Origin of the sequence: Rubripirellula tenax (assembly GCF_007860125.1) — a bacterium.
Lineage (GTDB): Bacteria > Planctomycetota > Planctomycetia > Pirellulales > Pirellulaceae > Rubripirellula > Rubripirellula tenax.
This window is the reverse complement of record NZ_SJPW01000002.1, coordinates 288,357-346,027: the sequence shown is the minus strand read 5'-3', so window position 1 is coordinate 346,027 and position 57,671 is coordinate 288,357. Positions and strand designations below refer to the sequence as shown.

Genomic DNA, 57,671 nt, shown 5'->3' with positions numbered 1-57,671 from the left:
TCGGCGGCATCGATTTGACGAACGTGGACCAGGTCACCTCGGCGGGAATCCACCGAGCCGCCGTGACGGGCGCGGTTCGCGACGCACCGGACCCGGCCGAGGCGGCGGCGGAATTGAAGCGACGGCTGGCAAAATAGCTGCGGCTTCTCGTTTGGCGGCGAGCATCTTAAAGTAGGGGGCCCCTGGCCTTACGAAAATTGAGTCGATCAACCATGCACGACACCCCCGAAGACGATTGGCCTCGCCGAGTCGCGATTCTTGGCGTCGGGTTGCTGGGCGGCAGCGTGGCGATGTCGATTCGTCGTCGACGCCCGAATTGCGTGTTTGTGGGCTATTCCCGCGACGCGGCTCGGTTGGCCGGCGCGGTCGATCGAGGCGTGATTGGCCGAGCCACCGGTTCGATCGAAGAAGCGTGCCGCGACGCCGATGTCGTCGTCGTGGCCACGCCGGTGGATCGGATCGCCGGCATGGTGATCGAGGCGGCCCGGCACAGCCCGGCCGGATGCTTGATCACCGACGTCGGCAGTACCAAGTCCGGGATCGTCGCGAATGTCGAAGAAGATCCCGTCGCGATGGCCAAGTTCGTGGCGGCTCACCCGATCGCGGGCAGCGAAAAGTCCGGCAGCCAGCATGCCGTGGCGGATTTGTTTGACGGAAAAGTGGTGGTTTTGACGCCACAATCGACCGAGCAGATGGCGGACCAGGTGGCGGGAACGGCGATGGTCGGGCGGGCTGATCACTTTTGGAAAATGACGGGCGGGACCACGATCACGATGTCCGTCGCCGACCACGACGCCCACTTGGCAGCGGTCAGCCACGTGCCACACTTGGTGTCCGCCCTGGTCGCCCGAATGGTCCCACCGGCGGCAAGATCGTTGGTCGGCAGCGGGTGGACGGACATCACGCGAGTCGCGGCCGGCGACCCCGAAATGTGGACGGCGATCTGCCGCGAAAATCGCACCGCCATCGCCGGCGAGTTGGCTCGATTGGCGAGCGAATTGGATGGCCTGCGGCAGATCATTCAAGATGCGGATGACGTGCTGCTGCTGGACTGGTTGGCTCACGCCAAACGAACCAAAGAATCAATTCAATCAGCCCCAACGAGCGGACGGAGACGATTCGATGCAGATTGACTCAATTCAAAAGCAAGTCAAACCAGAACTCCAACAATGTCTGTGAAAACGTCAAAGAAGTTTCGTTTTTCGATTGCTTTGATTCTGTTCCTGGTCGCTTGCGTTGCGGGCCTGCTTGGCGGCTATCGGCTTGGGTTTGACCAAGGCTATGCGTCGGGCAACGCCAAGTGGGAAGCGGAACAGCCCTATCCGATGGCTCACCCAGTCGGTGATTTGTTGCGCCAGACTGCGATCGATCCGACGAAGAACATCGACTCGCCGGATCTGGGCTGGGAATCGTTGATCCGCGTGATCCAGACGACGGTCGCACCGCAAGAATGGGATCTGTTGGGGGGACCCTGCACGGTGGCGACTGCACCTTTCGCGGAATCGTTGGTGGTGAACGCAACGTCGGACACGCATCAGGCGATAGCGAATTTGCTTACCGATCTCGAAACATTGAAGCCTGCGATCGCTAAGGAACAGGAAGTGTTGCGGCAGCAAAGAGCGGCCGCGGCCGCCTATCGGGCAGAGCAAATGGCAACTCTCTCGGAACGAATCGGCCACCCCGTCGAGGCCATCCAATCCAGATTCAATCTCAATGGCGAGTGGAATGTCGCCGTCGCACCCTCAAAAATCGTGACACTGAGCTACCGTTTCCAAATGGAAGGTGCTCTCTCCATCGAGTCGCTGATCGATTCGAAGTCGCCCGCCATCGATACTTGGTACATGGTAGCGGCGGGTAGTTTGGTGATGAATGGAAAGGCGTACATCGCTGCGACCACGCAGCTCGGCGAGCTGGTGCTAGCCGACCCCCAAAACATCGAGAACGGCGTCCTGCAGATTGCGACACCGGCCAAGTCGCCATAGTCTAGCGGAATTGGGCCGACTCACGCTGCCAACGACTCACGACTGCATTCGTCCGTTGGATCACTGGCTCTCGGCGATGTATGTCAGGTCCGTTACATTCTGGGCAGAACAGTCAGTGTCCCGGCCGCCCCGGAGCGGCTTTGACTGAGCGTTGAAAAATTAAAAACAAACGAACGAAAGTATTCCCATGCCGCTTTGGCAAATCGATATTTATCCGGCCGAGAACCAAGTCGACCGTGAAGCGATCCGCACCAGCGAAGAGATCGCCGAGCTCGGCTTGGGACAGAATGTTTCCGTTGCCTTCGCGCGAGGATTCTTGGTGCAAGGGAACTTTGCCGAAGACGAAGCGATGCGTCTGGCCGGCACGTTGTTGTCCGATTCGATCACCGAGCATTCGGTCGTTGCGATCGCGGGCGACGATGTGCTAAACGAACCGCCCGGTGAGCAAACTGTTCAAGTCAACGTGATGCCCAAACCGGGCGTGATGGATCCGGTCGCGGCCAGCACGTTGGGCGCGGCACGCGACGCGGGCTTTGCCGTCGACGCGGTTCGCACGATGCGGAAGTATTGGATCGGCGAAGTCGAAGACGCTTCGTTGGATGCGATTTGTCGCCGCGCGCTATCCAACGACGCGATCGAACAAGTCGTTGTCGGTCCGCTTGCGATGGACAAGTTGGACGTCGGGTCGCCGGGCGAGTTTGAGTTGGTGACGATTCCGATTCGCGAACTCAGCGACGAAGGGCTGGCGAAGTTATCCAAAGACGGCCAACTGTATTTGACTCTGGTCGAAATGCAGACGATCCGCGCGCACTTCGTCAAGATCGGCCGCGACCCGACCGACATCGAACTCGAATCGGTTGCTCAGACTTGGTCGGAACACTGTAGCCACAAAACGCTGGCCGGCCGGATCGCCTACCAGGGTCCAGGGTATGAAGGACACGGCGCCGACGGCGAACCGATGGCGGATAAACGTCAGTATGAAAACATGCTGAAGGAAACCATCTTCGCCGCCACGCAGCAGATTCGCAAAACACTCGGCGACAATGACTGGTGTGTCAGCGTGTTCAAGGACAACGCAGGCGTCGTCACGTTCGATGACGAGTACCACGTGTGCTTCAAGGTTGAAACGCACAACCACCCATCGGCGTTGGAACCCTACGGCGGTGCCAACACGGGCATCGGTGGTGTGATCCGCGACCCCATGGGTACCGGCATGGGCGCGAAACCGATTTGCAATACCGACGTGTTTTGTTTCGCGCCGCCGGACACTCCCGTCGATTCGCTGCCGCCGGGAGTGCTGCATCCGCGCCGCGTGATGAAGGGCGTCGTGTCGGGGGTTCGCGACTACGGCAACCGAATGGGGATCCCCACGGTCAACGGCGCGGTCTATTTCGACAAACGATACCTGGGCAACCCGCTGGTGTACTGCGGCAACGCGGGGCTGATCCCGGTCGGGATGGAAGACAAAGAAGTCAAGCCAGACGACTTGATCGTCGCGATCGGCGGACGTACCGGGCGTGACGGCATTCACGGTGCAACCTTCAGCTCGGCCGAACTGACCAGCGAATCGGAATCATTGTCCGGCGGCGCGGTTCAGATTGGTAACGCGATCACCGAAAAGATGGTTCTGGACGTTTTGATCCAAGCTCGCGATCGCGGCTTGTTCAACGCCGTGACGGATTGCGGTGCGGGCGGGTTCAGTAGCGCGGTCGGCGAGATGGGCGAACACTTGGGCGCCGAAGTTTGGCTGGACAAGGCACCGCTGAAGTACGACGGTTTGACGTATACCGAGATTTGGATTTCGGAAGCTCAAGAGCGCATGGTGTTCGCGGTCCCGCAAGACAAATGGGACGAATTGCGCCAGCTTTGCGAGAGCGAAGGTGTGGAAGCGGCGGCGATCGGACGCTTCGTGCCGACGGGGCGGTTGCTGCTGACCTATCAAGGCCACACGGTCGGAGATGTATCGATGCAGTTCTTGCACGATGGTCGCCCGCCGATCATTCGCGATGCGGTCTATACGCCGCCGCAAACACAACCGCTTTCTGTTCCCGCGATGAGTCCCGACGATCATCGTGCCGCGCTGCTTGCGATCATGGGCAGCCTGAACGTGGCCAGCAAGCAATGGGTGATCCGACAATACGACCACGAAGTCCAAGGCGGCAGCGTCGTGAAACCGTTGGTCGGTCCGCTGTGCGACGGCCCCGGCGATGCGGCGGTCGTTCGTCCACGGATGCAGTCGCGTCGTGGGCTGGTTTTGTCGTGTGGTATGAACCCGCACTACGGCGATTTCGATACTTACCATATGGCCGCATCCGCGATCGACGAAGCGATGCGAAACGCGGTAGCCGTCGGTGCCGATCCGTCAAAGATCGCCATCTTGGACAACTTTTGCTGGGGTTACACCGACCGCGCCGAAACGCTGGGGTCGTTGGTACGTGCGGCGATCGCATGCCAAGACATGGCGGTGACGTTGGGGACTCCGTTCGTTAGCGGCAAGGATTCGCTGAACAACGAATTCAGTTACTTCGAAAGCGACGGAACCAAGCAAACGATTTCGATTCCGCCGAGCTTGTTGATCAGCGCGATGGGCCAGATCGATGACATCGGCAAGGCGGTCACGATGGATGCCAAAGAAGTCGGTAACGTCGTGTTCTTGGTCGGTGAAACCAAGTCGGAACTGGGCGGATCGCATTTGTCCTTGGTTCGTGGTTTGACGGGCGGACAAGTGCCAACGGTGAACGCCGACATGGCAAAGGCAACGTTCGCGGCGATGCACGCGGCGATCATGTTGGGCCAGGTCCGTGCGTGTCATGACTTGAGCGAAGGTGGGCTGGCAGTTTCAGCAACCGAGATGGCGATGGCGGGAACGTGGGGGATGAAGATCGATATCGCGGCGGTTTGCGGCGGCAATTTGTCGGCATCCGAAGTTCTATTTAGCGAGTCGAACACGCGGTTCTTGGTCGAAGTTTCGGCCGAGGCCGCCGGTGATTTCCAAGCGTTGTTGGCGAAAAGCTCGGTTCCGGTTGCCCGGTTAGGTACAATCGAGGCCGACGAACGATTGGTCGTCACCAACGGCGCCGATGTGGTGCTGGATGTCTCGACCGCCGACGCCAAACAAGCCTGGCAAAAACCGCTCGCTTGGTAGACGTTGCCCGGGTTTAGCAGCGTGTTGAAAAAGGGGTCTGACCCTTTGGAGACGTTGCAGAAACATTGTGAATCCGAAACGTCGGAGAGGGTCAGACCCCTTTTTCAACACGCTGTTAGCCGAACACAAAGCCGACTTCATGATTTCCGCCACTCGCACTGCCACCACCACTGTCGTCATTTCGCGAGGCCAATCGCGGAATCCGGAAAAGCGTGGAATCGAGCAAGCGATCGCGGACTCGGTTGGCGCGTTGGACGGCGTCGATGTGCTGGTGATTCCGCACCTGTATGATTTGCCCAAGTCGAGCGAGTCGTACCAAAAGCTGAGCGATATCGAAGGCGACTTGGTGGTCGCGTCGTGGATCTACGGTCGGGCCGCTCACTGGGTGCTCGATCGCAACGGAATCGGCGGCCAGTATGGCGAAGTGCTGCTAGGCCAATCAAGCGATGACGACACTGGTGATGAACAATCCGATGCACCGGAGTCCGAAGGCGCAGACGGCGGACCGGTGGATCGGGTAACTGATTTGCACCCGCGGCCGAACCGCAACATACACTGCATCGACCTGAAGGTCTCGAACAACGCGAATGACTTCATTGCCGAGATCCGCCGGATCGTAGGCGTGGAAGATAACCCGCGTGAAACTTCGTTGCCGATCATTGGTGGCAAGATCGTGCAAGTCGACGAGACGACTTCGCGGCGGTGGTATCCGGTCATCGACTTCAGCCGATGCACCAATTGTATGGAGTGCGTCGACTTCTGTTTGTTTGGCGTCTACGGCGTTGATTACGGTGAAAATATCCTGGTCGAACAGCCCGACAATTGCCGCAAGGGCTGTCCGGCATGCAGTCGCGTTTGTCCTGAGAATGCCATCATTTTTCCCCAGCACAAAGCGCCGGCGATCGCCGGAGCCGAGGTCGAGGGCGAAGAGGGATTCAAAATCGACTTGTCCGTGTTGTTTGGTGCCCCGGCAACCGGCGACGATCCGATCGCCACGGCGGCGCGCGAGCGGGACGAGCAGCTTTTGTTGTCCGGTCGTGACGCCGTTGGCATCGACGACCAGCTTTCCAAACGCCAAGCTGCGATGAAGGCACAACCGAAGGATTCGCTCGATCGTCTGATCGATTCGCTTGACTCGTTCGATCTTTAGTCAATCTTTTGCTTTGTCGCGAAAAATCGTCTCGCTATCGACCTGGAATCCAATTGAAGTGATTTTCGGGGTCAACTTTCGAGTGCGTCCAGGCCGATACAACGCCTATGTATCGCCTGAACTCGGAGCACGACGTGCAGCATCGACGACCTTCTCGCACCACCAAACGACACACCCTTGGGGCCGTCATCGCCGCCGGAATGTCCTGTGTCGCGATCATGCCATGCGATGCGGAAAACGTTCGCCTGGTGACGCCCTCGACGGCTCGTTTGATGCCACCGACGTCGGTGACCGCGCCGCCCACCGCTCGGGTCGAGGCAGTCGCACCCGCGCCGCCGCCGGTCCGTTCGACCTTGACGCTGGAGTCAGCGCCGGTTGCCCGCATTGCGTCCGCACCGACAGATCGAACCGCCGACTCGAACGCAGCCCCGCCGTCGTCCATCGCGAAAGACGGAGAAATGTCGCTGGAGGCACCCAGCAATTCGACTTTGGAATTGCGGGTGGCGCGGCGGCCATGGTTGCTGGAAAAACTGATCAATCCAGGCGGATCGGATTCTCAATCGATGGATCCACCCAAGCCGCCGACGGAGCTTCCCGATCCCCCGTCGTTGGGGCGGATGCCGACCAAGCCAAGGCTGGACAATCAATCGATCGATCTGGGTGACGACGATGGTTGGAACCGTCGCGGTCAGATGCCGGCGCCGCGTTTGAACGCCGTGATCGAAGAACCCTCGTTGAAGTTGGTCCAGCCTCGCGAAGCGGCGCCGATCACGCAGCCCCGCCAGGTCCCGCGTTTGCAGCCTGAGCCAACCGCTCAGCCGAGCGTGAAACCGAATCGATTGGGCGCGCCAGACCAGTCCGAGTCGGCTCGGATCCCTGAGACGCACCGTCCAACGACTCAACCTCGAACGCCGCAAACCCGAACGCCACTGAATGTGGCGTCGGATGGACCGATTCCGTTGACCGATCCGCCGGCCATGCGGACCCGCAATTCACGACCGGCACCCACGACAAAAAGTCGCTCGATCTCATCGGACGCGCAAGGCGACAACGAAGGCCCCAGCCCCGCCTTCGTCGGTGATGTCGACCCATTAAGCGACGATGGCGGGGTGACCGTCCGAAAACTCAAGATCGCCCGCGACGGAACTCCCGTCGACGACTCGGGTCGAATTCCACCGGAGAGCACGTCGCTAGCCGCGCCGGCAAAACGATCGGTTTCGGATCTACCCGAGTACGTCAAAGCGGCCAAGCCACTTCGAGAAGTCGAAGTCGAGGCACGTTCCGTTGCACCGGAGTCGAAAAGCGAGCCGGTCGATGAGATCGATTCGATGGACTTGAATTCGGCATCTCGGTCCAAGGCTGTGGCGCCGCGTGAAGCAAGGCAGCCGATCGACTATGCCGGTTTCCCTCAGTCGGAAGTTCCCGTATCGAATACGGTGGGGCGATTGCAGGGCGTGATGCGTTCGTGTTTGGCGTACTATCACAACAAAGCGGAAATCGCAAACGAAAGAAGCAACTGGGGCATGATGCACGCGATCATGGTCTACGGCATCGATACGCAAGTGAAGGTCGACAACCGGTCCTACAGCACGATCGCTTGGATTGCGGGCAACAACGCGTGTCGAGGACAACGGTTGCTAACGACAAAGAACGATCGTATCGTCGCGAAGAGCGGGGTCGGGTTGCAAGGTCACCAAGGGCAAATGTTGGCCGTCTTCTCGCTGTGTGACGTGCCGACCGACTATCCCCTTTACGCGGATGGCAAAAAATTCGCATTGAGTGACGTGATTCGCGAAGAGCAACTGGCGTGCAAGAGTGGTGAGGAATTGACGTTCACGCTAATCGGCTTGTCGCACTACATGGACACCGATGCAACGTGGAAGGCCGAGGACGGCAGCCCGTGGGATTTCGAGCGACTGATTCGCGAAGAACTGGCCCAGCCCATCGTGGGCGCGGCGTGCGGCGGAACGCACCGGTTGATGGGGTTTGCGCACGCACTGCGGAAACGTCGCGCCGAAGGCAAGCCGATTGACGGTCAGTGGAAGCGGGCAGAAACATTCACCGAAGACTTCATCGACTATGCCTACCGATTGCAAAACCGGGACGGGTCGATGAGTACCGATTGGTTCGAAGGACGCGAGAACGATGACGACATGGATCGAAAGGTCCAAACAACCGGCCACATCGTCGAATGGTTGTTGACCGTCACGCCCGATTCTCAGCTTCAGAATCCCCGGCTCGTTGCCGCGATTCGGTATCTGTTGACGTCGATGCATAGCGAACGGGATCATGACTGGAGCATTGGTCCGAAGGGTCACGCACTGCGATCGCTGGCGATGTACTACGATCGCGTCTATCGGCCCGACACGCCGCCGTGGCGGACTCCGATGACGGCCAGATCGGCCGGCAATTCGCGTCGATAAATGTGCGGACGAGGACCGTCGTCCGAGCTCGACCTGTGCGAAGATGGGCGGATCGGCTAAAACAGTCTGTCTGGGCGACGGAAGATCCTCTTGCTTTGAAATGGCTCCCCACGTGGCGACGCAACGACTAACCAAACACAACGCGGCCATGGTCGAGGCGGCGATCGCATTATTGAAAGCCCGCAACGCCGACGCCCTGTTGGTGCTGCTGGACGGATCGACCGACTGGAAACGCATCGCCGAAATGGCGGCCGGGACCGACAAACCCGTGATTGTGGCCGTCGACAGCTCGGAAGACCTTGAGGGAGCGGCCGAAGCCGGGCTGAAGCCGCTTGCGCTCAACAAAGAAAAAGCACCGCTGCTGGAACGATTGCAGCATGCGATTCTAGAGGCCGCCGCCGATGAGTTCATTCGGACCAATGGCGAAGTCGTGGCCGTCTACAGCGGGTTCCACCAGGGCCGACTCGATTCAATCAGCCACCTGCAACTGGACGAGCGGATGCGGCGGCTGACGACCCGTGACCTACAGATGCTCGAAAGCCGCGTTCCACTACCGACGATCAAAGCGGTGATCGATCTGGCCGCTCAGATCGGCCGCGAGGGCCGTGAAGGCAAGCCGGTCGGAACCCTGTTCGTCGTCGGCGACACGCGGAAAGTGCTCGAACATTCTAACGATTCCGGTGTCGATCCGTTCCGCGGATACAACCGAACGTTCCGCAACCTGTTGGACGCAAAGGTCCAAGACGATGCGAAAGAGATCGCCCAGCTCGATGGCGCCTTCGTTGTCGGCAGTGACGGCGTGATCGAACGCAGTCGCCAGATGCTGGAAGTCTCGCACGAAGACCTAACGATGACCAAGGGGCTCGGGGCTCGCCACTGGGCAGCCGCGGCAGTGACTCGCAAAACGAAAGCCATCTCGGTCGTCGTCAGCCAATCGACCGGCACGGTTCGTTTGTACCAAGACGGTAACCTGGTGATGCGGATCGAACCGATGGAAAAAGCGGTGACGTGGCAAGAGTTTGCGTTCGAGCCGCCATCGTCCTCGCACCAACCCGAATCGTGAGCCGCGCGACGGGCCGCATCGGACTCGTCTCGGCGACCACCTTGGTCGCCGCCAGCATGATCGGAGTTGGCGTCTATACCACTAGTGGCTTCACGCTCGCGGCGCTCGGTTCACCCCAACGCGTCGTCGCGGCATGGTTGGTCGGCGGATTCATCGCCATCTGCGGCGCGATCGGATACGCCAACCTGGTGTCGCGGTTTGCCGAATCGGGCGGCGAGTATCTGTTTCTGTCGCGGACCTTGCATCCGGTCGCCGGCGTGATGGCCGGATGGGTATCGATGTTGGCCGGATTCACCGGCGCAATCGCGGTCGCGGCGTTGGGTTTGGAAGAGTATCTGACCCCGATGCTGAGTGATCAAGTCGCGTCGCTGCCGGGCGGCACCGTTGCGATCACTTCCGTTGTTGCAGCCGCCGTCTTGCATGCCATCGGCGTTCGCAGTGCGTCGCGGATTCAAGATGCCATCGTGATCGTGAAGCTGGCCTTGATCGCGGCCTTGGTCGTGTTTGCATTGCCGTCCATTCGTCCGGGCGACGCCGCTTCGATCGTTGTCGATACTCCGATGCATTGGCTTGACTTTTCCGGCCAATTGGTGTGGATTTCGTTCAGCTATGCCGGATTCAACGCAGCAGTTTACATCGCGGGCGAAGTCGACGAACCAAGCGTCAACGTGCCACGGGCGTTGGTCGGTGGAACGGTGATGGTCACGATCGTTTACATAGTTTTGAACACGATCTTTGTCTACTCGGCGCCGATTTCGGTCATCACCGACGGCGATAATATCTCGCAAGTCGCAGCAACTGCCGCCATGTCACTCGGTGGCGACCGTTTTGCGATGATGGTCCGCGCGGTTATCGTCGTTTCGCTGCTGACCAGTGTGTCGGCGATGGTAATGACGGGGCCTCGCGTGTATTCCAAGATGGCGGACGACGGCTTCCTGCCACCGTTTTTGCGATTCACCGACCGTCCTCCCGTCGCGGCGATCGCCCTGCAAGCGGTGCTTGCGATCATTGCGATTTCGGTTTCGACGTTGCCCCAGTTGCTCGGTTACCTCGGTCTGACGCTTTCGGTCTGCTCGGCGTTGACGGTCGCCATGCTGTTGGTACTGCGAATCCGTGGCACGATCGAACGATTGCCCATGTACGGTATCCCACCGGCGATCTACGTCGCCGCAACGCTTGGTATCGCAGTCATGTACGCGATCAACAAACCCGAACAAGCCATCGCGGCGATATTGACACTGGTTGTCGGCATCGGCTTCTACGCAATCAAGCGATAGAAAACGGGTCCACGTCGGGTGATTGGATGTTGGTTTGCTATGGCTCGATTAGTCTTCCGACGACGTCGCGCCAATTGCCAAGTTCCTGTTGTCGTACCAACTTCATCGTTGGATACCAGGGCGTTGATTCGCCGGTTTGTAACCAGCGCCAATCCGGCACCCGGCCCAGCATCATCGTCACGTCCGCGCCGACGGCGCCGGACAAGTGGGCGATCGCGGTGTCCGTTGTGATCACGCCGTCCAGGTTGGCAAGGATTGCCGTCGTATCGGTAAACGCACCCTCGGTGGCATCCAGGTGATCGGGCAAGCGAACGATGCGATCGCCGAAGTTGCAGGTTTCCAGTTGCTCGGCACCAAAACCGAACTGCAAATTGACCAGCGTCACATCGTCCCGTTTCGACAAGGGTTCTAAGATCGATAGCGGCACGCTGCGGTAAACGTCTGCGTGGTGTTGCGGGTTGCCTTGCCAATTGATCCCGATGCGACGTCCGGTCGTGTTGTCGTCGAGCCAACGTCGCCAGTACTCGACCAATTCTTGCGAGACGTTCAGGTAGCCATCGTTCGGTTTGATCAAGTCGGTGCGATAGTTGATGCGTCCATCGACTTGATACAGAACATCGATCGCTTCGATCATCGAGACTTGATAGTCGACCGGAGGCGGAACGTCTGCGTCGGCGATCAAACGCGTCACACCCAACGAATTGGCCGTTGATGTGAACAATGGAATCAATTTTTTCGCGCACTGCAAAATCACCGTCGCGCCGCGGTCCACCATCGTTTTGGCGACTCGGACAAAGTGGATCGCGTCACCGAGTCCCTGTTCCGGATACAGCAGCACCGTTTTTCCGGTGATGGGTTCGCCGTTCCAAATCGGCGCCGCGGTTTTTGGGCGATACAGGCCCGGCATCTTCCATCGCCACCGGTAGTGCTGCCAACCGACGTCGTAGTTGCCTCGCAGCAGTTCGATCACACCGAGGTTGCGATGCAATTCGGCATTGTCCGGATCGATGGCCAAACCCTGTTCGTACCAGTGCAGCCCGCGGTCGATGTCTCCCGTCCAGATCCATAGGGTTCCGCGGTTCTTCAGCGCCGACAAGTAGCGGGGATCTTGGTCCAACGACGTTTGAAAACACCGATCCGCTTCGTCGACTTCGCCCGACATTCGCAGCGAGTTGCCCAAGTTGTTCCAAGCGATGGGATAGACGGGTTTGATCTTGATCGCTTTGCGGTACGCGTCGGCGGAATCGGCAAACTGTCGCCCGTCGAACAGTGCGATGCCCAGATACACCCACGCATCGGCGTCCCTAGGTGACGCATCGATCACGCCGCGATAGATCGCCTCGGCGCGGGCGACATCGCCGCTCTGATGGATCTTCCAAGCTTGTTGCAGGGTCGTAGACGACATCGTTTGGAATCCGTTCGAAGTTGCAGCAGGTTGACGTATCGATACGAAAAAAGCGACGTGAATTTGCGAAACAAAAACACGTCGCTTCCTAAGAGATCAAGTTGCGATCGCGGCTTAGTCCAAGAAACCGACCAGATCTTGGCTGCGGCTGGGTTGTTGCAGTTTGCGGACAGCCTTGGCTTCGATTTGTCGAATACGTTCGCGGGTGACCTTGAAGATATGACCGACTTCTTCGAGCGTGTAGCTGTAGCCGTCGCCCAGGCCGTAACGCAGTTTGATGATTTCGCGTTCGCGGTACGACAACGACTTCAACACACCGGCGATACGATCGCGAAGCATTTCTTGCGTCGCACCGATCTGCGGGCTTTCCGCTGTTCCGTCGGGCAGCAGGTCGCCGAACTGGCTGTCTTCGCTGTTGCCGACCGGACGATCCAACGAGATTGGGAAACGCGACATCGTCAAAACGCGGCGAGCTTCCTCGACGGTAACGTCTGCACGACGAGCGGTTTCTTCGATCGTGGGTTCACGACCGAGTTCTTGCAGCAATTGTCGAGCAACGTTGCGAACTCGCGACATGGTTTCGACCATGTGAACCGGAATTCGGATCGTTCGGCTTTGGTCGGCGACGGCGCGAGTGATCGCTTGTCGAATCCACCAAGTCGCGTACGTACAGAACTTGAAGCCACGACGGTATTCGAACTTGTCGACCGCCCGCATCAAGCCCGCGTTTCCTTCTTGGATCAAGTCCAAGAACGATAGGCCACGGTTGCGATACTTCTTGGCAATCGAAACGACCAAACGCAAGTTACCTTCGCTGAGTTCGCGTTTGGCTTGTTGATACTCGCCGTAAACCTTGTTCAGCATTTGAACTCGGTTGCGAAGCGACGTCGGTGTTTCTTGGCACGCGGTCAAAATTTGGCGACGCTCACGCAGCAAGTCCTCGCGGACTTCGCGACCGTGCTTGGTTCGTTTTTGATCGCTGATCTCGTTTTCGATCTGCGTTAAACGATGCGAGAACTTTTCCAGCAACTCGATACGGGTCTCGATCCGCTGGGTCCGTAGACCGAGTTCTTCGATCAACCGGACCGCGCGACGACGACGACGGGCGAGCGAACGCCAAGCTTCGGCGCGACGACGCTGGGACGCACTCTTGGAAAGCGAAACCTTCCAATCGTGACGGTTGCGACGAAGCAGCGTTTGCAATGTTCGCAGGTTGTGCGGCAAGCGGCCGAGGATCTGTTCCTTTTCCAGACGGTCGGTGACCGAAACCTGGACGGTACGATCGAACGGCAATTGGCCACGGTAGACCTTTTTCAGGGTCTTATAAGCTTCGACCAAGACGAAGTGATTTTCTAGCAATTTGGTGCGGAAGCGACGGCGAGTTTCCTCGATCCGTTTGGCAAGTTCGATTTCTTGCTTCCGGGTCAGGAGCGGAATTTCGCCCATCTGGGTCAAGTACATCCGAACCGGATCATCCGACCATGATTCGCTTTCGTCGACCGAAAGCAACTCGTCGGGGCTGTCCAATTGGACTTCGCCATCGGCTTGACTGGCGATTTCAACCGAACCGCCTTCTTCGTTTTCATCAGCCGGCAGCTTACGGAAGCCACCGGTCATCGCTTCGGTGCTTTGTGCGTCGACTGACTCGAAGTCGTCCAATAGGGTGTCGAACAAGTGTGAGACTCCTGGCGAAAGCTGTTGGGGAAGGTGATATCAGACGCTGCCTTCGCATGGCGTCGCAAATTTGTCGGCCTCGAATTCAAATCGAGTGCGATCGTGTTGAGTGCCACCCCGGGTGAGGATGGTTTGGCGGTGGTTCGGGACGATTTGCCGGTGTTTGGTTCGTTGCCGTCGGATGTTTCGTCCGAAGTCGGCCTTGTGTGGCAAATCAAGACCCAAGCATCACTGCGAAATCAATCACAACGACATTTGCGGTGCGGGTAAGGGTTCAGCGTCGGGGTAAAGGTGTTATGAGTTGGTAAAAATTCAGACGGAAGCAACAGGAATAAAATCAATCGAAGGTCGCACATCCTGCGCGGTTGAAAGTCGTCCCAATTCTTATCCGATGGCTAGGTTAACCACCGAACATGACCCTGCCGAGCCACAGTTCATCCGATCGACATCGCCAACTTTTTTCAGGTTGGTCGGATGAAGGAAATCGATACCGCTCAAAATAAAATGAATGAGCGAAGCAATCACACTGAACTGTACCACCACAGTGCGGGCACGTCGCACCCGCGAATCAATTGGAAAAACATTGCAATTGAGCTGTCTTTTTCGTTCACGCTGCTTCTAACGATATGGCGCATTGATCCAACCGCCATCGGCAACGAACAAAAAATTGACCCAATCAAAATCTCAAAAATACAAACGAGGAAAACTGGGTCTGTTAGTGGAGGTTGCGAGTGCCGAAACACGCATTTGCGTCGTGAATTCCCGCACTCTTGATGGTGCCATCACCATCGTTGTTGTGAGTTGTCATCGCTGGGAACGCATCCTTCGGACCACCTTTCGGTGAACTAGGACGTCGAAGCCGACGTAACCGACACACTCTCCCCCTTCATTCCCTCTTTCGCCTCGCGGCTCACTACCATCCTGACGGCATTCCATTAGGGCCCTATCCTGATGACATTGGGCAAATATCAACCACTCGAGATAACTCTCCAATCCATAGAGAATCCGAAACGAACGAATCAGTTCGCGATTGTGCATCCGCGGGTCACCTGTACTGGTGTCCAGTGTTTCCTTCAGTCTTCTATCACGCCAAAGGTGGTTCGAAGTTTGAATTTGCACGGGAGCGGAGCGTTTGGGCCGGTGGTGCCAATTGCTCAGTTGGATTCTAGTCACACCGCCGTTTCGGTCCAGGCTTCCGACCCCCAAATCTTCTTCATTCTTTAACTCTCATGCATTTGTTGACTTGCCCTGAATGTCAGGTTTCGGTACCCGTCGCCACCAGCCAAGCTGGGGGACGAACGCAGTGCTCGGGCTGCCAGGCCATCCTGGAAATCCCCACGCTGGGACAGCTTCGTCAATTGCCAGTCGCCGAGGGATCGGTCAACGACGACGATGCGTATGTCAATCCGGCAAGTAGTGGCGGGTCGATCGCGTTCGGGATCGTCGGATTGCTGGCGACGGCGGCCCTGGTTGTGGCCGCATACACAGGCATTCGCTGGTCTTTGATCGACGTCCCGGTGACTACCGACTTGCATATCGCCGAGTACCAGAACGCGTACACGAAATTGCCCGCCGCCCAGTTGATTCGTGAGTACGAACAGATGGAGGAATTCGGCATCGATGTTGCGCTGCCTTACACGTATGTAACGATGGCGAACACCAAATCCGATTGGGGCTGGACATCAGCCACCGCCGGCGGCGTGGCGCTGCTCGCGGTGCTCGCCATGCTTGCGATCGGCGTGTCGGGTCGCAAGCGAAAGTGAAGTTTTGTCTAGGGTTCAAGCGGACACTTGGTCGGCATTCAAGCGAATGGAACGGCCAAAGCATGTTGCTATCACCCCGTCCGATATGCCGCGCACTTAACGCCGAAACGCCAACGGAAAAATCACCTGCTTTCAAGCCCGTTTTTTGGTGCGTCGCAGAACGTAAACCACGTCTTCGGTGGTTGAGTCGACTTCGATCGGTTCACTCAAGTCGTATGCAAAGTCATACGTTTCAACGACCTCCCAACATCCGCTCGATTCGATCAAGCGGTCCATCTGTCGCGGCGTGTAGCTTCGCAGTACCAGTTCGTCGACGATGCGAAAACTTCGCGTCGGACTGTGGACGTCGAAGCGAATGCCGAATCGCTCGATCCGTGTCTTCTTGTCACGCGAATTTGTCCACATATGCGTGTTGATCGCCAGGTGACCGCGACGTGCTGACCACGATTCGGTTTCGCTGGGGGGAACATCCGTTGGCGTTAAGTGGACGCCCAGCAAATACAGTCCGCCGACGCGAACGGCTTCGCCCATGCAAACCAGGTGCTCGCGCGACGCTTTCTCGGTCCCCAAATGCCGAAAGCTGTTGATCGTGTTGAATGCGATGTCGTATTTGCGTTTAACGCGAAAGTCAGCCATGTCGGCAACGAATGCCGGTTCGGGGCGTCCGGCTTTTCGGAATCTCGCATTGCAAAAATCGACGGCTTTCGCGTTCAAGTCGAGCCCGGCGACGTCGTAATCTCGCTTGGCGAGTGAGTAGAGCAGTCGCCCCGTACCACACGCCGGTTCGAACAAGCGATTCGTCTTGCCGGTGCAGTGCTTCGTTCCACAACCGACGATGAACTTCACTTCTGCGGCACAATCGGCATTGAAAACCAAGTCGTAATACTTGGGATGGTCGTAAATCGACTCGTCGATGATCTCAAGGTCGCTCACAAGGTACTTCTATTCGTTAGCAATGAAAGATTGATAGCAATGAAAATGCATGGCCATACGGTGCGTTAGCGAACCGGATCTAACCCCAGGCCGCGACGTAACATGCCAATGTGCCCGCAGTGAATCTGTTCGTGCATTGGACAGAACAAGATCGCGCCCAGCTTGTTTGGGAACGCGGCATAGGGCATGTCGACCGGTTCCAGCAGCGTTGCCACATCGACCGTCGCCAACTGGTCCGTCGCCAATTGATAAACGCGCGCCATGCGCTGCAGCAATTCGTCGGGACTGAATTGACCCGACGGATCTTTGTTGGGCACGGACCCGCGCCCATACGCTTTGCGAAACTTGCCCGGGATCAATTCCAGATCGTCGGGCTCGCGACCGCGGATTCGAAACAACAACAAGCCGTACTGGCTGACCGTCAGGTGGCCGACTTGCCAAGCGATATTCGTGGGCAGGCCATCGGGCATGTCGAACCATCGCTCGCGAGGCGTCGCGTCGAGAAGTTCGAGGGTGTAGCGTCGAGCAAATTCGATCTGTCCGATCGCCGCGGCCAGCATGGCGGGCGCGGTCTCGGCAGTGGGCAGTGGTGGCGTGTTCATGCCGCGATGATAGCGATTTCAGCCCGCGGTTGCCTTCCGGGGTGGATCGGCTTTTTTGCGAGGCGGCTTGGCGACCAACCGGATCTCCGGCACGGTCCCTTTTCCACCGTGGAAGGTGCGGCGACCGTCGATGCTGTGGTCGAATACGAACGCCCCGGATGCCGTTCCCGATCGTGGCGAGACTCGCAAGATGGCCGGGTGACCGCATTCGATGCACTGAATCCGCAGCCCGTGGCTGTCCAGCAATCGGTGAATCGAGTCGGCCAGATCTTGGTTTTCCCGCAGTGACCCCAATGATTGGCCGGTCAATTTGGCCAACTGGTTCTGGATCGCCAAACGGATCGCTCGCTGCAGTCGGTTCAGTTCCTGGTCCAAGTCCGCGAGCGCCGGGTGAGACTCGTTGGCGTGCGGCGGGGGCGTCGGCATCCAGTTTTCCGGTGGCTCGAATTCAAAAGAAAAACGCCGCGTCTTGTGTAGGGCAAGAAAGTTCGCGACGACTCTAGACGAGTTTATACGATTTGTATAAAGTGTCCAGAGTCGAGTCTGTTTTTTGGGGCGTGGCGAAAACGCAACACGGCATCCAGTCCCCAAAATCCGCAGTCTCGGTCATGCCACCTGGACTTTCCCCACTTATCGTCAAGGTCAACGTGGCGATAAACGCGGCGATTCAGTAGTGTCGCTCTGAAGGTGCCATCCGGCTCTGAAATTCGGACCCCCAGCCAAACTCATCGCCCATGTCGGTCAACCAGCAAACCGTCGAAGAAACGAAAGCCCAGATCCGAGGGCTGGTCAATGAAATCGCCGCGCTCGCCAAAAGCGGCGCGACGGCCGAAGAGTTCTATTCCGAACTGCTGTCGCGCATCATCACGGCGCTTGCGGCAGCCGGCGGTGCGATTTGGCTGCTCGACGAAGACCGGCAATTGCGGCTTCAATACCAAATCAACGCCGAGCCGGCGATCTTGGGCGACGATTCCGATGACGCCAATCGCCATACCCGGTTGCTACAGCGGGTCGCCAACAGCGGCCAATCGCTGCTGGTTCCGCCCTATTCGGGTACGACCGACGGCGACGCCGAAGGCAACCCGACACGCTATCTGTTGGTGCTCGGTGCGCTCAAGCACGAAGGCCAGCACGACGGATTGATCGAAATTTTCCAACGCCCCGACACGGCTCCCGACACCCAACGCGGCTATCTGCGGTTCTTGCAACAGATGTGCGATCTGGCAGCCGAGTGGTTGCGGGGCCAGAAACTGCGAAAGCTCGGTGATCGCCAAGTCCTTTGGCAACAAGCTGACTCGTTCGCCCGCGCTTCGCACGAATCGCTCGACTTGAAAGAAACGTGTTACATCGTTGCTAACGAAGGCCGGCGTTTGATCGGTTGCGACCGCGTCAGTGTGGCGATCAAAAAAGGTCGTAAGTGCGTCGTGCAAGCGATCAGCGGCCAGGACACGATCGAAAACCGTTCCAACATCGTTACGGCGCTGAACAACTTAGCCACGCGCGTCGTCGCGGCCGGCGAACCGCTGTGGCACGACGGGTCGACCGAAGACCTGCCGCCTCAAATCGAAGAGGCCCTGGAGGACTATGTCGACGAATCGTACGGACGAAACATCGTTGTGCTTCCGCTTCGCGAACCCGAACGCAAGCTGGGCATGGGCGAAGAAGCCGGCGCGGCGGGCACCATCGATCGCGACAACGCCCACCGCGGTGAAGTCATCGGTGCACTGATCGTCGAACAAATCGAAAGCGATATCCCGCCGGAAATATATAAAGCCCGCGTTGATCTGGTTTACGAACACGGCACTCGCGCGATCGCCAATTCGCGTGCCCACACGAATCTGTTCTTGATGCCGCTTTGGCGGACACTCGGCCACGCGACGTGGATCATCCGCGCCCGCACGCTGCCGAAGACACTCGCGGCGATCGCCGCAATCGGCTTGGTTGCCGCCGGATTGGTTTTCGTCCCCAAAGACTTCAACCTGGAAGCCGAAGGAACCTTGAAGCCGGAAGTTCGCCGCGAAGTGTTCGCGCCGATCGATGGCGAAGTCATCGAAGTGCGAGCCGACCACAACCAGGCGGTCGCTAAGGACGAGATCCTGGTCGTGCTGCGAAACCCCGAAATGGAAGTCCAGCTGACCGAAATTCGCGGTCAGATTTTGACGGCGCTCGCTGAACAGACTCGCGTCGAGGGCCAACTTGGACTACGGCGACAACTTGATGCGTCAGAGAAACGGGCGCTCGAGGCCGAGCAGAACGAATTGAAAGTCAAGCACCGCGTGCTGCTGGACAAATTGAAACTTCAAGAAGAACGCCAAAAGGATTTGGTCATCCGTTCGCCGATCGACGGTGTGGTCGTTTCTTGGGACGTCGAAAAGATGCTTCGCAGTCGTCCGATCATGACTGGGCAAGTGTTGTTGGAAGTCGCCGACTTGACTCAACCGATGTATTTGGAATTGGACCTGCCCGAGAAACGCGAAGGCCATCTCGACCAATACGTCGCCGCGAACAAACTCAACCAACCCGATTCGACGCTGAAAGTGTCGTACATCTTGGCGACTGACCCCGACAAACCGCTCGACGCGGTGATGCCTGTCAACACGATTTCGACGCGTGCCGAAGCCAACGAAGAACACGGCGCGATCATCAAGATGCGAGCCGTGCCAGAACAAGAGCCGCTTCGCGAGCTGAGCCCACGTCCGGGTGCGAAGGTGATCGCCAAAGTTTACTGCGGTCGTCGATCCAGTGGATTTGTGTTCTTCCATGAAATTTTCGAGTGGTGTTACAAGTTTTTCTTCTAGTCGTCCAAGCTTCTCAACAACGTCTCATCGAGTTCTCCCCATGCGATTGACGCTCCTATTCTGTTTCGCTGTTACCGCGATGGTGTCGCACGCCGCCCCTCAGCAGTTGACCGCCCAACAATCGACGCAAGATCTGCCTAACCAGATCAATGCCGAGAATTGCATGGTCCAGTACATCAACAAAGTGGATGTGCCGGCAACCGCCGAAGGGTTATTGGAAGAGTTGAGATTCGAAGAAGGCGACGAAATCGAAAAAGGCAACGTGATGGCGGTCATCGAAGACGACATGGCCGCACTTGCCGTTGATCTGAAAAAGGCAGAAGAGAAGGAAGCGATTTTGACCGCGTCCAATGACGTAAACCTTCGTGACGCTCGCGAAGCCGCCAAGGTCGCTGCCGCCGAAGCGAAGTCGTTTGAAGAGCTTCGCAAAGAAGGCGCGATCCCCTATTGGGAAATGGAAAAGAAACGACTGGAAGCCGGCCGGCAAGAGCTTCGTATCGAATTGGCCGAAATGGAACAGAAGGTCGCGCAGGTCAAGATGATCGGCAAACGCACCGAACTTGAAATGGCCGAAAAAGAACTCACCAAGCGTTCGGTCACGGCCCCCTATACCGGCATTGTTGAAACACGATTGGCCCAACAAGGCCAATGGGTCCAGCCCGGTACGCCGATGGCTTCGTTGATTCAAATGGACATTCTTCGCGTCGAAGGAGACATCGACGCGCTGCGTTACGCGGGACGCGTGATCAAAGGCGCGCCGGTGGAAGTGCTGATCTACAACCAAGCCAATGACGGCACCCGCATCAGCGGCACGCTCGGTTTCGTCAGCATGGAAATCGACCTGAACAATCGTTACCGAGTGTGGGTCGAAATCCAGAACGAAAAAGTCGGCAACGACTGGAAATTCAAACCCGGCATGCGAGCCGAAATGGTCATCAAATAGGGAGGTAGGTTACAGGCGTCAGGTATCAGCCATGACCCGCCCGCTTGTGATCGTTCTTCTTCCGCCGCTTTTTCCTGAAACCTGTTCCCTGTAGCCTGAAACCTACTCCCTGTGCCAACACTCGCCGAATCCCTCGTCAGCAGTTCATCGCGACCGCTGACGGTCCGAAAACGCCCCGATCTGTCGGCTAATCGCCAACGGTATCAGGGTACGGGCTATTGGGTCGTCAAGGAGCCGGTCGGCTTGCAGTACTTTCGTTTTCACGACGAAGAGTACTACATCTTGAACATGTTGGACGGGCACGTTTCGCTGCAACAAATCAAAGACGGGTTCGAACAACGGTTCGCACCTCAGAAAATCACCTTCGGTGACTTGCAACAATTCATCGGCATGCTGCACCGCAGCGGTTTGGTGATCAGCAATTCGCCCGGTCAAGGCAAGGCGCTTCGCGAACGCGGACGCAAGAAGAAGAACAAAGAAGTGATGGGCAAGTTTGCCAACGTCTTTGCCCTTCGCTATCGCGGCTTTGACCCCGAGCGAATCCTGAACTGGATGATCAAGCCGTTCGGATGGATCTTCACCGTTCCGGCACTGATCTTCTTCCTGATGCTGATCTTCTCGTCCGCACTTTTACTGGCCAGCCAGTACGAGACCGTTTACGCGAAGTTGCCGACATTCCAGCAGTTCTTTGCGGCCGATCGTTGGTTGATTTTGGCGGCCACGATGGGCATCGTCAAAGTCCTTCACGAATTCGGACACGGATTGTCGTGTAAGAAGTTCGGCGGTGAATGCCACGAAATCGGCTTCATGTTGCTGGTGTTCACGCCGTGCCTGTATTGCAACGTTTCCGATTCATGGATGCTGCCCAACAAGTGGAAGCGTGTTTGGATCGGTGCGGCGGGAATCTATGTCGAAATGATTCTGGCGTCGATCGCGGCCTATGTTTGGTGGTTCACCGAATCGGGGACGACGATCAATGATCTGTGCTTGAACATGATGTTTTTGAACGTCGTCAGCACGGTGCTTGTCAACGGCAACCCGTTGTTGCGGTTCGACGGCTACTACATCCTGATGGACGCGCTCGAGATCCCGAACCTACGCCAAAAGAGCACCGAAGTGCTGAAGCGTTGGTTCCAACAAACCTGCTTGGGCTTGGAACTGCAAGACGATCCGTTCTTGCCAACACGAGGCCGGTTGTTGTTCGGGCTGTTCACCATCGCCAGCGTCATTTATCGCTGGGTGGTCGTGTTCTCGATCTGTTGGTTCGTCATCAAAGTGCTTGAGCCCTATGGGTTGCAGGCGATCGGCCGGATGGTCGCCGTCGTCGGCTTCTTTGGCTTGGTGGCCCAGCCGTTCATTCAAACTTGGAAATTCTGTCGCACTCCTGGGAGACTCGCGAAAGTGAAGCGTTCACGTCTATTGCCGACTCTGGCGATCGCCGCCGCCGTGATCGCGGGTGTGTGCTACATCCCGTTGCCACACCACATCGATTGCGCGTTCGAAGTTCGTCCCAGCCAAGCCGGGGCCGTTTACGCCGGCGTGCCCGGCCGGATTGACTGGACCATCCAGCCCAACGCGATGGTTGCGCCGGGTGACCCGATCGCGGTGCTGAAGAATCCGGAACTGGAAATTCGCTTGGCCGATTTGAAGGGCGAAGAAGTCCTCTCGCGGGTACGGTTGGAAAACATGTCGGCCCGCAGCCGTGAAGACCAGGCGCTCAAGGCCCAGATCGATACTCAAATCGAACTGCTCGATTCGATCCAACAGTTGAAAGCAAAGACTCAAGAGGAAATCGATCGCTTAACCGTCCGCGCCAAACGCGACGGATACATCATTCCCCCGCCGATTCGCGAGCCGCAAAAATCACCCGACGGACGCTTGCCGGGCTGGGTCGGATCGCCGCTCGAATCCGAGAATCGTGGAGCGCTGTTGACAGCGGATGACGTGATTTGCGAAATCGGCAAACCGGATGCGCACGAAGCCGTGCTGATCATTGATCAAGGTGACGTGCAAATGGTCCGCGAAGGTCAGACCGTTGATATGAAATTGGACGCATTGCGATTGGAAACCTTCAGCGGCGTCATTACTGAAAAATCAAATGAACCGATCGATTCGACCTCCGTTTCCATGTCCAGCCAGACCGGCGGCGACTTGCAAACCGAGATCGACCCGGCAACCGGACAAATCAAACCGCGAAGTGTCTCTTACCAAGCCAGGGTTCCGTTGGAGTCCGGCGATATCATGATGCGTCCAGGATATCGGGGTTCGGCAAAGATCCATGTCGATCCGATGTCGCTTGGCAATCGTTTATGGAGAGTGATCGCACAAACCTTTAACTTTGAACTGTGATGCTTCGAACTTGTCCAGCCTTCGTGGTTTACCACGGCGGGGGCAATTCATCAAATTTTAAAACCTGAACACGGTCGTCTTACGTCCCAGTCAATCGCGTCCTTCGTTACGATATTCGTCGTGACGATTGCGTCGCCGGCTGAGGCAAGGTGCTTTTTGCGGGCAGCACATCAGATGACCTTTACTCGCCCCGAACAACCTTTCGAGCGTTTTTATCATCGACTGCACGTTGCAGTGGACCGACAGAAACATTCACCTCACTCTATTTAATTTCGGAGAAACCACTGATGGCCGACGCCAAGACCCCCGAAGCTGACAAGCCCGCCGCCGCTGCCGCACCGGCTGCTGGCGCTCAAACGCAAGCTCAACAACCTGTCCAAGTTCAAGTCAATGACGAGAACGCGGCCGCTTGCTACGCGAACTTTTGCCGCGTGACCGGTTCGCCTGAAGAACTGATCGTCGACTTCGGCTTGAACCCGCAACCGATCGGCGTGCCAAAGGACCCGATCCAAGTCAACCAGCGCATCATCCTGAACTTCTTCACCGCCAAGCGATTGCTGGCCGCCTTGCAAATGTCGGTCGCTCGTCACGAGTCGGTGTTCGGCGTTCTGGAAACGGACATCAACAAGCGGGTCCGTCCGGGATTGATGCAACAACAAGCGGACGCAGAAAAGAAGAGCTAGGCTGCGACGATCTCGCAGAACCATTCAAGCCACGCCTTCGGTTCGTCCGGAGACGTGGCTTTTTTCGTAGACTAACGCGGCTTCCCGTTCACCCGCGCTTCCTCACACACTCGCGCCAAGACCCGCATCATGCCTGATAGCCTGTACCTTGCGACCAACGAAAACGCGACCGGAAAGCGGATGATCGCGTTAGGCGTGATGGAGCTAGCGGTGCGGCGTTTTGATCGCGTCGTCTTTTTTCGCCCGATCGTACGCGACAGCGCCGACAACGATCAAAGCATCCGATTGATGCGAGCGCGATACCACCTAACGACTGAACCTCCCGAGATGGCTGGCGTGACTCGCGCCGAAGCTCGCCAATTGTTGGCCGACGATCGTTACGACGAACTGATCCAACGGGTCCAGCAGCGATTCAAAGCCGTTCAACAGCGCGGTGACTTCGCCGTCGTTGAAGGCACCAGCTTCCAAGGACTAGCTCCAGAGCTGGAATTCGAACTCAACGCCGACTTGGCTTTGAATCTGGGGTGCGCGGTGATGCCCGTCTACTCGGCACACGGCAAGTCGATTGAAGACTGTGTCCAATCGGTTCACATCGGCAACGATTCGTTGTCCGATCACGGCGCCCAAGTGCTGGCAACGGTTGTGAATCGAGTTTGCGACGACGACCGCCAAGCCATGGTGGCGGCGTTTGCGGGCGACAAGCTGAACATTCAGGCACCGATGTATCTGCTTCCCGAAGAACCATTGCTGCGCCAACCAACGCTGCGAGAGATCCAGATCGGTCTGGACGCAACCGTCATCAGCGGCGACGAGTCAACGTTCGACCGCGAAGTCACACGGTTGAAAGTTGCGGCCATGCAGTTGCCCAGTTTCTTGGAACGTTTGTATGCCGGCAGTCTGGTCATCACTCCTGGCGATCGCAGTGACATCGTCGTCGGTTGTGCGCTCTCAGGCATGCACCCCGACGGCCCCGCGCCGGCCGGCATCGTGTTGACCGGTGGAATGAATCCACCCGAAGCCGTCCAGCGATTGGTTCGCGTCTCGGGCGGCATGCCCATCTTGGCGACCGCGGACGACACATTCACCGCGGCGAATCGGGCATCAAAGATCAAGGCAGAAATCAGTGTCGCTTCCCCGCGAAAAATCGAGTCGGCGATCGGTTTGTTCCAACGCCACATCGACGGCGATGAACTGGCGGCGAGATTGAAAGCCCCCGGTACTGCTCAAGTGACTCCACTGCTGTTTGAGTATTCGTTGATCCAGAAGGCTCGCGAAAAACGCGTTCGCGTTGTACTGCCCGAGGGCAACGAGCCTCGCATCTTGCAGGCCGTCGACGTGCTGCGCCGGCGCGACGTCGCCGATATCGTCCTGTTGGGCGATCCGGCCTTGATCCGGTCAACGGCCAGCCAAATCGGAATCACGTTACCGGCATCGCCGGCCGAGTCGGGCACGTCAATCGAAATCATTGATCCGGCGACCAGTTCGCTGCGTGACGAATTTGCCGAAGAGTATTTTCAACTTCGCAAACACAAAGGCGTCACGATGGACGTGGCTCGCGATCGGATGTTGGAAGTCAGTTACTTCGGCACCATGATGGTCCGTCGGGGTCTGGCGGGCGGGATGGTATCGGGTTCGATTCATACCACCGCCAATACGATTCGTCCGGCGTTCGAGTTCATCAAGACACGGCCTGGCGTGAAAGTGGTCAGCAGTGTGTTCTTGATGTGCTTGAAGCACAGCGTGTTGGTATATGGCGACTGTGCGGTGATTCCCAACCCGACGGCCGAAGAACTGGCCGAGATCGCCAGCAGCAGCGCCGACACGGCCAAACAATTTGGTATCGATCCGCGGATCGCAATGCTGTCGTACTCGACCGGCGAAAGCGGACATGGCGAGGATGTCGAACGCGTACGCGAAGCAACGGCGATGCTGCGAAATCGACGACCCGATTTGGCAATCGAAGGTCCGGTCCAGTACGACGCGGCGATCGATCCATCCGTCGCTGCCGCCAAGTTGCCGCAAAGCGAAGTCGCTGGACGCGCAACCGTTTTCATCTTCCCCGACTTGAACACCGGAAACAACACGTACAAGGCGGTCCAGCGATCGGCCGGCGCGGTCGCAATCGGCCCGGTCTTGCAAGGACTTCGCAAACCGGTCAACGACCTTTCACGCGGATGCACCGTTGCGGACATCGTCAACACCGTGGCCATCACGGCCGTTCAAGCTCAATCCGCCGAGGCGATCGAATGAATGTCCTCGTCTTCAACGTCGGCAGCACGACACTGAAGTATGCCTGCATCGACACCACCAATGGCGCGAGGCTTTCTCGTGGTTTGATCGATCGTATCGGGCAAACCGGTGGTGAGGCGGCTGACCACTTGTCGGCGGCTCGCAATGTCATCGACCAACACGCGTCGATCCGCATCGATGCGATCGGTCATCGCATCGTCCAAGGCGGCGCCGTGTTTCAATCGCCGACGGTTGTTGGCGATGGCGTGCTTGCCGAGCTGAAACGACTGGATCAATTAGCACCGCTGCACAACCCGCCCGCTCGATCGGTCGTCGAAGCGATCACCGGACTGGGGCTGTCGGTCGATCAAGTCTTGGTCTTCGACACCGCGTACTTTGCGACGCTGCCGGAAAAGGCCTATCGCTATGCCATTCCCCCAACGGTCGCCAGCGAGTTCGGCGTGCGCCGATACGGGGCTCACGGCACGTCGCATCGATTCGTGACACGACACGCGATCGAGTATTTGTCGGAACACTTCCCCGAACATCATCGCCACGGCCGCATCGTTTCGCTGCACTTGGGCGGCGGTGCGAGCGCGACGGCATCGATTCAAGGAACGGCGATCGACACATCCATGGGCATGACACCGCTGGAAGGCTTGGTGATGGCGACTCGCTCGGGCGACATCGATCCATCCGTTCCGCTTTACCTGATGAGGAACGCCGGCATGTCGATCGATGACGTCGATCATCTGCTCAACAAAGCCAGCGGGTTGGTGGGGCTTTGCGGCGAGCCCGACATGCGAGCGATCTTGGATCGACGATCCGGTGGTGATCACGACGCGTCGCTAGCCATCGAGATTTACATCCACCGCTTGGTCAAAGTGATCGGCGGCTACGTTGCCACGATGGGCGGAATCGATGCTTTGGTGTTCACCGCGGGCGTCGGCGAGAATTCATCCGAGATTCGTCGACTGGCAACAGCAACGCTCGGACACCTGGGCATCGAATTGGACGCGGCAAAGAACGACCTGCGCCAATCGGGTGTCACCGCTTGCGACATCTCGGCCTCGACGGCAAAGGTGCGAACGTTGGTGGTCGCAACGGACGAGGAACTTGAAATCGCCATGCAAACGGCAACAGCGGTTAGCTAGAAATGATCTAACGCACGCTTTTCAACGCCGCAGCAACAGCAGATCGGCCGACAACGTAACGGTCGCCGATGTGACGTTTTCCAGCCGAGCCTGCTGCGAGTGACGTACGCCGCGGTATGTCATCGCCATCGCGTCAGCAATCGCATCGGCATCCAGTTCGACGACCTGCATCCAGCGTTGCCGATCGACGCACCGGAACCCCGATGCTTCCATCTCTTCGACGATCAACTCCCAACGACTTCGGCGATGTCCGGCTTGTTGAACCTGTTCGCGAAGTTCAATCAGGTCGTCGTCGCCCGGCACGGCCACGATGCAGATTCCGTCGGCCTTCAAGACACGTTGGATCTCGCCGATCGGGCGTCGTCCGAACAACGAAACCACTCGGTCAACACTGGCATCTGCCGCGGGTAAAAAGCGGTCGGCGTTTGCCAGCACCCAAGTCGCATCCGGCCATCGGCGGGCGGCCAGCTTGATCGCTCGCTTGGAAAGGTCGACGCCGCAATAACCATCGGCCTCGCCCGCAAACAATGCGGCGCCAAACGTTCCTTCGCCGCAACCTAAATCGAGCGTCCGTGGTGATTGCGCTGTGACTGTTTGTTCTGGGTCGGTTTGACGCGACGCTTCGATCCAGGGCCCGATCGCGTCGACCAGTCCTTGGCCCAGTCCGCGTTCCAGCCAGCGATGCCGAGCCAGTACCGCCGATTCGGCATCACCGGGAGTTTTGGATTTACGATCCTGGGGCTGCAGCAGACTCCAATAGCCTTCCTTGGCTCGATCGAAATGATGTCCCGCTTCGCAGAATAATCCACCATCGCGTGCGGCAAGTATCCCGAGACAATTGCGGACCGTACATCGAAGCTGGAACATGCCGCTACTTGATCTCGACCAGTTCGACGATGAAGTGCAGGCGTTCGCGGTGCCCGATTCCGGCGGCCGGCATGCCCCGACTGCCGTATCCCAACTGGTACGGAATATCCAACTCGATCATGCCGCCTTCGCCGATCAACGGTACACCTTCGGTCCAACCCGCGATCACACCACGTAACGGGAACGGAATCGGCGATCCCTTGCGGTACGAGCTGTCGAAAATCTTTCCGTTGTCCAACCAGCCCTTGTAGTGGGCGACGACCGAGTTTGCGGGAGTCGGTTTTTTCTTATCACTCTTTCGCAAGATGCGATAACGAAGTCCCGAAGGCGTTTCTTTGAACTCGCGTTCCGCATCGGCGTCGATCTTCCCCGGAGCGACTTTTTCAAGCTTGTCGTCCGGTCCGGCCTTGATCGGATCCTGTTGATTCTGGACATCTTGTGCAAGCTTGTCGACGGTGTTGGCGATCCCTTGAAGTGCCGCACCTTGGCCAAAAGCGGAGCAACCCGCACCGATCGAAACCGAGATCACAACGGAAAAAACCCAAGTGAGTTTCATAGGACATACCCTTAAGTGGTCGACGAAAACAGATGTTGAGAAACTGATGAAAAACAATCTCGGACATTCTCACATCACTCTCCCGCGCAGCGGGAGGGTCGGACGCGGTAGCGGCCGGGGAGGGCTCAGCTGGCAAACCCCTCTCCTCGCGTAGGCTCGGCTCTCCCGAAGGGAGAGTGAAGAGACGAAGTTGGTTCCGATCAGTTACTAGCAGACCTGGATTATAACGGATGATCTCCAATCGCACGTCCCCGATCGTAGTTTACGAGGAAACGTCGTCCATTGCATACGCTCGCAACCGATCGCGCAGCGTGCCACGGTGAATCCCAAGAATCTCAGCCGCCTTCGCACGGTTACCGCCGGTGTGGCTCAAAACAATTTTCAAAATCGTCGGCTCGGTGGCTGCCAGAAATTGAGCATGCAAGTTTTCGAGATCCCCATTTTCTTGGGCGATCACATCCTCGACCCAAACCGCCACCACGTGCTCCAGCGCCGGCGAACTCTCGCCGTCGGCTTCGCGGCCCGGTTTCGGCAGCGGAAAGTCCTCCATCACCAACGGTCTTCCGCGCGCTACCACAGCGGCATGACCGACCGCGTTCTTCAGCTCGCGAACGTTTCCGTGCCATCTGCGTTCTTGCAGCGACGTCAGCAATCGTTCGTCGATGGCCGCGTCACCGGCGGCATAGTTCATCGCTTTAAGAAAGTATCGGCATAGCGGTTCGATATCATGGGTCCGATCACGCAGCGGCGGCAGATGAATTTGGACTCCCGTCAAACGATGAAACAGATCCTCGCGAAACTCGTTGCGTCGGATCGCATCGTGCAAGTCGCGGTGAGTCGCCGCCACAACGCGAACATCCGCCGTCCGCGGACGAACGTCACCCACGCGGCAATACTGACCCTGTTCAAGCACTCGCAACAACTTCACCTGTGTGCCCAGCGGCAGGTCGCCGATCTCGTCCAAGAACAACGTGCCGCCCTCCGCTCGCTCGAACAGCCCTGCGCGGTCATCCACCGCGCCGGTGAACGATCCTTTGACGTGACCGAACAATTCGCTTTCGATCAGTTCCGGATTGATCGCGACCGGCGCGATGGCGATGTAGGGCCGACTGCTACGACGACTGTGGCGGTGCATCGCGGCGGCGACCAGCTCTTTTCCCGTTCCCGTTTCACCCGTGATCAGCACCGACAGATCGCTGTCAGCCACCAACGCGATTTGGCGAAAGACTTGTTGCATCGCAGGCGACTCGCCCACCAAGACCGATTGATCCAACACCATCGGTTCGGTCGTCGTCGGTGCCGATCGATTGACCGACGCCTTCAGCGCCGCTCGACAAGTCCGCAGCGCGTCATCCAACTTGAACGGCTTGGTCAAGTAGTCGGTCGCACCGTTTCGCACCGCCGCCACCGCCGTTTCCAAATCACCGAACGCCGTGATGATCACCACGGGCGCGTTGTCCGTCGCTTCCAGAAATTTGGGCAGCGCCGTGATCCCGTCTTCTTTCGGCAATCGTACGTCCAAAATCACCAGCGACGGTTTTCGCGACTTCGCAAGCTGCAAACCTTCCTCGGCGGAGGATGCCGTGATGACCTCGTGGCCTTCGCCGGTCAACATTCGCTCGAGTGCCCAGCAAATCGACGGCTCGTCGTCGACGACGAGTACTAAAGATGAATGTGTCGATGAATGAATCATTGCGTCGATCGATCAGAGTTCAAGAATGGTTAGACGCGGCGGTCGGTTCGGCGGGTGCCCCGAGCGCGACGTCCAATCGAAATACAGTTCGGTCGTGCTCGCGGCGCCACGAAACTTTACCACCCAGATGTTCGGCCGCCCGTCGCACGACGGGAAGCCCCAGTCCCAGTCCTTCCGCCTTGGACGTCACGAACGGTTCGAATAAATCGGCCGCCAACGAATCGGCCACTCCCGGCCCATTGTCGGACACTTCGATTCGGATTTGGTCCGCTTCGATGCGGCTGACGTGGACATCCACGTCGTCGCCCGCTTGCATCGCGTTGTGAATTAAATTGGTGATCGCGGCGACCCACGTCGGTCCGTCGCTGATTCGCAGTCCGTCCAGATTCTCAATCAACGTCCAATTCAGTTCGATCCGCAAATGCTTCGCCATCGGCGACAAACTTGATTGAACGTCCTTCACGCAAACCAGCACGTCCATCGGCCGATCGCGATCCTGTCGCCCCGATGCCGCCAACAACAGCCTCCGCACATAGTCTTCGGAGAGCTCGATCTGATGAATGGCCACGCGAATGTCTTCATCATCGGCGCCCCCGCAACCGGCCGCGTGCAATTCGACCGCCATGCGCGCGCCCGTCAAACTGTTACGCAACTGATGCGCCATCCCGCCAGCGACTTGATGCAGCACCTTTTCACTCTGCTCGCGATGGACCTGTTTCCACAACCGGTCCAATTGAGCGGCCATCGAGTCGACCGATTGGCCAAGCAGCCCGATCTCGTCGTTCCCGTCATCCGCAACCGTCGATTGAAAGTCACCGCCGGCAACGGCTTCGACGCGATGTTTCAAGACGCCAATTCGACGAACCAAACGTGACGTCACCATCAACATGATCGACGTCAAGACAACGATCGTCGAAAGCCCGGTGACCAACGGCAACAACGCCGCGCGGCGGCGACTGGCATCGATCTGTTCTTCACCGAACAACACCGCGACATTGGCGATGCCGTCTTGTCGATCGTCACCGCCGGTTGTCGAAAACCAGAACACCCGATAGCGTCGATCATCGATCGAAACGGTCGTTGCGATGGTGCTGGCGATGTTGGGCAACTGCGTCGGGTCGACGTGCAAGGTGCTATGTCGAAGCCGCCCCGTCGGCCCCCAGCCCGTCATCTCTGTCTGTGTCAACTTGGCCAACGATCCCAGCACGGTCGCGTTAAGCGGGAAGTTAGAATCGCTAAGCGTTTCTTCGATGCCGCGGAATCGGTTCTCGAGATCCGTTTCGGCCAAGCGATTTCCCCAACGGTACGAACCGACCGCGACCAATCCGGCCGCCAGCAGGGACGACACGATGATCGGCGTCAGCAATCGGAGCCGAAGCGAGCGGAAGGGGGGGCGAGCGGACAAGCGATGGTCTCTTGAAAATCGAAGCGGCGGTCACGAACGACCATCCGATTCGCATTCTATTTCAAATCGAGTCGAAACGTCACCGACGCCTGCCCCGCCCCCATCCATCGCATCCGCACGCCGCGATCATTCCCGTTGTTTGGTTTGTAACGATTGCGAGGCGATCGTGGGGAATCCGAATGGCGAGTTTCGACGTCCGGCGCGACTTGGGAGAGCTACGTTTGAAAAACCTTGGCTCGTCCGTCAACGCCTCCACTCGTTTCGCCCCGAAGTCATCATGCCAGGAATCGTCGGCTTTCTGATCATCGTCCCATTCGTCGGCTACCTCGTATTTGCCGAATTCGTTGCCCGCCGCGACGAGCGACGTTTCCGAACCGACATTCTGGACGACGATGTTCAAGCTCAAGTCCCGGTCGCGTCGAAGTCGGTCGTTGACGCATCGGGTTGGACCGGATGGCGAGACGTCGTCGTCGATTCCATTCAAGACGAGTCGGTCGATTGCCGTTCATTCACCTTCCGGTCCATCGACGGCAGCGACTTCCCCGCATTCAAGGGTGGTCAATCGATTCTGATTCGCTATCCGTCCAGCGACGATCCCGATGCGAAACCGATCGCCCGATGCTACAGCCTATCGAGCGGTCCCGGCGAGTCACGGTATCGGATCACCGTCAAGCGAGTCCCCGGCGGTCGCATGAGCAACCGACTGCACGATCGCGTCAACGTCGGCGACGTCGTCTCGATTCAATCACCACGAGGTCACTTTCACATCGACCTCGATCATCCCGAGCGACCGATTCACTTGATCGCCGCCGGCATCGGCATCACACCGATGTTGTCGATGCTGTTGCATTCGTTGGAAGTCACGCCCGACCGTGAAGTACACCTTCACTACCAACTTCGCGACCAACGCAATGCACCGTTCTTAAAGCCGCTCCGTTACTTGCATCAAACGCTATCGAAGGTCGGCACCTTTCACCTGCACGTTTGGTTCAGCCGTCCCCTCGCCGACGAACCCTTGCAAGTCGATTCCACCACCGGTCGCATCACCGCCCCCGATATCATTTCGCACGCTGGAAGCACGCCTTCAAATGCCGACTATCGCATCTGCGGGCCCAACGCATTCATGGAATCAATGGCCACCGAACTGATCGCAGGCGGCGCAAGGGATAAGTCGGTCCAATACGAATCCTTCGGCGGCAAAGCAAAAGGCCCCGGCGTGATTGCCGTCAAGACAACTGTCAACGAAGCCAACGTTGATGAAGTCCCCGTCCGATTCACACTCAGCAACCAAGACGCCGTCTGGTCAAGCCAGAACCAAAGCCTGCTCGACATCGCCGAAGCATCCGGAATTTCGGTCGACTCGTCCTGCCGAAGTGGCCAATGCGGATCGTGCATCCACCGCCTGACCCGTGGCACTGTTCGTTACCCCCAACCACCAACGTGCGAAGTCGCCCCCGGCGAAGTCATCCTATGCACCGCCCGCCCCGATTCCGACGTCGAAATCGAAGCCTAGGCAAACCTTTTCGAGCAACCCTAATTGACCCTGCGACTCCGTTCGCAGGGTGTGCTGAAGCTTTCGAAAACTGCTTTGCAGTTCACGTCCCGCTGGCGGCGCCTGAGGGTTCACCTGGGGCGGCTGTTTACTTTACGAATACTCTGAGTCGTTTTTTGGAATAGTTTGCAGCGTTTGCGGTGAAGGTCCAGTCGGAATTGCCGCTGGTGTTGTTGCCGATCCCGATGTCGGCCGACGCGCCGTCGGACCAATGGTTGATCGCAAAAACGGTTTGCTTGGCGCCGAAATTGTGAATCTGCATGCTGCCATAGCCGTTGACGGGTTGTGCCACGGCATCACCAAAATCGAACTGGCTGCTGGAGGCCCCGCGCACTTTGGCCTCGTTTCCTTGGCCGTAGTTGTTGGGCCAAAATTCAATGTTGCCCGTGTCGATGCTGGTTCCGGTTACGATTCCCGTGACGTTGGAATAAACATCCATCGACGAGAACGTTTGTTGAAACATCGCATTCGAGGCTGCTGTTGGGATGCCGATCTTTTTCGCATCGTCGGTGAAAGCAGCGACGGCCACGAAGACGGACTGATCGGATTCTCCGTTCGAACGCAATTCCAATAGATATCCGATCTTCGAAAATGCTCCCGCAGAATCACTTTCGTCGACGTCGTAGGCGATCGAATTGCCCAGTTTGGCGAGGTCAACGTCGTACACCAAACGATAGTCTTTGCCGATCGGCAACTGGTTCAAGAAACTTGGTTCCTCGCCGTCGCGGAACGCACCGACGGGCAGTCCCGTGCCACCGACCAGGTTGGGCGTTGCCACCTTATCCCAGGCAAATCGGAACGCGACGGGCTGCTCGCACTTGTCCGAGGTAAGCACAATCGCGTCGCCTTCGATCGCGACCGTAGCGGGTTGATAGCCGCCGGAGCCAGCGCCGATCACTTCAAAATGAGTCGCCGAATTTCCGTCTCGCGTTTTCAATCCGCCACCCGTGTTGTCGAACATGATTTTGATCCCGCGGTCGAGAACTTCCATCGACGCCATCGTTGGACTGTGGGCGACAACGTCGCGTCCGTAATCGTTCTTCAGCGCCAACAGTGCCAATCGATATCCGACGTCTTGCTTGTTCGGCGGGTGAATATCGTTTAGCGTCGCGATGTCGTTCGTCACCACCATGGCTGTGTTGGGGATTTCGGTCGCCGCCGATTGAGCTTCCCAGAACGTTGCCAGCACCTCGGGATTCTCGGCGCCGTATTGAAATGGCGCGATCTGAACGAAGTAGAACGGGAAGTCACCTTGATCCCAAATTTGACGCCAACCACCAATCAGGGCTTTCATCTTTTCGGTGTACAACGCACCTTCGCCATGGTTCGATTCGCCCTGGTACCAAATCGCACCGCGAATCGGATACCCGACCATCGCGTGGATCATGCCGTTGTAAAGCATTGTGGGATCTTGATGCGTTTTGAAAGGCACCAGCGATTCGGGATAGCTGGGACTCGCGTCGGGCAATCCGCCCGCGGCGACCGCTTGCTCGGCCGTTTCAAGCCACGCCTGAGTCGCGACAATGTGTTGATCAATCAGCTTGCGGCTTTGCGACGTACCCGGTGTTCGGGACAGCACCGATTGGTAGATGCCGTCGAGCGCTTCGACGTGCTCGAATCCGACCGGCGGCGTCCAAGGTTCGATTCGAGTACCACCCCATGACGAGTGAATCAAACCGATAGGGACGCCGAGCTCTTTCTGCAACTGGCGAGCCATAAAGTATCCACAAGCAGTAAAGCCGCCCGCCGTTTCCGGTGAACACACTTGCCAGGGGGCAGTGACGTCATCAAGCGGCACATTCGACGGACGCTTTGCGATCGCGATGTGTCGAAGCAGCGGATGATCCGCCGCTGCGACCTCGGCTGCTCCGTTGGTGCTGTTGGCGACCATCCATTCCATGTTGGATTGTCCGCTGCACAACCAAACTTCGCCGATCAATACGTCTTTGAATTCGATCTTGTTGGATGCTTCGACTTTCAACGCCAGGGGTTCCTTTCCCGCCTCCATCGCGGGCAATGTCGCATCCCATCGGCCCGCGTCATCCGCGACGGACTTTGTCCGCGAATTACCCAACGCGACGGCAACCGAATCACCCGGATCGGCCCAACCCCAAACGCGAATTTCTTTCTGTTGTTGGATCACCATGTGATCGCCAAAGAAGCCCGGCATCCTGACTTCGGCACGGACGTTCGCGCCGATGAAACTGGTGAACAAAACGACAAGCGAAAGCAAACGCAGGCTCATGGTTGATTCCAAATTGCGAAAAAGAAGTTGCCCGAAGCGATCAAGCAGCTGCCATGGTAACTCCACAGCGTTGACGATGCCGAACCTTGGACCACCGTCGACCCACCGGCAGTTTCACGAATCGACGCGGCGCCATCAGATGGCAAAATGTAACAATTGGTCCGATTCACCGAATATCCCAGCTGTTCTTGTTGGTCCGGTTCGCCTTCGGCGCGTTGGTACGGGTTGAAGCGGTCGATACCTATTTTGAGTGTGGGAATCGGACCAGTCAGAGATGCGTCGGAGAAATGATGAAGAATTTCAAGCTTGGATCGCATGCGATTGCCTTGGTTGCAATGACTGGATGCGCCCAGTTGGGCGGCACCGACTCGCACGTCATCCGCACCCTTCATTCCGAACCGACCGAAACGTTGGCCGAAGCCGCCTTTGCGACCGAATCCATTTCGCTGGTTCATTTCGAAGTCGATTCTCGACCCCAACCGGACGACTCGGCTTCCGCCTTTGCGACCTCCAGCAGCGACATTGCCGTCGACACGGATCCGATGGCGCTGGAACCCGTCGTGATACCGCTGATTCCATCGATCGAAGACGCGAACAATGGCGTGACCGACGGCGGCGAGATATCCGCAGGCCGTGATGATTTGACATCCACCAGTCCGCCGCCCGTGAACGAAATGACGTACACGCTGGCCGATATCGAACGACTCGCCTTGGAAGGGAATCCGACCTTGGTGGCAGCCGGCGCCGTCGCGACGAAGGCATCGGGATTGCGGTACCAGGTCGGGGTGCGACCGAACCCGACGCTTGGATACTTCGGACAACAGATCGCCGACCGAAACACCGACCAGCACGGTTTGTTCATCGAGCAAGAATTCGTACGCGGCGACAAACTTGCGATCAACCGCGAAGTCCTTGGGCACACGTCGTCGGCCCAGCGTGGCGAAATGGAAACACAACGGTACCGCGTGCTAACGGACGTGCGAGTTCGCTTCTTCGAAGCCGTTGCGGCTCAACAGCAATTGGACGCCACGTTGGATTTCGCACAACTGGCTCGCCGCGGCGTCGAAGTTGCCGAGGATCGCAAGCGGGCCGAGGAAGGCACGTTGATCGAAGTCTTGCAATCGAAAACGCTGTTGTCCGAAGTCACCCTGGCCGCGGAACAATCGGCGGCGGCGTACCGCGGCGCTTGGCAAGACTTGGCCGCCATCGCCGGCTTGTCAGCGTCGACGCCGGCGCGTTTGGTGATGGACCTGAACCCCTCGGGCGAAACGCCCAACTGGGACGCCGCGTATGATCAAATTGTTTCAAACAGCCCCGAGTTGACGGTCGCCAACGCTTTGGTGTGCGAGAAGCAATCGCTGCTCAAACGCCAACAGGTCCAAATGATCCCCAACTTCACCGCGCAAGTCGGCGCGGGCTATGACGATGGAACGGACCACGGAATGATCAACATTCAATTATCAGCGCCGATTCCGGTTTGGAATCAAAACCAAGGCAACATCTCGGCCGCCTACGCCGACTACACGCGAGCCCTCGAGAACGTCAGACGGGTCGAGCAATCGATCAAGTCGCGTTTGGCGCGGACCGCTCAAGAGTTCGAAGCATCGATGGCATCGGTCAACAAGTACCAGCAGGAAATCATTCCCCAGGCCAAGAAAAGCCTGGACCTATCCGAAGAAGCCTACCGTGCCGGCGAACTGGATTTTTTGCAGGTCTTGATCGTCCGTCGAAGCTTCTATGAATCGACGATTCGCTTCATCGACGCAAAAGGCAAACTGGCTCAAGCGTCGGCGAAGATTGACGGAATGCTGCTGACCGGCGGATTGGATGCTCCGCAAGATTACACCGACGGCGACGGCATTCGCGGGCAAGCATTCGATGGCATGTGATTCGACGAACTGTGATGGACTAGAATCGGGGAATCGCTTTCGCTTTCCTCACGCCCCACGCCGATTCGCATGAACCGTTTGATTCGACTCGCTTCCCTATCGATTCTGATTTCGATGATCGCTTTCCCGACGATCGCGGTTGCGCAAATCCCCGATGGTTTTCAACCCGACCCGGACAAGTTTGACTTGATGGTCGTCGTCGCGCATCCCGATGATGAGAGCACCTTTGGCGGATTGATCGCGTACTACGCGACCTGCCGAAACATGAAGGTGAAATTCATTTCGCTGACAAGCGGCGAGTGGGGCAGTGGCTTGCCCCACCATGCTAGCGCCGACGACACGCCCGACTACAGCTATGACGACTCGGACTACCCACGATTTCCGAAGATCCCAGCCGATGCGTTGTACCCCAGTTACTACCGCGAAGGCGAACTGTCGCGGATGTTATTGATGTCGGGCGTCGACTACAAACCGATCATGCCGCGATTCAAAGACATGTCGGGGCTGCAACCGTGGGGTTCCACCGATCCCGCCTTCGAATTGTGGAGGGGCCAGGACAAGGTGGTCGGCTTTGTCGTGCAACAGATGCGTCGATGCCGACCTGACGTCGTCGTGACCATGGCGGTCAACGGTTACAACGGAAATCCCGAGCACATGGCCGCTTCACGAGCGGCGGTCTTGGCGGTGGATGCATCGGGCAGCGCCGATCAATACACCAACGCCGCCGCGTTCATTGAAGACCCGCATGCCCAATCGCCGGCGTCGTCGTTGCCGCCGTGGACACCGAAGAAGTTGTACGTTGCCGTCAACGATGACGAATCGTATGACATCGAACACATCCACCACTGGGAACTCGACTGCGGCAACCATCCCGGGAACTCACGCATCCTAGCGGCTCGAGCCAATGCGCTTCACGAATCGCAAGAAATGAAAGAAGAGTGCCCCGAGTCGACGCGATTTCATTTGCTCAACAGCAACGTCGGCCCCGATGTGATCAATCAAGACAATTTGTTTGAGAACGTCGACTAGCGAGTCACCGGTTGGTACATCGGCGGAACGCTGTAGGTGTCACTATAGATATGAACTTGCGTCGTCGGTTTTCCGTCCAACGTCACCAACGGTAGCTCTTCCGAAGCCCATTCCAAGATGCTGCCTTTGAAGTTCTTGACCGGGATGCCTTGCTTTTGCAGTTCCAAAGCATAGCGACCGCTTCGTCCGCCGATCGTGCAGTACGGAATCACCATTCGACCGGCATAGCGGTCTCGATTTTTCTCGTAATCGGCCTTCGTGATCGCGCCGGGAATCACCGAGACGTTAACCTCGGCATCCGTTCGCACGTCCACGACAACAAAGTCGGCTGTCGGTTTCGGCTTGCCGCTTGCTTCGGCGGATTTCTCAAGATCGCTTTGTTTCGTCAACATCGCGTTGAGTTCTTTGGCGTCAACTTTCGCGACATGGGGACTGCCGCCAAAGAAGCCGCCCAATTGCGCATGAGTGATTGTTGCGTTCGGCCCACAAGCCATCGACGCAAAGCAAACCATGGCTAGCAAAATTGATTTCATCGTTGTCTCGTTGGAGTGTGTCGCTACGTTGTCGAAGAAGCTTCCGCCGTACGACGCCATGATAAGTATCCACCGCTGAGGTTGGAAACATCGAAGCCGCGTTGCATCAGCACTCGTGTTGCCAAATACCCTCGCTGGCCAACTTTGCAATACGCGATGATCTTTCGATCGCGAGGCAGCTCGTCGGTACGATCCCTCAGCACTTCGATCGGGATATTGGTCGCATCTGGGATGTGGCCGGCGGTGAATTCAGATTCGCTGCGTACGTCCAACACGTAAACCGGCGGCGCCGAAGGGTCGCTGGTCGCGTGGACGACGGTTTGATCGCCTCGCACCACACCCGACGCGACAAAGCCGGCCATGTTCACGGCATCCTTGGCGTGGCCGTACTGGGGCGCGTAACACAATTCGACTTCTTCCAAGTCGAAAACCGTCATTCCGCCTTGGATGGCGGTCGCGATCACGTCGATGCGTTTATCAACACCATGGGTACCCACGCCTTGGGCGCCCAAAATGTGGCCGGTGTTTGGATCGAACAGCAGCTTGAGCGTCATCACTTCCGCGCCCGGATAGTAGCCCGCGTGGTCCGTCGGATGGATGTAGATCTTTTCGTAAAGAGTCTCACTTCGGCGCAGCAACTTCTCGCTCTGTCCCGTCATTGCGGCGGTTTTTCCAAACACACCGACGATGGCGGTCCCTTGCGTTCCGCGATAGGCGGATGGGCGTCCGAAAATGTGATCGGCCGCGATCCGTCCCTGACGATTGGCCGGGCCTGCCAAGGGGATCTGCACGGGTTGTCTGGTAACAAAATCCATCACTTCGGCGACATCGCCGACGGCGTAGATGTCCGGATCGTTGGTTTGCATCCGTTCGCTCGTGACGATTCCGCCGCGCGGCCCGCATGCGATCCCAGCATCCATCGCGAGCTTGCTTTCCGGTCGCACGCCGATGCAAACGACGGCGAAGTCAGCAGCGATCGTCGCACCGGATTGCAATCGGATGTTCAAACCCGTTTCGGTTTCATCAAACCCGATGGCCGAATCCTGCAGACAAAGCTCGACGCCATTTTCGCGAACGTGATCTTGGATCGGGATCATCATCTCATGGTCCCACGGCGGTAAGATCTGGTCCGCCAATTCGACGATGGTGACATCGATGTTGCGGCGTCTTAGATTCTCGGCGACTTCGATGCCGATGAAGCCGGCACCGACGATCACCGCTTTCCGCGAACCGGATGTGGCGACGGTGTGCATGCGATCGGCATCGTTCAAGTCGCGAAGTTCCAAGACGCGATCCGAATCGATGCCGGGGATGTGCGGCCGAAACGGCGCGGCACCCGTCGAAACGATCAGCTTGTCATACGACTCGGTGTATTGACGATCTGAGGCCAAGTCGCGCACGGTGACCTGCTTTGCCGGGCGGTCGATCGCGATCACTTCGGCGTGAACTCGCACGTCAAGCCGATGCCGTTGGCGAAGCATTTCGATGGGAGCGACGAGTAATTTATCGCGAGATTGAATCTCGCCGCCGACGTAGTAGGGCAGTCCACAATTGGCAAACGAGGGATGAGGCCCCCGTTCTAGCACAATGATTTCGGCGTCATCAGACAAACGCCTAGCACGTGCCGCCGCCGATGCTCCGCCCGCGACACCGCCAATGATGACAATCTTCATCGATTTCGCTTCCTTCGTTGTATAAAATTTTGGTCGTCGGTCATTTCTTTCGCGACACCGTTACGCAGATCGGTCGACGCTGCACGCACCGGTATCGCGACAGTTGTTCCAAGGCATCTTGGCAAGCATCATGCCCATGCCGCACGTGTCAGTGATTCCGGCAAACATCAAGCCGGCACCAATAAACGCCGAGATCCCGACCAGCGCGGGGTGAACGAAGTAGCCAAGCAGTGCGCCGACGAGTGTCAAAAATCCGGCGACGATACGAACTTGTCGTTCTAACGAGATCGATTTCTTGCCGCGGTTGACCGGCAACCCGGATTGGTCCCAAGCACCGGTACCACCATCGACGCTGATGACATTTTCATAGCCCGCGTCGATGAACTTCTGTGCGGCCCGACTCGAGCGGCCTCCCGTCTTGCAAATCAAGTAAATCGGCTGATCGGACCGGCCATTTCGCGCCCCAACGATCGAGGCAGGGTCAAGAGTATCGAGCGGAACGTTCACTGCACCGACGGCATGAACTTCGCGAAACTCGACCGGCGTGCGTACATCGATTAAATCGATCGGCGCGGACCGTTGTCGCTCGGCTAATTGTTTCACATCGATGGTTTGCACGTCGGATTCCCTGTTTCATAGTTTTAGGCGGGCCAATGTTCTATAAGATAATATATGTCGCTACATCGCGAGGTGTCAATGCATGGTTTGCGGTGGCCGCGATCGCCACCGGCCGAGGGCTTGCGACTAGACTGATTGCCGTCTTGCCGCTCCCCTTCCCTTTCTTCCGCAAAGAGTCCTTCGATGTCATGGGTCCGAAAGTCGTTGTTGTCACTTGGTCTGATTGGACTGGTCGTGATCGTTCCAGCCCGATTTGCGTTGGCTGATTCGAAAGATTCAAGCCGACCGAACATCTTGTTCATTTTGGTGGACGACCAATCGCCTTACGACTTGAAGATTTACAATCCGCAATCCGAATTGCAAACGCCAACGCTTGATCGATTGGCGGCCGAAGGGACCGTGATCGATTCGGCCCGGCACATGGGCGCTTGGGTCGGTGCGGTGTGTACGTCGTCGCGACACATGATCATGTCGGGAAGGACGTTGTGGCACATCCCCGATCGTCGCAACAACACAAAGAACAATCCCAACGCAGCCGATCCGAATTTGGTGCCGCCCAACTTGGTTGACTCGACGCTTGCAGCCGTTTTTAATCGCGCGGGATACGACACGATGCGGACCTGCAAAACGGGCAACTCGTACGACGCAGCGAACAAACAATTTTCCGTGGTCCACGATGCGGTCAAGCGAGGCGGGACGGACGAAACGGGAAGCCATTGGCATGCCCAACAAGTCTTGGAATACCTGGGGCAGCGCGAGGCCAAACAGGACCAGGATCCGTTCTTGATCTATTTCGGATTTTCGCATCCCCACGACACAAGAGACGGGAAGCCTGAATTGCTCAACAAGTACGGTGCGACCAATCACCGTGATCCGAAATCGTTGCCCGCGCTGAATCCGAATCAGCCGAAGTTGCCGATCGGCTATCTGCCCGAACATCCGTTTCACCACGGGCAACCCGGTCTGCGCGACGAAGAACATGTCAGCGGAGTCTGGAAGAATCGCGACGAGGCGACGATCCGCAACGAAACGGGTCGCGAGTTCGCGTGCAGTGAAAACATCGACATCCAAATCGACCGCGTGCTCAAAAAATTGGAATCGATGGGCGAACTGGACAACACCTACATCGTCTACACCGCCGATCACGGGATGGCAATCGGACGTCACGGATTGCAGGGAAAACAGAACCTGTACGAACACACTTGGCGAGTGCCGATGATTGTCAAAGGCCCCGGCATTCCATCGGGCACGCGGGTGCGCGGGAATGTTTATTTGCTTGATGTGCTGGCCACGCTTTGCGACTTCGCAGGGATCGAAGCGCCCCAAACAAATGAAGGAATCAGTTTCCGTCCGGTCGTGGAGGGTAAGCAAGAAACGGTTCGCGATACGATGTACGGTTGCTATTGCGGCGGCACGAAACCAGGAATGCGGTGCGTGATCGATGGTGATTGGAAACTGATTCAATACGATGTTTTGGATGGCACCGTCCGCGAAAAACAACTTTTCAATCTGGCGGAAAACCCGCACGAGTTCATCGACTCGCACAGCCACGCCGACGTGATCGCCATGACGGGCCATCGTCCGGATGCGAATCAGGCCAATTTGGTTAAGGATCCTCGCTACGCGGATCAATTGGCGAAAATGGAAGCACTTTTGCTTGCCGAGATGCGCCGGCTGGACGATCCCTACCGATTCTGGGATCAACCCGATCGCTAGCGGTCCGCAACGATTGGCGGATCCGAAATTTGGGACGGATCGATGACGACGTGTTTGATTTCGGTTCGCCGGTGGGTGTACGTCACGTGAACCAGACCATCGCTGGTTTGCACGACGGCGGGATAACTGAACTCGGATGCCTTGTCCTTTTCGATCAACCCGACTTCGGACCATTTATGCCCGTCGTTTGAAATCGCGAGTGCAAGGGAACTGCGTTTGCCCCATCCGGTGATACCCGATGTCAACGGGTTGTAGACCAACAGATGGCGACCATCGGAAAGCGATACCGCGTCGATTCCCGAATTCGGATTGGGCAACCTTGTTGCGACAAGTTTTGTCCAAGTCTTGCCAATGTCTGCTGATTCGCTTGTTGCGATGACGTCTTCTTGGGTGCGACAGAGCACTTGCAGGCGTCCGTCGGCGTGGGTCAGAAACGTCGGCTGGATCGCACGGAATGATTCATTGCCATCGATGGGGCCGATTCGTTTCCAGCGGTCGTTGATTTCACCATCAACGATACCGACCGATTCGAAATGGACTCGCCAGCCCTCGTCTTCGGTTGATGATCCGCACAGCAACCGCCTGCCACCATCGATCAGGATCGGCTTGCAGCGTACGGGGCCCACGATGCCCTCGGGCAACCGCCGGCGATCGACGAACGTGCGTCCGCGATCGTAGCTGACCATGACTTCACCCCACCAAGCTTTCGGACTCGGACCGACTTTGAAGAACAGCATCGTCGGCCCGTCCCCCGGTGGTTGAAAGAGAACAGGGTTCCAGCACGGGTAACGCAGTCCGTCGTGCTGGATTCCATCGGCGATCGCGATCGGTTTGGACCACTGAAGCCCGTCGTGATAGCTGGTCCAAATTCGGACATCATCGTCGCCTTCTTTGGTTCCGCCGAACCAAGCCGTGACGAGTCCTCGGGTGGTTTGGCAGATCGTCGAAGCATGGCACTGTTTGAAGTCTGCTTTCGTGAAGATGAAATCTTCGCTGACGAATCCTTGGAAACGGCCGGGCGGGGCAGCGATGGCCGGACGCGATTCGATTTGACCCGCCGAATATTTTATGGCGTCCTTGTGATGCAGGTGATAGATCCGCCCGTTCTCGCTACCAACCAATAGATCCGGTTTTCCATCGCGATCGAAATCACAGATCGCGGGGCTCGATGTATGTCCCGCCACGTTTCGGTCGGCCAGGTTTCCGATCTTCTTCAACACAATTTTGCCGTCGCGGTCTTCGCAATTGCGGTACCAGATCGCGTTTTCCGAATTCACGAAAACGTCGAGTCGCGAATCGCCATCCCAATCCGCGACGGCTAGCTTGACTCGCCCCGAACGGCCGCACGTCCCCGCATTCAATCGCAGCGGTTGATTGTCTTCGTCAACGAAAATGCGTCGCGCCGGTCCACCGGACGAACGCAGCGTCAAATAGCCCTGTTGGTCCAGCATCACCAAGTCCAGTCCGCCGTCGCCGTCGAAGTCGATCGCGACCGGAGTTGTTCGCCACTGCGTTAGCGCCGAACCGGATTTCGTTTGCCACCAGTACCAGGCCGGCGGTGATTCATTCAGGCCGGTATCAAACTCTTGCTCGACCAACGTTCCCCCTTCGTTCATCAGCAATCCGATTCGCGACAAAATGGAGTTGAAGACGATGTCGCCGTCGCCATCGGCATCCCAATCGGCCACCGACAGCGTCGTATAGCCCCACTTGGCTTCACAGGGTCCTTGGATCGAGCCGTTGTCGCCCGCCATCACGCGAAACGGCTGACTGGATCCATCGGCGGCCTTGACGTTCAACCGTTTCGGCGCGGTCCACTTGGGCAGCCCGCCAGCACCGGCGCCCAAGTTTTCAAACAGTCCGATCGAGCCGGCCGTGTTTCCGCACAGAATGTCTTCGTCGCCGTCATTGTCCCAGTCATACGCGAACGGCGTCGCCAGGGCGCCAAACTTCAACGTGTCGGCTTCTTGGCGGAAGTACTTCGGTGGTGCGAACTCCGGTGCACCGTCTTGGAACCGCCCCGTGTTCTCGACCAGTGCGACGCGACCGTCTTCGTCGCCGACGATCAAGTCCAAGTCTCCGTCGGTGTCCCAATCGATCGCCGTTGGCGTGATCATTTGCAGGTGCATGACCAAAGGCCGGCCATCGGCTGCGTTCAGTTTCTGGCCCGCTGCATAAATCGGATCCGTTGCCGTGCCGATGTTTCGAAAGTAGGTGAATCCGTCCATGAACTCGCCACACAGCAGATCCAGATCGCCGTCGTTGTCGAAATCGGCGAAGTTGGGGCAAGGCCAGCCGTAGACATCGACATCACCACCAGCGGCTTGGACTCGAAACGGAGTGTCGCTGTACTTGGGCGACTGATCGGTGCCTTCGTTCCGCATGACATAGACGTATCCGTGCAAGGGACCGTTCCGCCAAGTTCCCGAACTGTCGTAGGCGTGATCCCAACCCAGTTCCGTCCAGTCGCCGGACCCGACGACAATGTCGTGATCGCCATCGTTGTCATAGTCAACATAGCGCCACATGTTCGCTCGGGTGCGGCCGTTGGATTCATGATTCGGATTCGACACTGCGTCGATCTTACGAGGCTTGGCGAAATCGAATTCACCCGTCTCGGGATCACGTCGGTACTCGTTCCCCGGTTTTAGAATGACGGATTCGTCACCGATTTTGCTCATCAACATGTAATGTGCCGCGTCACCCAAACGTACGGGCGCCTTGAAGACGGGCATCGCAAGTTTGGGATCTTGCGACAGGTTTTCGAAGTAGTGGACACCATTGGTCGGCTTGTCCGGACAAGCCACCAACAAGTCCATGTCGCCGTCTTGGTCATAGTCGATCGGGATCGGATACGCCCACAGTCCCACCCCCAGATCGACTTCTAAACCCGGGTGATTGTATGCGAGCGGTCTTAGTTTCCACGTCGCGTCATCGGCAACCAATATCGACGACAGACAAATCATGTACGCCAGCGAGAGGGTTGGGATTCTCATCGGGATCGTTCGTCGTTGATAGAGTTTGGGTTGTGACCGTCACGGTCGACGTTCACAGTAAACCGATGCTCTTCAAGATGTCCGCGACCCGTTGCCGCTCGGGTTCTCGGAAAGCGTGAAACGGATCGGCGGGTAAGTCGCTGCAGATCTCCATCAAAGACGCCGCCGCTTTGGTTGCTTTGATGTGTCGCGAGGCGTATTTGCCAATCTCGTAGATGTCTTGAAAGCGAAGGATGCTTTGCTGGAGCGATTCGACGTTGCGGGCATCGCCGGCGAGGAGCGATTCGAAACACTGGACGAACAATTGTGGCGCCACGTTGGCGCCGCCGTTGACTCCGCCGTCGGCGCCGAGTGCATGAGCTTCGGCGAGCATGGCTTCGGGGCCCAGCAGGATCGACCAGTCCGGACGGGTTTGTTTCAGCTCGCACAGTTTTGCGAAGTAGTCCATGTCACCGCTGCTGTCTTTAACTCCAACGATGTCTTCGATCGACGACAATGTTCGCAGCGTCTCGATCTCGAACCACACCTTCGTCAATTGCGGCATGTTGTACAGCATCAACGGTAGCGGAATCTGTGGTTGGATGTTTTGGACATATGAGGTCAGTTCGGTTTGGCCGGCGGGAAAATAGTAGGGCGTCGTCAGCACCGCTGCGTCGGCATTGCACTGGGCCGCGTGGACGGCAAGGTTGATCGATTCAACGAACGCGGTATCGGTGACACCGACTAAAACGGGAACGCGCCTGTCGACCAACCGAGTGGTTTCCGAGATCATTTCGCGACGAAGGCGATAGCTCAAGCTGGGTGCTTCGCCGGTCGTGCCCAGGATGAAGACGCCGGCGACACCGCCGTTGATGACGTGTTCGATCAACCGTGCCAACCCGTCGGCATCCAGTTCGTCGCGGGCTTTGAGCGGTGTGATCAGCGGCGGAACGATCCCGCGAAACCGGGCGTGGGGAAGTGACGTGTTGGCGGCAAGATTCACAGGCCAGGCTTTCGGTTTTGAGAGTGTCACGATCCGCATTCGAGGGCGCGATCGGCTTTACGTTTTTCTGATCCTGGCGAGACCGACGGAAAGCCCTTGGGCTAACGTATTGCCGCGCTCAAGTATTTGCTTGGCCCTTGATCGTTCGCTGGGCCACGTCCCAGGCTTGGATCAAATGTGCGGCGTAGCCGTCGGGATCGAGCAAACGTTCGGACGCGGACGATTCGATTTCGATCATCCAACCGTCGCCGTACGGGTCTGCGTTGATAAGCGAGGGGTCTGCCATGACGACATCGTTGATCGCAACCACTTTCCCGCCCAGCGGCGCATACAGATCGCTCTCGGCCTTCTTGCTTTCGATCGATCCGATGTGTGCGCGAGCCACAATCACCGCAGGCACGTCGACAATCCAATCCAAGAAATAAACGTCTTGCAGCAAACGCACGGCGTACCCGGTCAGGCCGAAGCGAAACCGGGCCGGTGATGTTTCGGCCGCCCACATGTGATTGGTGGCGTAATGTCGGTCACGTGGGAACGTTGCCGTGAATTCGCCCATCGCGAACTCGAATGACTCGGGGTCGCTCACGTGTAGCGAACCCCTTGGTGTTCAGGCTCGAAGAACGCTGGCAGCAGCGAATCGACTCGCAACAATCCTTCGGTGGTCAAATGAATCTCGTCGCGTTCGATCTTCGCCAAGCCTTCGTCGACGTAACCGTTCCAAACGTCCCGCCATTGGGCAACGATATCGACGCCGAACTTGTTGGCAAAGTAATCCGTTTTCAAATAGCCTCGTTTGAGCAAAAGGATCATTTCGCGAACCAGTTTTTGGTGTTCGGTGGGCACGAAGCCGCGACCGAGTGGTAGTTCGCCGGATTCGATGGTGCTGAGATACGTTTCCAGTTCGGCGACGTTTTGGTAGTGGACTCCGCTGGCGTGGCCGAAGCTTGCGATCCCAGTCGCCAACAGATCGGCGCCCTGCCAAAGGTTGTCACGGTAGCTGAAGTTGACCTTCGATGGATCTTTGACGACCGTGTAGGCGCTGCTGACGCTATAGCCGTGCTTGCCAAATTCGTCGAAGGCGTACTCGACCCAATCGCGTTTGGTTTGCCAGTCCGCGACGGGGCTTTCGACTTTGTTGCCTAGGATGTCTTTGCTGTAGACGGTATTGAACGGCAATTCCATTTGGTAGATCGTTACGCTTTCGGGTGACAGTTCCAACGTCTTGACGACGTTCTGTTTCCAGTTGTCCCACGTCTCGCCGACCATTCCCGAGATCAAGTCGATGTTGACGTTGGGGATCTTCGCATCGGTGATCCATTGCCACGCGTTGAAGACTTGCTTGGACAGGTGGGCGCGACCGTTCTCTTCCAGAATCTTGTCGTCGAAGTTTTCGATGCCCAGACTCAGTCGCGTCACACCAAGCTCGTCACGCAACGTTTTGACTTTGGTTTCGCTGAGCGTTCCCGGTTCGCATTCGAAGGTGACTTCTTCGGCGCCATCCCAGGTGATGTGTTCACGCAGTCGATCGGCGAGCTTGGTCAATTGTTTGGGTGATAGGAAACTTGGTGTGCCGCCGCCGAAATACACAAATCGGAAGGGGCGTCCCTTCATGACCTCCAACTGGCTGACCATCGAGATTTCATTGCACAAGGCGTCCACGTAACGCTGGACTTCGGCGGCGTTGACGTCCGTAAAAACCTTGAAGTAACAGAACTTACAGCGTTTTCGACAGAACGGGATGTGCAGATACAGCCCCAGCGGCGTGTCCTCTTTTGCCGGACCGTGTAAGGCTTCGCGGACGTTGGGCAGTTGGTCTTTGTTCCACTGGCTGTAGGGTGGATAGTTCGAAATGAAGTAGCTTCCGACTTCGGTTTTCTTAGAGGTGGCGTCGGAGGACATCGTTTTACTTTGGCGGGGGAGAATGAAAGGGACCAGAGTTTGGCGGGAAGCCAGGGCAGGGATATCGTTCTACTCTAATTCCCGTTCCCGGCAAAACATCTTACCACGCCATCTTCATCGGCGATGAAGAGCTGATGATTGGCAATCGCCGGGGCGGCAAGGAACGAGCCACGGATTTCGTAGCTCCATTTTTCGTCCGTCCCGTCGGCAAGGGACAGTCGAACCAACCGCCCGTCCGTCGCGGCGATGAAGACGTCAGATCCGGCGATTACGGGGGATGCGTCGGCGCGGCGACGAAGGGTGTGCCGCCAAACTCGCTTCCCCGTCGCGATCGAGATCGCGTCGACTTGTTTCCGCTGGCTGCTAACAATCACCCATTCGTCGCTGACCGCGGCGCTGCTGCGGTATTCCTGCGCAGCCTCCTCGTCTTCGTAGCGCCAAAGCTGTTGAGATGTCTTCCAATCGAACGCGAACACGGCGCCGTCCATGATCGGTACAAACGCCTTTTCGCCTCGCACCGCTGCGGTACTTCCGGTCGGTCCGTCCAGCGGCAGCGGTTCGCCGATCGCTTTGCCAGTGTTCAGATCGACGACATGCAGCCGTCCGTCGCACCCACCCAGGAACGTCCGATCACCGGCAACGGTCGGACTGCAGCGGATTTGATCATCCGTCGGGTAGGTCCAAACCCGTGTACCGTCGGCAAGTCGAAAACAGTACAGATTGCCGTCCTGGCTGGTGACCAGGACTTGGTCGCCGAAAAAGGCAGCCGAGCCGTTGATCTCGCCTTCGGTAGATTGTTTCCATTTCGGTTGGCCCGTCGCCGCATCCACGGCGTACAGATTTCCCTCGACGTCGCCGATCACGAGCGTCCCTTCTTGGACTGCTGCGGCGGCGATGAAGCCCGTATCGTAGTCGTTGCTCCAAATGCCTTTGCCGGTGGCTTGATCGATCGCGTAAAGTTTGCCCATCACGTCGGCAACGAAGACTCGGCCGCCGGCGACGACTGGCGTCGTCTCAATTGCATCGTCCGCCCTGAATTCCCAGCGAACCATCAAGTCACTCGGTACGTCCATCGTGGTCGAGCCGGTTGATTGGGCGTCCCCGCGCGGCAATGGCCAATCGTCGGAGCCGCCGGGATCGTCCGCCCAATTTGACACAGCAAGAATGGCGGCCATGATCGGAATCCCGAACAGAAAAACCGGAAAAAGGCGACGGGGCATCAACAACTCATTGGCAAACGCTGAAGTAACTTTCTAGCTGCGGGAAAAACGCACCCCCGCTCGCAGGATCAACCGACTCTATTATAGGCTCTGCGATTATAAGCTCTGGGGCCACCAGCCGTTTCGTTTACTTTTTCAGTATCGTTTTATGATTTGTGTCACTCTCGGACGTGCCCGCCACACGCGGATGATCGCCGAACATCAATTCTTGGTGGAGCAAGGCGCCGAATTGGTTGAACTGCGACTGGACTACATCGGCCGCGCCGTCAGCCTGAAGCGGCTGATCGACGCCCGACCGGGCCCCGTCGTCGTGACGGTTCGCCGTCGAGGTGATGGCGGTCGATGGATGAAGACCGAAGCGGAACGGATGACGTTGCTGCGCAGTGCGATCGCAACGGGCGTCGAATACGTTGACATCGAAGCCGACGTGGCCGCCCAGATCCCGCGTTACGGTACGACCAAGCGGATCATCAGCTATCACGATTTTCAAGAGACGCCGGACAATCTGGAAGACCTGCACGCGGCGATGGCAGAAGAAGATGCGGACATCGTCAAGATCGCGACGATGGCCAACTCGTTCAGCGACAATTTGCGAATGATGAAATTGGTCAAAGAGGCCAAAGTGCCGACGATCGGCATCTGCATGGGCGAGACGGGCATGATCACGCGGATCATGGCCGATCGACTCGGGTCGCCGTTCACCTATGCGACGTTCAGCAAAGACAAAAAGATGGCACCGGGGCTGTTGGAATGGAAAGAGATGAAGTCGCTCTATCGTTACAACGAAATCAATGAAGACACCGAAATTTTTGGCGTCGTTGCCGATCCGGTCGCTCACAGTCACAGTCCGTTGATCCACAACAAGGCGTTCGAGCAGCAGGGAATCAACGCCCGCTACCTGCCGTTCCGAATCACCAAAAGCGACTTCCCCAACTTCGTCAACAACTGCGATGAACTTGGCATTCGTGGTTTGAGCGTGACGATCCCGCACAAAGAGCATGCGGTCGACGAATGCACGCAAGCCGAATCCAGTGCAACGGGCATCGGCGCGGTCAATACGCTGATTTTTCATGAAAAAGAAGTTCTCGGTTACAACACCGATTACCGCGCAGCGATGGACTGTATCGAAGAGTTGTTCAAGGTCGACAGGAAACTGGAACGCCCGATGCAAGGCATCACGGCGCTGGTTCTGGGTGCCGGCGGTGTTTCGCGAGCGATCGCGTGGGGCTTGAAACAGCGTCACTGTGAAGTGTTGATCGCATCGCGAACGCTCGAGCGGGCACAGATCATGGCCGCGGAACTGGGATGCCGCGCGATCGAATGGGACGAACGTCACGATCAACGCATTCGGTTGCTGGTCAACGGCACACCGGTTGGAATGCATCCGGACGTTGACAGTTCGCCGTTCAAGGCATCGGCCTTGAACCAGTTCGTGGCGGTGTTCGATACGGTTTACAACCCCGAGAACACGTTGCTGATCAAAGATGCCAGAAGGGCACAGTGCCGGGTCATTACGGGAATCGATATGTTTGTTCGGCAAGCCGCGTATCAGTACAAACTGTTTACCGGCAAGGAAGCGCCGATGCAATTGATGCGAGACACGATCAAGCAAGCCACCAACCCCGTCCAGTTGAACAACTGAGTTCGGGTGTACCCTTTGTCTAACGAGACGTCCATCTTGGATTCCACCGAACCGGATAACGAAGTGCCGCAAACGTCCGAGTCATCCAGCGGTCACGGGGACCCCGCTGGCTTGCCGATGCCGCCGGGAATCGTGATTCGGCAGGCATTGCCCAGCGACGCCGAAGCGATTCACGCGTTGATGCGTCCATACGTTATGCAGTCGCTGCTGTTGGCCCGTACGGAAGCCGAAATCATCGAACTGACCCGTCACGGGTTCGTCGCGGTGCGAATGGACGGCGATGACGAAGTGCAACTGGTCGGATTCTCGGCCGTCGAAATCTACAGCCCCAAGTTGGCCGAACTGCAATGCTTGGCCGTCCATCATCAGTGCCAAGGCACCGGAGTGGGCCGCGCGCTGGTTCGCCACTGCGTCAACCGGGCCAAGGACTTGAACGTGATGGAAGTGATGGCGATCAGTTCGTCGGAAAAGTTCTTGCAAGGCTGCGGCTTCGACTTTTCGCTTCCCGATCAAAAGAAGGCGTTGTTCTGTCAACTGAGGCCGCGCCCGAAGGGTTAGGGTTGAATCGATGCACCGGGTTCGGGCGACTCGTCATCGTCATCTTCATCTTCGCCAGTTTCATCATCTTCATCCACCATGGCCGGCGGGATCACGCGGGCGACTTCTCGATCGCGAATCCACAGTGGCACCAACAGGATCGCGGCCGACCAGCCGATGATGGCCCATGGTCCGGCATTGGCGGGACTGGGCCACCAAGCTTGGCCGATCAAAAATCGCCACGCGAAAATTGCCAACGTCAACGTGACGGGGATCGCCAAAGCAAACGCACCAAGGCCATCGGTACTTCGCGTGAAAAATCTGCGCAGGAAAACCGCGATCAGCGTGGCCACCACGGCAACTGCCGGCGACGACTGCCATCCCACGATCAACGCGGGCACCGCCATGATGGCGATCAAGTCCATCAACCGCCGCGTCGATCGACCCAGCGGATCTTGTTTCGGGTCAGCGGCCGGACAAAACGCACGTGCCAGCGAGCGACCGATCAACGCCGCGGCAACCAACGACGTCAGCACTCGGACGCCAACGTTGACGTACAGGCTAGGTCCCAACCAAATCTCGGGGGACGTCGGACCGCTTTGCCATGGCACCACGATCAATCGCGGATACGTAACCATCGCCACCACGACGATCCCCAGACCAACGAACGTCAACTTGGGCGGAATCGAATTCTTGTCGTAACGAATCAGTGCCATGGCCCAACCGACGGACAGGGCAAAGACATGAAACAGCAGCACCACCAACATCGGCTGGTCGATGATCGGTGTCCACGATGGTCCGCCGTGCCAGTGACTGCTTTGCCCCGGCAAACTCAATCGATACAGTTGGCCGATCGCGACGATCGTTAACGACGTGCCGACAACGGCCTCGACAATCGGGTAGCGAGGCGAGATCGGTAACCGGCACGTCCGGCATCGGCCGCCCAAGGCCAGCCATCCGAAAACGGGAAAGTTGTCCTTGGCACGAAGCTGGCTCTTGCACCGCGGGCAATACGAACGTCCACCGACGCCCTCACCGCGTGGCATCCGCCATGCGACGACGTTCAGAAAGCTGCCGATCGACGACGCAACCCAAAAGCTCCACCCCAGCACGACCATGTCGATCGTCCGGGGGATCCACAGATCACTAGGCTGATAGAATGGGTTGCTTGCAGCTTGGATCCACGCTAATCCGAAGATATAGGCCGCGACACCGATCGCAACCGAAGCAACGGCCAGCAGAAAAGGAGCACGGACGGGGGAGCGGCGACGTGGCAAGATCGGCTTTCAATCGCGAACGGGGGCAGTATGCTCGATGCATCGTACCCGAGACAAACGAGACTGCGGAACAGCGCGAGAATTCGGAATGGTCGTCGAAAGCGGTTTGCAATGACTTGACGCCCCATCGATGCGACCGACTCGCTAGAATGATGGTCTCGCCGAAACTCTCATCGACGCCTCTTCAATCAATCTTTATGACCGACACTTCTCACATTTTGGTTGTCGACGATAGCCCGACGCAGCGGCGCCAGATGCAAATTGTGTTGGAGCAGGATGGATTTGCCGTCCGCACGGTCGAAAACGCGGAAGCCGCCATCGCGGCGATCGCGTTGGAGCTTCCGTTGTTGGTCGTGACCGATTTAGAGATGCCCGGCATGTCGGGTTTGGAATTGGTTGAAACGCTCAAGTACAGTCATCCCGGCTTGCAGATCGTGTTGACGACCGCCGAGGGCAGCGAAGACGTGGCCGCCGACGCACTGCGTCGCGGTGCGTCCAGCTACGTCCCCAAACGCATCATCCTGAACACGCTTTGCCCGGTCGTTCGCCAAGTATTGTCGGTCAACCAGGCCGCACGATCGGTTCGGGAAGTTGCCAAGTTTGCCGTCGAAAGTTCGTTGAAGCTGCAGCTGGGAAACGACGAAACGTTGGTGCCCCACATCATCGCTCGGTTGGAATCGGCAATCGTCGAAATGGATCTGTTCGATGACGGCGAACGGATGCAAGTCGCGATGGCACTGGACGAAGCGCTCGTCAATGCGATCATCCATGGCAACCTAGAAATTGAATCTGACCTGCGTCAAGTTGATGATGGAAAAGCGTACGTCGACATGATCGCGCTGCGGAAAACACAGTCGCCCTACAGCGATCGTCTATTGCACGTCGAGCTTCACACGACGCCCCAGCAGGCAGTGTTTAAGATTCGCGACGAAGGCAACGGGTTTAGCTATGCCGATTTGCGTGATCCGACCAGTGCCGAGAATCTAGAGCGTGCCGGTGGCCGCGGCCTGCTTTTGATCCGCGCTTTCATGGACGACGTCATCCACAACGACGCGGGCAACGAAATCACGATGATCAAACGCAAGAAAACGGCCGAAGAAAAGGCCGCTGAAGCAGAAGTTGAAGGGAACGACGACAATTAGTCGCTGATGGCAATTCCAACGATTCGTCATACGCACGCCAACGATCACGCCGTCCGTCCCGATGGCGATTATGTGCTGTACTGGATGATCGCATTTCGACGATCGCGGTATAATTTTTCGCTGCAGCATGCCGTGGATCGGGCGAAACAGTTCGGCAAGCCGCTGGTCATTTTCGAGCCGCTGCGGGTTCGATACTCATGGGCCAGCGATCGGTTGCATCGGTTTGTCATCGAGGGTATGCGAGACAACGCGGCATCGTTCGCAAAGAAGCCCGTCACCTATTTCCCCTACGTCGAACCACGGCCCGGCGACGGCACGCCGCTGCTGCATCGGTTGGCCGAGCGGGCATGTACGGTCGTGGCCGACGAATATCCGTGCTTCTTTTTGCCTCACATGATCGCGGCGGTGAAAGACCGTATTCCCGCGCGGCTGGAACTGGTGGATAGCAACGGCGTGATGCCATTGCGACGACCCGACCGGACGTTCACGGTCGCCCACAGCTATCGCCGTTGGATGCAGAAAAACGTGCTGGACGTATTGATGGAAACGCCCAAAGAAGATCCGCTTGGCGGCGTCAAACTTCCGCGGCTCGAGAAGTTGCCCGTCAAAATCACCAAGCGTTGGCCGGCCGCCGATTTGGAAAACTTGCTCGACGGCGACGGGTTATCGAAAATCCCGATCGACCACACCGTCGTGCCCAGTCCCACCGTTCGCGGCGGATCGGTTGATGCTGGCGCACGATTGAATCGTTTCGTCACAACGACGATCGACGTCTACAACGATGACCGAAACCATCCCGATGAATATGCGACATCGGGACTGAGTCCGCATTTGCACTTCGGCCATCTTTCGGCACACGAGCTGGTGTTGCGGTTGCTAGAGCGTGAAAACTGGACACCCGACAAAGCGTCGCCCGCCAATGGAAAAAACCACGGATTTTGGAATACCAGCGAAGCGGCCGAAGCGTTCTTGGATCAAGTGCTGACGTGGCGAGAAATGGGGTTCAACCTGTCGTTTCGCCAGCCTGAGAATTACGACAAGTTCGAATCGCTGCCCGATTGGGCCAAGGCCACGCTGGCTTCAACGTTGTCGGACCCCAGGCCGGAAACGTACACGCTGGATCAGCTTGAAGCGGCCGAAACCGGTGATGAAATCTGGAATGCGGCCCAGCGAGAGATTGTTCGCACAGGCGTGATGCACAATTACATGCGGATGCTGTGGGGCAAAAAGATCTTGCAGTGGACGCCCACTCCGCAGATCGCGCTGGACATCATGATCCACCTCAACAACAAATACGGCCTCGACGGGCGAGACCCGAATTCCTACAACGGCATCTTTTGGGTGCTCGGTCGATACGACCGTGCCTGGGGCCCCAAACGGCCCATCTTTGGCAGCGTCCGCTACATGACCAGCGACAGCGCGCAGAAAAAATTGAGGCTGAAGTCCTATTTGCGGCGTTTTTCCGACGTGAATTAGCGATCTTTCATGCCAAAAGGCCTTGCCTATCTAAGCGGGTATCGATAAATTCCCCGATTCTTCGCAGGTCGCCCCGTCGTCGGATAACGGCGGCTCGCGTGGATTCCCATTTGATTCGATTCCGAATAGAACGCTAAAAACAAGTCATATCCCGTGGTCGCTCAACCAACTTTCATCGCCAAACCTGACCAAGTCGAAAAGCAATGGCACGTCGTCGACGCCACCGATGAGGTGCTGGGACGTTTGGCAAGCGATATCGCTGTCGTTCTGATGGGCAAGCATCGCCCGCAGTACACGCCTCACGTCGATTGTGGCGATTTCGTGGTCGTCACCAACGCTGACAAGATCAAGATGACCGGTCGCAAAATGGATGCCCGCCACTACACGTGGTACACGGGCTACACCGGTCTGCGTCTGGAAAGCTACGGCGATCGCCTGGATCGTAAGCCCGAAGACCTGATCTTTCACGCGGTTCGCCGGATGTTGCCAAAGAACAAGCTGGCTTATCAAATGATCAAAAAGCTGAAGATCTATGCCGGTCCAGAGCATCCTCACACCGCACAATCGCCACAAGAGTTGAAGCGAACCAGCAAGAAGGCCTAGTCCTTCGACGCTTCTGTTCGTTGAAAATGAGTCTTTTTGCTGGGCAGTTTTTGCTGCTCGCTCTCAAAAAATCACCTAAATCCTCCATCACAAACGCTCGAAACTTATGATCGCCGTCAAAAAGGACAAAATCAACGGGGACGCCCTCGGCACTGGTCGCCGCAAAAGCAGCGTCGCTCGCGTTCGTGTACGTGCCGGCAGCGGCAAGATCACGATCAACAGCCTTTCGATCGAGCAATACTTCGTCAACGATCAACATCGAGCCGCGATCATGCAAACGCTCGAAGCGGCCGATCACGCGGAAAAGGTGGATGTCGTTGTTCGCGTCGGTGGTGGCGGAATGACCGGCCAAAGTGGCGCGGTACGCATGGGCTTGGCTCGTGCCCTGTGCAGCTTTGACGAAACATTGCACGACCCGATGCGAGAAGGCAGCTTCCTGACGCGAGATTCGCGCATGAAGGAACGAAAGAAGCCTGGTCTTCGCGGTGCCCGTCGTGGTGTCCAGTTCAGCAAGCGTTAATTCGGAAATTCACCCGGCGAGTGGTGTC

General features: G+C 57.6%; 45 protein-coding genes (1 of these 45 only partly in view). 26 read left to right on the top strand and 19 right to left on the bottom strand.

The window, feature by feature from the left end; translation table 11 throughout:
- The 8 genes from Poly51_RS07055 to Poly51_RS07020 all read left to right on the top strand — a co-directional run.
- Positions 1-137: the end of a thiamine phosphate synthase gene (locus Poly51_RS07055; protein ID WP_146455771.1), read on the top strand. Its footprint begins 919 nt before the window's first position; the window shows 137 of its 1,056 coding nt (coding positions 920-1,056); the start codon falls outside the window, past its left edge; it ends in the stop codon at positions 135-137.
- A 75-nt stretch (positions 138-212) separates the two neighbouring features.
- A complete protein-coding gene (locus Poly51_RS07050) occupies positions 213-1,133 on the top strand; it encodes a prephenate dehydrogenase (RefSeq protein WP_146455769.1) in 921 nt (306 codons plus the stop codon).
- A 36-nt stretch (positions 1,134-1,169) separates the two neighbouring features.
- The gene (locus Poly51_RS07045) at positions 1,170-1,982 is read left to right on the top strand and encodes a hypothetical protein (protein ID WP_146455767.1); all 813 of its coding nucleotides are present in this window, start codon (positions 1,170-1,172) and stop codon (positions 1,980-1,982) included.
- 187 nt (positions 1,983-2,169) lie between these two features.
- Positions 2,170-5,127 (top strand): phosphoribosylformylglycinamidine synthase subunit PurL, encoded by a 2,958-nt coding sequence (gene purL / locus Poly51_RS07040; RefSeq protein ID WP_146455764.1) that lies wholly within the window; start codon positions 2,170-2,172, stop codon positions 5,125-5,127.
- Between the two features lie 139 nt (positions 5,128-5,266).
- On the top strand, positions 5,267-6,277 hold the full coding sequence (locus Poly51_RS07035; RefSeq protein ID WP_146455762.1) for a 4Fe-4S dicluster domain-containing protein: 1,011 nt from the start codon (positions 5,267-5,269) through the stop codon (positions 6,275-6,277).
- 107 nt (positions 6,278-6,384) lie between these two features.
- Complete coding sequence (locus Poly51_RS07030; RefSeq protein WP_222435806.1) at positions 6,385-8,700, top strand: hypothetical protein; 2,316 nt, start codon at positions 6,385-6,387, stop codon at positions 8,698-8,700.
- A 100-nt stretch (positions 8,701-8,800) separates the two neighbouring features.
- On the top strand, positions 8,801-9,763 hold the full coding sequence (locus tag Poly51_RS07025) for a DNA integrity scanning protein DisA nucleotide-binding domain protein (RefSeq protein WP_146455758.1): 963 nt from the start codon (positions 8,801-8,803) through the stop codon (positions 9,761-9,763).
- The gene (locus Poly51_RS07020) at positions 9,760-11,040 is read left to right on the top strand and encodes an APC family permease (RefSeq protein ID WP_146455756.1); all 1,281 of its coding nucleotides are present in this window, start codon (positions 9,760-9,762) and stop codon (positions 11,038-11,040) included. Before Poly51_RS07025 ends, Poly51_RS07020 begins: the two co-directional genes overlap by 4 nt.
- A 37-nt stretch (positions 11,041-11,077) precedes the next feature.
- On the opposite strand, the gene Poly51_RS07015 is transcribed toward Poly51_RS07020, so the two are convergent.
- Positions 11,078-12,445: a tetratricopeptide repeat protein gene (locus Poly51_RS07015; protein WP_146455754.1), complete on the bottom strand. Its 1,368-nt coding sequence runs from the start codon at positions 12,443-12,445 to the stop codon at positions 11,078-11,080.
- Positions 12,446-12,559: 114 nt separating this feature from the next.
- Positions 12,560-14,119, bottom strand: coding sequence for a sigma-70 family RNA polymerase sigma factor (locus Poly51_RS07010; RefSeq protein WP_146455752.1), 1,560 nt, complete (start codon positions 14,117-14,119; stop codon positions 12,560-12,562).
- A 474-nt stretch (positions 14,120-14,593) separates the two neighbouring features.
- On the opposite strand from Poly51_RS07010, the gene Poly51_RS30330 reads away from it, so the two are divergent.
- Both Poly51_RS30330 and Poly51_RS07005 read left to right on the top strand, forming a co-directional pair.
- Complete coding sequence (locus tag Poly51_RS30330; protein WP_186775398.1) at positions 14,594-14,893, top strand: hypothetical protein; 300 nt, start codon at positions 14,594-14,596, stop codon at positions 14,891-14,893.
- Between the two features lie 455 nt (positions 14,894-15,348).
- Positions 15,349-15,882, top strand: coding sequence for a hypothetical protein (locus tag Poly51_RS07005; protein ID WP_146455750.1), 534 nt, complete (start codon positions 15,349-15,351; stop codon positions 15,880-15,882).
- A gap of 132 nt (positions 15,883-16,014) precedes the next feature.
- Here the strand turns inward: Poly51_RS07005 and Poly51_RS07000 are convergent, their stop codons facing one another.
- The 3 genes from Poly51_RS07000 to Poly51_RS06990 form a co-directional block, all read right to left on the bottom strand.
- Positions 16,015-16,815: an SAM-dependent methyltransferase gene (locus tag Poly51_RS07000; RefSeq protein ID WP_246114317.1), complete on the bottom strand. Its 801-nt coding sequence runs from the start codon at positions 16,813-16,815 to the stop codon at positions 16,015-16,017.
- A 65-nt stretch (positions 16,816-16,880) separates the two neighbouring features.
- Positions 16,881-17,417, bottom strand: coding sequence for a DinB family protein (locus Poly51_RS06995; RefSeq protein ID WP_246114316.1), 537 nt, complete (start codon positions 17,415-17,417; stop codon positions 16,881-16,883).
- An 18-nt stretch (positions 17,418-17,435) separates the two neighbouring features.
- On the bottom strand, positions 17,436-17,843 hold the full coding sequence (locus Poly51_RS06990) for a hypothetical protein (RefSeq protein WP_146455748.1): 408 nt from the start codon (positions 17,841-17,843) through the stop codon (positions 17,436-17,438).
- A gap of 308 nt (positions 17,844-18,151) precedes the next feature.
- On the opposite strand from Poly51_RS06990, the gene Poly51_RS06985 reads away from it, so the two are divergent.
- The 6 genes from Poly51_RS06985 to Poly51_RS06960 all read left to right on the top strand — a co-directional run bounded on the left by Poly51_RS06985 (position 18,152) and on the right by Poly51_RS06960 (position 27,573).
- Positions 18,152-20,215, top strand: a complete 2,064-nt coding sequence (locus Poly51_RS06985; RefSeq protein WP_146455746.1) for an HlyD family efflux transporter periplasmic adaptor subunit — start codon at positions 18,152-18,154, stop codon at positions 20,213-20,215.
- A 40-nt stretch (positions 20,216-20,255) separates the two neighbouring features.
- Positions 20,256-21,158 (top strand): efflux RND transporter periplasmic adaptor subunit, encoded by a 903-nt coding sequence (locus Poly51_RS06980; RefSeq protein WP_246114315.1) that lies wholly within the window; start codon positions 20,256-20,258, stop codon positions 21,156-21,158.
- 111 nt (positions 21,159-21,269) lie between these two features.
- The gene (locus Poly51_RS06975; protein WP_186775397.1) at positions 21,270-23,507 is read left to right on the top strand and encodes a hemolysin D; all 2,238 of its coding nucleotides are present in this window, start codon (positions 21,270-21,272) and stop codon (positions 23,505-23,507) included.
- A gap of 287 nt (positions 23,508-23,794) precedes the next feature.
- Positions 23,795-24,190 (top strand): DUF3467 domain-containing protein, encoded by a 396-nt coding sequence (locus Poly51_RS06970; RefSeq protein WP_146455744.1) that lies wholly within the window; start codon positions 23,795-23,797, stop codon positions 24,188-24,190.
- A 126-nt stretch (positions 24,191-24,316) separates the two neighbouring features.
- Positions 24,317-26,440, top strand: coding sequence for a phosphate acetyltransferase (pta, locus tag Poly51_RS06965; protein WP_146455742.1), 2,124 nt, complete (start codon positions 24,317-24,319; stop codon positions 26,438-26,440).
- Positions 26,437-27,573 (top strand): acetate/propionate family kinase, encoded by a 1,137-nt coding sequence (locus tag Poly51_RS06960; protein WP_146455740.1) that lies wholly within the window; start codon positions 26,437-26,439, stop codon positions 27,571-27,573. Before pta ends, Poly51_RS06960 begins: the two co-directional genes overlap by 4 nt.
- Before the next feature lie 21 nt (positions 27,574-27,594).
- Here the strand turns inward: Poly51_RS06960 and Poly51_RS06955 are convergent, their stop codons facing one another.
- The 4 genes from Poly51_RS06955 to Poly51_RS06940 form a co-directional block, all read right to left on the bottom strand.
- On the bottom strand, positions 27,595-28,440 hold the full coding sequence (locus Poly51_RS06955) for a methyltransferase domain-containing protein (RefSeq protein WP_146455738.1): 846 nt from the start codon (positions 28,438-28,440) through the stop codon (positions 27,595-27,597).
- A 4-nt stretch (positions 28,441-28,444) separates the two neighbouring features.
- Complete coding sequence (locus tag Poly51_RS06950) at positions 28,445-28,996, bottom strand: FKBP-type peptidyl-prolyl cis-trans isomerase (RefSeq protein WP_146455735.1); 552 nt, start codon at positions 28,994-28,996, stop codon at positions 28,445-28,447.
- A 262-nt stretch (positions 28,997-29,258) separates the two neighbouring features.
- Positions 29,259-30,689, bottom strand: coding sequence for a sigma-54-dependent transcriptional regulator (locus Poly51_RS06945; protein ID WP_146455733.1), 1,431 nt, complete (start codon positions 30,687-30,689; stop codon positions 29,259-29,261).
- A gap of 19 nt (positions 30,690-30,708) precedes the next feature.
- Positions 30,709-32,094 carry a sensor histidine kinase gene (locus tag Poly51_RS06940; RefSeq protein ID WP_246114314.1) on the bottom strand — a complete coding sequence of 462 codons (1,386 nt, stop codon included), beginning with the start codon at positions 32,092-32,094 and terminating at the stop codon, positions 30,709-30,711.
- Between the two features lie 277 nt (positions 32,095-32,371).
- Between Poly51_RS06940 and Poly51_RS06935 the strand changes: the two genes are divergently transcribed.
- Positions 32,372-33,607, top strand: coding sequence for an FAD-binding oxidoreductase (locus Poly51_RS06935; RefSeq protein WP_186775395.1), 1,236 nt, complete (start codon positions 32,372-32,374; stop codon positions 33,605-33,607).
- 127 nt (positions 33,608-33,734) lie between these two features.
- Here the strand turns inward: Poly51_RS06935 and Poly51_RS06930 are convergent, their stop codons facing one another.
- Positions 33,735-35,891 (bottom strand): sialate O-acetylesterase, encoded by a 2,157-nt coding sequence (locus Poly51_RS06930; protein ID WP_146455729.1) that lies wholly within the window; start codon positions 35,889-35,891, stop codon positions 33,735-33,737.
- A gap of 287 nt (positions 35,892-36,178) precedes the next feature.
- Between Poly51_RS06930 and Poly51_RS06925 the strand changes: the two genes are divergently transcribed.
- Entirely contained in the window at positions 36,179-37,780 is a 1,602-nt protein-coding gene (locus Poly51_RS06925) for a TolC family protein (protein WP_146455728.1), read from the top strand.
- Between the two features lie 69 nt (positions 37,781-37,849).
- Positions 37,850-38,809 (top strand): PIG-L deacetylase family protein, encoded by a 960-nt coding sequence (locus Poly51_RS06920; RefSeq protein ID WP_146455726.1) that lies wholly within the window; start codon positions 37,850-37,852, stop codon positions 38,807-38,809.
- On the opposite strand, the gene Poly51_RS06915 is transcribed toward Poly51_RS06920, so the two are convergent.
- The 3 genes from Poly51_RS06915 to Poly51_RS06905 are packed head-to-tail and all read right to left on the bottom strand — an operon-like array spanning position 38,806 to position 41,633.
- Positions 38,806-39,342 carry a rhodanese-like domain-containing protein gene (locus Poly51_RS06915; protein ID WP_186775394.1) on the bottom strand — a complete coding sequence of 179 codons (537 nt, stop codon included), beginning with the start codon at positions 39,340-39,342 and terminating at the stop codon, positions 38,806-38,808. The two genes, Poly51_RS06920 and Poly51_RS06915, sit on opposite strands and share 4 nt — an antisense overlap.
- Before the next feature lie 23 nt (positions 39,343-39,365).
- Positions 39,366-41,015: an FAD-dependent oxidoreductase gene (locus tag Poly51_RS06910; RefSeq protein ID WP_146455724.1), complete on the bottom strand. Its 1,650-nt coding sequence runs from the start codon at positions 41,013-41,015 to the stop codon at positions 39,366-39,368.
- A gap of 60 nt (positions 41,016-41,075) precedes the next feature.
- Positions 41,076-41,633: a rhodanese-like domain-containing protein gene (locus Poly51_RS06905; RefSeq protein ID WP_146455722.1), complete on the bottom strand. Its 558-nt coding sequence runs from the start codon at positions 41,631-41,633 to the stop codon at positions 41,076-41,078.
- Positions 41,634-41,816: 183 nt separating this feature from the next.
- Between Poly51_RS06905 and Poly51_RS06900 the strand changes: the two genes are divergently transcribed.
- Complete coding sequence (locus Poly51_RS06900; RefSeq protein ID WP_146455720.1) at positions 41,817-43,349, top strand: sulfatase-like hydrolase/transferase; 1,533 nt, start codon at positions 41,817-41,819, stop codon at positions 43,347-43,349.
- Here Poly51_RS06900 and Poly51_RS06895 read toward each other — a convergent pair.
- The 5 genes from Poly51_RS06895 to Poly51_RS06875 all read right to left on the bottom strand — a co-directional run bounded on the left by Poly51_RS06895 (position 43,346) and on the right by Poly51_RS06875 (position 50,446).
- On the bottom strand, positions 43,346-46,345 hold the full coding sequence (locus Poly51_RS06895; protein ID WP_146455718.1) for an exo-alpha-sialidase: 3,000 nt from the start codon (positions 46,343-46,345) through the stop codon (positions 43,346-43,348). The genes Poly51_RS06900 and Poly51_RS06895 overlap by 4 nt on opposite strands.
- Before the next feature lie 52 nt (positions 46,346-46,397).
- Complete coding sequence (locus Poly51_RS06890; RefSeq protein ID WP_246114411.1) at positions 46,398-47,327, bottom strand: dihydrodipicolinate synthase family protein; 930 nt, start codon at positions 47,325-47,327, stop codon at positions 46,398-46,400.
- A gap of 118 nt (positions 47,328-47,445) precedes the next feature.
- The gene (locus Poly51_RS06885) at positions 47,446-47,883 is read right to left on the bottom strand and encodes a glycine cleavage system protein H (RefSeq protein ID WP_146457194.1); all 438 of its coding nucleotides are present in this window, start codon (positions 47,881-47,883) and stop codon (positions 47,446-47,448) included.
- Positions 47,884-47,909: 26 nt separating this feature from the next.
- Positions 47,910-49,226, bottom strand: coding sequence for a coproporphyrinogen-III oxidase family protein (locus tag Poly51_RS06880; protein ID WP_146455714.1), 1,317 nt, complete (start codon positions 49,224-49,226; stop codon positions 47,910-47,912).
- A gap of 74 nt (positions 49,227-49,300) precedes the next feature.
- A complete protein-coding gene (locus Poly51_RS06875; RefSeq protein WP_146455712.1) occupies positions 49,301-50,446 on the bottom strand; it encodes an outer membrane protein assembly factor BamB family protein in 1,146 nt (381 codons plus the stop codon).
- A 148-nt stretch (positions 50,447-50,594) separates the two neighbouring features.
- Between Poly51_RS06875 and aroE the strand changes: the two genes are divergently transcribed.
- Both aroE and Poly51_RS06865 read left to right on the top strand, forming a co-directional pair.
- Positions 50,595-52,088: a shikimate dehydrogenase gene (aroE, locus tag Poly51_RS06870; protein ID WP_146455710.1), complete on the top strand. Its 1,494-nt coding sequence runs from the start codon at positions 50,595-50,597 to the stop codon at positions 52,086-52,088.
- Positions 52,089-52,205: 117 nt separating this feature from the next.
- Positions 52,206-52,646, top strand: a complete 441-nt coding sequence (locus Poly51_RS06865) for a GNAT family N-acetyltransferase (RefSeq protein ID WP_146457192.1) — start codon at positions 52,206-52,208, stop codon at positions 52,644-52,646.
- Here the strand turns inward: Poly51_RS06865 and Poly51_RS06860 are convergent.
- Positions 52,643-53,902 carry an A24 family peptidase gene (locus tag Poly51_RS06860; protein ID WP_222435805.1) on the bottom strand — a complete coding sequence of 420 codons (1,260 nt, stop codon included), beginning with the start codon at positions 53,900-53,902 and terminating at the stop codon, positions 52,643-52,645. The genes Poly51_RS06865 and Poly51_RS06860 overlap by 4 nt on opposite strands.
- Positions 53,903-54,099: 197 nt before the next feature.
- On the opposite strand from Poly51_RS06860, the gene Poly51_RS06855 reads away from it, so the two are divergent.
- From Poly51_RS06855 to rpsI, 4 genes are all read left to right on the top strand, one after another.
- A complete protein-coding gene (locus Poly51_RS06855; RefSeq protein ID WP_186775392.1) occupies positions 54,100-55,044 on the top strand; it encodes an ATP-binding response regulator in 945 nt (314 codons plus the stop codon).
- Positions 55,045-55,050: 6 nt separating this feature from the next.
- On the top strand, positions 55,051-56,520 hold the full coding sequence (locus Poly51_RS06850) for an FAD-binding domain-containing protein (RefSeq protein ID WP_246114313.1): 1,470 nt from the start codon (positions 55,051-55,053) through the stop codon (positions 56,518-56,520).
- Positions 56,521-56,694: 174 nt separating this feature from the next.
- Complete coding sequence (rplM, locus tag Poly51_RS06845) at positions 56,695-57,123, top strand: 50S ribosomal protein L13 (RefSeq protein WP_449314215.1); 429 nt, start codon at positions 56,695-56,697, stop codon at positions 57,121-57,123.
- 106 nt (positions 57,124-57,229) lie between these two features.
- A complete protein-coding gene (rpsI, locus tag Poly51_RS06840; RefSeq protein ID WP_146455702.1) occupies positions 57,230-57,643 on the top strand; it encodes a 30S ribosomal protein S9 in 414 nt (137 codons plus the stop codon).
- Positions 57,644-57,671 lie beyond the last annotated feature (28 nt).

What these genes read in the sequence shown, in the direction of transcription:
- Poly51_RS06970 (WP_146455744.1), top strand. Translation starts at nt 23,795, where the DNA reads ATGGCCGACGCCAAGACCCCCGAAGCTGACAAGCCCGCCGCCGCTGCC.
- Poly51_RS07025 (WP_146455758.1), top strand. Translation starts at nt 8,801, where the DNA reads ATGGCTCCCCACGTGGCGACGCAACGACTAACCAAACACAACGCGGCC.
- Poly51_RS06915 (WP_186775394.1), bottom strand. Translation starts at nt 39,342, where the DNA reads ATGAAATCAATTTTGCTAGCCATGGTTTGCTTTGCGTCGATGGCTTGT.
- Poly51_RS06920 (WP_146455726.1), top strand. Translation starts at nt 37,850, where the DNA reads ATGAACCGTTTGATTCGACTCGCTTCCCTATCGATTCTGATTTCGATG.
- Poly51_RS06875 (WP_146455712.1), bottom strand. Translation starts at nt 50,446, where the DNA reads ATGCCCCGTCGCCTTTTTCCGGTTTTTCTGTTCGGGATTCCGATCATG.
- Poly51_RS06945 (WP_146455733.1), bottom strand. Translation starts at nt 30,689, where the DNA reads ATGATTCATTCATCGACACATTCATCTTTAGTACTCGTCGTCGACGAC.
- purL (WP_146455764.1), top strand. Translation starts at nt 2,170, where the DNA reads ATGCCGCTTTGGCAAATCGATATTTATCCGGCCGAGAACCAAGTCGAC.
- Poly51_RS07015 (WP_146455754.1), bottom strand. Translation starts at nt 12,445, where the DNA reads ATGTCGTCTACGACCCTGCAACAAGCTTGGAAGATCCATCAGAGCGGC.
- Poly51_RS06990 (WP_146455748.1), bottom strand. Translation starts at nt 17,843, where the DNA reads ATGCCGACGCCCCCGCCGCACGCCAACGAGTCTCACCCGGCGCTCGCG.
- Poly51_RS06950 (WP_146455735.1), bottom strand. Translation starts at nt 28,996, where the DNA reads ATGAAACTCACTTGGGTTTTTTCCGTTGTGATCTCGGTTTCGATCGGT.
- Poly51_RS06865 (WP_146457192.1), top strand. Translation starts at nt 52,206, where the DNA reads ATGCCGCCGGGAATCGTGATTCGGCAGGCATTGCCCAGCGACGCCGAA.
- Poly51_RS06855 (WP_186775392.1), top strand. Translation starts at nt 54,100, where the DNA reads ATGACCGACACTTCTCACATTTTGGTTGTCGACGATAGCCCGACGCAG.
- Poly51_RS07005 (WP_146455750.1), top strand. Translation starts at nt 15,349, where the DNA reads ATGCATTTGTTGACTTGCCCTGAATGTCAGGTTTCGGTACCCGTCGCC.
- aroE (WP_146455710.1), top strand. Translation starts at nt 50,595, where the DNA reads ATGATTTGTGTCACTCTCGGACGTGCCCGCCACACGCGGATGATCGCC.
- Poly51_RS07045 (WP_146455767.1), top strand. Translation starts at nt 1,170, where the DNA reads ATGTCTGTGAAAACGTCAAAGAAGTTTCGTTTTTCGATTGCTTTGATT.
- Poly51_RS06850 (WP_246114313.1), top strand. Translation starts at nt 55,051, where the DNA reads ATGGCAATTCCAACGATTCGTCATACGCACGCCAACGATCACGCCGTC.
- Poly51_RS06895 (WP_146455718.1), bottom strand. Translation starts at nt 46,345, where the DNA reads ATGAGAATCCCAACCCTCTCGCTGGCGTACATGATTTGTCTGTCGTCG.
- Poly51_RS06955 (WP_146455738.1), bottom strand. Translation starts at nt 28,440, where the DNA reads ATGTTCCAGCTTCGATGTACGGTCCGCAATTGTCTCGGGATACTTGCC.
- Poly51_RS06925 (WP_146455728.1), top strand. Translation starts at nt 36,179, where the DNA reads ATGATGAAGAATTTCAAGCTTGGATCGCATGCGATTGCCTTGGTTGCA.
- Poly51_RS06910 (WP_146455724.1), bottom strand. Translation starts at nt 41,015, where the DNA reads ATGAAGATTGTCATCATTGGCGGTGTCGCGGGCGGAGCATCGGCGGCG.
- Poly51_RS07030 (WP_222435806.1), top strand. Translation starts at nt 6,385, where the DNA reads ATGTATCGCCTGAACTCGGAGCACGACGTGCAGCATCGACGACCTTCT.
- Poly51_RS07050 (WP_146455769.1), top strand. Translation starts at nt 213, where the DNA reads ATGCACGACACCCCCGAAGACGATTGGCCTCGCCGAGTCGCGATTCTT.
- rpsI (WP_146455702.1), top strand. Translation starts at nt 57,230, where the DNA reads ATGATCGCCGTCAAAAAGGACAAAATCAACGGGGACGCCCTCGGCACT.
- Poly51_RS06885 (WP_146457194.1), bottom strand. Translation starts at nt 47,883, where the DNA reads ATGGGCGAATTCACGGCAACGTTCCCACGTGACCGACATTACGCCACC.
- Poly51_RS06995 (WP_246114316.1), bottom strand. Translation starts at nt 17,417, where the DNA reads ATGAACACGCCACCACTGCCCACTGCCGAGACCGCGCCCGCCATGCTG.
- Poly51_RS06935 (WP_186775395.1), top strand. Translation starts at nt 32,372, where the DNA reads ATGCCAGGAATCGTCGGCTTTCTGATCATCGTCCCATTCGTCGGCTAC.
- Poly51_RS07035 (WP_146455762.1), top strand. Translation starts at nt 5,267, where the DNA reads ATGATTTCCGCCACTCGCACTGCCACCACCACTGTCGTCATTTCGCGA.
- Poly51_RS06985 (WP_146455746.1), top strand. Translation starts at nt 18,152, where the DNA reads ATGTCGGTCAACCAGCAAACCGTCGAAGAAACGAAAGCCCAGATCCGA.
- Poly51_RS06900 (WP_146455720.1), top strand. Translation starts at nt 41,817, where the DNA reads ATGTCATGGGTCCGAAAGTCGTTGTTGTCACTTGGTCTGATTGGACTG.
- Poly51_RS06960 (WP_146455740.1), top strand. Translation starts at nt 26,437, where the DNA reads ATGAATGTCCTCGTCTTCAACGTCGGCAGCACGACACTGAAGTATGCC.
- Poly51_RS30330 (WP_186775398.1), top strand. Translation starts at nt 14,594, where the DNA reads ATGAAGGAAATCGATACCGCTCAAAATAAAATGAATGAGCGAAGCAAT.
- Poly51_RS06980 (WP_246114315.1), top strand. Translation starts at nt 20,256, where the DNA reads ATGCGATTGACGCTCCTATTCTGTTTCGCTGTTACCGCGATGGTGTCG.
- Poly51_RS06930 (WP_146455729.1), bottom strand. Translation starts at nt 35,891, where the DNA reads ATGAGCCTGCGTTTGCTTTCGCTTGTCGTTTTGTTCACCAGTTTCATC.
- Poly51_RS06880 (WP_146455714.1), bottom strand. Translation starts at nt 49,226, where the DNA reads ATGTCCTCCGACGCCACCTCTAAGAAAACCGAAGTCGGAAGCTACTTC.